The following is a 57,326-nucleotide window of genomic DNA, read 5'->3' as shown; positions in this document are numbered from 1 at the left end:
TTTGTTTGTTGTCCAAGATGGGGATATAATTTCAACATTACTCCCTGAAGCGACTATTGCCTGACAGATATAATCCATTTTATTAGTAGCAGCTAAAAATGAATTGCGGTTCTCTTCAGCATAAGTATCCGAGTCATAAAAACCAATATATTTTATAGTAGAATTTGGCATAACTTCACTCCCAGTAAAAATGGTATGGACTGACATCCAAATATCCATTACCCGTAGTCGTTTGAAAGAAATACATCAATGCAAGAATAAGTACACCAACTACTAATATTCTAACTTTTAGATCTCGTTGATTCTTTATTACTTCTGGGATTAATAAAGTTATAAATAAATAGTAATAATAACCTGCTCTCATTACTTCACTTGACTGACTTGCAAATATTTGAATAAGTATTGCAACAAGCATATAGTTTTTATAACTATTAAACCTTATATTTTGCTTGTCTTTACTGCCAAAAATATATGCAAATATTAAAACTAATATCATAACGATAAGCATTGTATAGGCGTTGGTAGCCTCAATATCCCCAGCCGCTCCCCTATATAATCGATAGATTAATAAAAATATTTTTGTTTTTAAAATAAATATTATTATTAACGATGGAATGATAAAAAGGAAATGGATTGATTTAAATCTTACATAATATAACGGGTACGCGAAAATAAAAATGATAGCTGTGGTGTGAAACAACATTGCCAAGGCAACACATAATAAAAATTTTATTAAACTTTTTTTCTGTATATATTTAAAACTAAAAAAAACAATTGCCATTGCGATTGACTGCCGTAAACCTGAAAAACTAAATGTAAAAAAGCCTAATGTGATATAAATAAAAACACTTAGTCCTGGCATTTTGGAATTTTTACTCCAGACATATGCAATAGGTGCGATTATAGTTAGTGCAACTACAGCTAGATACCATTGATTGGAGAAATTTAATTTAGAAAAAACTTGAGAGTAGAAGATATACCCTATTTCATAATTAAATAATCGTTCACCTGCAAAAATATTAATACTTTCTGCCATATGATATCCTGGTAGATATGAAATTAAATCATGACCAATGGTTTCAGCTCTGAACGCCTGAATTAAAAATATCCCAAAACACGCTAATACGATTACTATTCTATTTCGATTTTGTTTATCCTTAATATCTATTGAAAACAGAGATATTGTTCCGAGCCATAATATTAGGCAATAAAAAACTGTCATTATGCTTTCCTTTCTTGCTTAAGGAATCAATAAAGAGACTAATTTCCTGGTGACACTTTAAAATGCACTTATCGAAAATTTATTTTTTCTTTTTTAATTCTAAGACTATTGTGCAATTCCCTCACTATTAATCATTAACTCCTTATATAGCGTTAAATAGCCCTCGCACATCTTTTCTTTCGAGTAATAGCCCTGCGCTTTTTCGACAATCTCATTGACCACCGAAGATTTACGATTTACCCATTCTCGCACTGTACCCTCTAAAGAATCTAAATCTCCATATTCCACAAACTCACTATATTCAGGTATTGAAACTTGTTCCGGTGCACCTGCCTTAAATCCTACAATAGGTGTTCCACAAGAAAGCGACTCCGCACATATCATTGAAAAGGTTTCACGCTTGCTGGAAATTACAGTCAAATCCGCCATTGAATAATATGCTGCTAATTCGTGTTGGTCATTTATTCTACCAACATCAATTATATTATTCGGTAATTCGAGATTTTTATTTGTATTTCCAACAACAATTATCTTTATATTTTGATCCTTTAATCTCTCCGCAAGTTCGATAATATATTTACCACCCTTAATTTGGCTAGTAAAATTAGCGGTAACATGCAAGATTATTTTTGCATCTGTTAATTTTAGTTCTTTTTTAATATCTCTAAAATCACTTGGATGAAATACATTTACAGTATCAATACCATTAAGTACAGTACAATGTTTTTTATTTCCTAAAATAACAGACTGTCTAGCTCTGCCTTCTAACCAAGGTGAAACTGATGTTACAATGAGGTTTTTATCAAAACCATCAAATGTCTCTTTCATCTTTTCCCACGCAGTGTGGGTCCTATCGAACAAATAGGAATGTGTCGCCTCCAATAATTGTGGACAATTACCGCAACCAGTTTTCCATTTTTCGCACTCGAAAGCAAGACCGCAACTACCAGTATACATAAACTCTGCATGTAGTGTCAGAATTGTCTTAATTTCTTTTTCCTTCAAATGTTTAATTAAACGGTATATATTTACAAAAAAACCGTTAATACAATGAAGATGTACAATATCTGGCTGTTCTTTTTTTATAATACTGATAAGTCTATTGGTAGCAATAAAAGAACCATTGTATTGAAGTCCGGTAAAACGCGATTTAATGTTATTAATTTTTGCTAAAAACTCACTTGATGTTTTGTATTCCTCAGGTTCATCCGACTCTTGCCCTCGACCATAACAAATAATCGACTCAATGCCTTTTTCTCTAAGAACTTTATGAATATCGTAAACAATTTTTCCTGTGCTACCATTTTTATATACACAGTTAATTTGTAGAATCTTCATGTTTGTTTTCCCTCATTATCTTACAGAGTAGTCCATGAAACTTTTCTTGATTAGATTTTGCATCATGACGCTCACCGATAATCTTAAGAGCTTTGGATTTGTAACTGTTTCTTAAACTTTCATCGGCTAACAGTTTTGCAAGTTGAGATTTCAGTTTACTTTGCTCTGTTACCACACAGGCCGCATTGGTTTGTACTAAATACTGTGTACAAGCCAACCCACCTGGCCCATACATTAAGAGGCAAGTCCCACTTCCCAAACTATCTGCTATTTTGGTTGAAAATGCATGTTTCAAGTCCCATTTATAAAATTCTGAAAAATTTTCTATATGCACTAACAAATCACTATTATGCATAACTTGAACAACTTCCTCATATGGAACCAAACCTCTATACTGTATGCCTTTGCACTTCTCAAAAGCTGATTTTACTTCTAAATTCGGCGTTTTCCCATAAATATCCAATAAAATCTCAGGATTAATTTGTTGCAACGCATTTGCTATTTCAATAAGCGGTTCGTGCCTGCCCACACCTAAATTTCCAAGATAAGAAACAATTGGAGTTATATTTTTCTTTTTGTTCTGTAAAGGAACAATATCGGTAGATGTCATAATAACTGTACTTGGATGTACAAATCGTTTATTATAAGTTTCTTGAAGAATATCGCAATTATAAATTGAATGTGAAGCATATGATATTACTCTCTCAAAACGTTTTTTATACCTGTATCGATAGTAATGATATAGGGGTGATAAATATTTTCTATCTTTAAAATAATAGTCTTCACTATTGTATAAAACTAGAGGAATATTTCTTCCATTTGCAATATCTAGGGCAATTTTATACATAAACTCATAGTCACCCACTTGAAGTACAATAAGTTCAGGTTGAAAATTATCTACCCATTGAGTAAATTTATCACTCTTCCATCTCTTTGAATTCCATATTAAGTTTCTAGCAATATAATTTAGAGAGTTTCGTTTGCGATGTTTTTGATATAGATTATTCATAGATTTTTCTTTATTATCGGGGACCACAGTACTATTAGGGTTTACTTTCTGCCCTACCTTCTCTCTTTTTATAAAGGCACGCAATGCTTCTGTATCTAAGACTCTGAAATAATTATTACAAACAGAAGAGTCAGGAATTTCATTATAAATATAAAACTGAGCAAGTTTTTCGATTGGCCAGCCATCAAAAAAGTTAGCTAATGTTCTACCATTGGATCCACTTGTTGACAAACAATTATGACTAATTATTAAAACCCTCGGATAATCGCTCATAACCAACCTCATTTTTTATTATTTAACCAGGTAACACAGTCAAAATACTTTTCAAATATTCTCCGCCCCATTAGGTCGCCATAGCGAGTCAAATCCCCTACCTCGCCTTGAATCTCGTAACCCGGGACATGGACCATCCAATCGTTACTAATTGACTCCCTCGAAGATACAAAGCATACCTTTTTATATGGCAACTTTGAGAATTGCTCTAGCAATTCCTCAGAGCAATCTTCACGATCTGTGCACATAACAAATAGATTTGAATAATTAATTCTTTTTTTTCGCTTGTTCCAGCTCTCAACACAATCATCAAAAGTTTTGTAATGAATAAAATTAATATAAATATCTTCAATTTTACAAACCGGATATTTATTATTAGGATCACTAGACCAATGAGAAAAAACTAACGGTTTAGATATATTTGATTCTAAATTTCCGACAAATCTAACAAAATTAGGAAAAGTGAAGGACAAATTAATTGTAGGTGAGTTAAATTTCTCACCCAAGTCATGATACAACACTCCCCCTATACAGTTTTGTGATATAATTGTAAAATTTTCATTTTCTAACCTTTTACGCATAACAAAACATATTGGAGTTCTCCAAATTTTCAATACAAAATTTTTTAATTTCTTAAACTTAATCAATTTTTTAAAACACTCCTAGCACCATTGATCATGTTCTTATATGAATGATAGATTCCACCGTTTTCCTTGAGCATTTTACGCCACTTAAGAGAGTACATAATACAATACAACCAATACATTTTTCGTGATAAACACGCAAAAAAAGCCCCTTTATCAAAGAAATATTTATCTGTGTAACCCTCAAACCAAGTAGAATCCTCTTGGCTAGCATACCCAATTACTTGAGGACAGGTGCAAATCCTGAGGCCCTTTTGAATGCACTCAACAATAAACAAACTATCTTCTCCTGCGCTATATTTTGCTCCTCCGCCAAACAATAAGGAGAAATAGACATTCGCTTCCTTCAGCTTTTCAGTTCGGGCAGCTATGCTTACAGCTCCATATTTCAAACAATTATACAGCCTAACCCGACTATTTTTTTTAATTGTGTGTAAAGGCCTCTCAGGATTAGTACTTATTACATTAAAGATCATTATGTCTACATTTGGATTTTCTATAAAAGCTTGTACGATAATATTTTCATAACCATCAACATACTTTACATCATCATCTGCAAATAGACATATATCATTATTAGCTCTCATGAGTGCATTATTTCGGCTTAATCCAACACCTCTCTCTTCAAATGAAAGAATGCGGATTAACTTTCCCTTATATTCAAATTCCTCAAATTCATTTCTATCGCACTGATTAACAATTATTGCATCTGTTTGAATATTCATTTTCCCAAGCAAGCTATGATCTGTTTGATGCATGGTTGAAATTAATACCTGTAGGTTCATATCTTCCCTCAACTTATCGAAATATAATAAACATTTACTTACCGCTTTCTATTAATAAGCAAATTCAGACACTGTAACGGACTGCAAAATAATGAATGTACAGAGTTTTTGACAAATCCAATCATGTTCTTATTTCTTAACTCAGCAAATGCTAATACAGCATAATGGCGCATGTTAATATATCTCTTTTCACTCGGAGTGAGCTTATCAAAAAATTGCATTTTATGTTTGTATAAAATGTTTTCTCCTTTGATTTTACTCATACCGATTGATAATCCATCGGTTTCAGAATGAATGTAAGCTTTTATCTCACAACCTGGCAAATAGCTAAACTTACCGCCATATTCAATAGCAAGTTGCATTAAATAATATTCATCACCCACGTTAATTGGTGGAAATCCACCTAACCTTAGTAAATAAATTTTTCTAAACATAAAAGTATCTGTTCCAGTCATGTGATACATTAGATGATACTTAAGAAGTTGATCTGATTCATCCCTCTTAATATAATCCCTTATCCTTTTTTCAACTAATTTATTGTTCTCGTTATATAATTCCAAATCAGTTATGCAAAAATCCGATTGCTCCTTTTGCATATGCAAGACCTGCTTTTCAACTTTTTCAGGCAAATATATATCATCATCATCAAGGAAGGTAATATATTCTCCAGAAGCTGTTCTTATACCAATATTTCGAGTTTCCGCAGAACCCTTATTTACTTTGTTTTTTATATAAACTAATTGCCGGTCAAATTTTTTGTTGACACTGCAAATAATCTCATCAACCTTTTTGTTCCATATCTCTTCTGCATTATCATCAACCACAACAATTTCGACGTGTTCATATGTTTGTCTCATTAGAGAAACCAAGGCTGTTTCCAATGTTGTATCCCGTCGGTAGGTTGCAACTATTACGCTAACTATCGGTTGTGCCACTAATGTATTACCATCCTCTAAATCTTCGAGGCTATTTAAGCTAACATTCAACACTGTCATTATCCTGTTATCTCCTTATTTTTTGAATCAGTGGATATCATTTGCTCTTCAGTGGATTCGACCTCTTTATATTCCAATGTTCCAGTACCACCCTCAATAACACCCTCATACTTCAACACTGACACAATAGTCCCAAAGAAACATTTTACATCCATCCAAAAGCTAATACCTTGAACATACTCACCATCCAGCTTAGCTTTAAGATCAATCGGCAGCTCATCCCGACCATTAATTTGCGCCCACCCAGTAAGCCCAGGATAAATATCATTAGCCCCATATTTATCCCTTTCAGCTATTAAATCATACTGATTCCAAAGGCAAGGCCTTGGACCAATAATACTCATTTCACCTTTAAGAATGTTCAATATTTGTGGCAGTTCATCTAAGCTAGTTTTCCTCATAAACTTACCCACACTAGTAATGTAGCTTTCGGGGTCCTTTAAAAGATGAGTTGGTGTATCTTTAGGTGTATCAATTTTCATCGTTCTAAATTTAAGAATATAAAACTCCGACTTACCTTTCCCAATACGTCGTTGTTTAAATAAAATCGGACCTTTTGAATCACACTTAATGCAAATTATTAATAATAGGAATACAGGTGAAAGTACTATTAAACCAATAATGGAAACAATAAAATCTATCATTTTTTTTACATATCTTTTATAAAACACCAATTCTCCACCTCCGTAACATTCATTTAGCATTAAAATAAGGATTTACACTATCGAAAGTTATTGATGACTTGCACTAATTCAGTTTGTTATTGTATTTAAATAAGATCCTTCAAACTTATTATTAGCAACAGCTATCAAAGTATCATGCATCTCAACCTCAGACATATCTAACAACCCACCAATTAAATCATTCAAATCCTCTGCACGTATAACCTTAGCTTTCCCAATATGAATCTTCGGAAAAACCTGCTCAGGATGTACTTCATTTTCATTAAGTAACTCTTCATACATCTTCTCGCCAGGACGAAGTCCAGTAAAACGAATCCCAATCTCTTCTATGGAATAGCCCGACAACTTAATCACATTCTTCGCAAGATCAACAATCTTAACGGGCTCACCCATATCAAGCACAAACACCTCGCCACCGCGAGCCAAAGAACCTGCTTGAATCACAAGCCTTGAGGCTTCTGGAATCGTCATGAAATAGCGAGTCATATCCTCATGGGTAACAGTAACTGGTCCACCAGCCTGAATCTGCTTTTTAAACAACGGAATCACACTACCACGACTACCAAGTACATTCCCAAACCGAACTGCAACAAACTTTGTATTACTATGAACAGCCAGACTCTGAATAATCATTTCCGCAAACCGTTTCGTCGCTCCCATAACATTCGGAGGATTAACAGCCTTATCTGAAGAAATCATTACAAAAGTATTCACACCGAAGGTGTCCGCTGCCTCCGCAACATTTCTCGTACCGAAAATATTGTTCTTAACCGCTTCCCTCGGATTGTATTCCATCAACGGAACATGCTTATGTGCAGCCGCATGATACACCACATATGGCCTATGTTCTTCCATTACATCAAACATTCTCGTCCGATCTTGGATGTCGCCAATCACAGGAACAATTTCAATTTGATTTTGATACTTTTTCCGAAGTTCCATATCTATTAAATAGATACTGTTCTCGCCATGACCCACTAGAACAATTTTCCCTGGATTAAACTTGCAAATCTGTCGACAAATCTCAGAACCTATCGAACCTCCAGCACCTGTCACTAATACCGTCTTGCCTGTGACATATTCTGAAATACTGTCGATATCTAACTCAACAGGTTCCCTGCCAAGTAAATCCTCTACCTGAACTTCACGAAATTGATTAACAGAGATCTTTCCTGTCATCAAATCCTCTAACTTAGGAATAATTTGAGTCTTCGCTTTCGTTTTTGCACACTCTTCGAAAATACGATTTAATTCCTTTCGGCCTAGAGAAGGAATCGCAATCACTATATTATCAATCTGAAATTTCTCAACTGCTTCTGTTATATGACTCGAATCTCCAACCACCGGTATGCCGAGAATATCTAATTTATATTTTTTCGGATCATCATCAATAAATGCCACAGGCTTCAAATCTATCTCATGGTTACTGAGCAATTGACGTGCCACCATTGTTCCGCCTGATCCGGCACCAATGATTAACGTTCTTTTGATACTTTGCTGTTTCTTCATGTAACTATCACGAAACATTCTCCACGAAAATCTTGAACCACCTATTAACAGGACATGAAGCATCCATGTAATCATTAATGCTCTAACATACATGTTATGAAAAAACACTTCCTGCATAAGTGCCGTTACCGCAATTGAAAATGTTACTGCCTTTACAATTGCAATCAGTTCTCCAACACTTGCATATTCCCAGGCTTTTTGATAAAGCTTATAAATAGAAGCAAATAAATGATGGCATAAAAATAAAGTAAGCCAAGTAACCTGTAACATTGGAATTTCAAAAACATTTACACCCGGTACCAGTGTCATATAGCTTATGTAGATCGCTGTTAACACTATGATTGAATCCAAAACAGCAAGCGAAGTTAATCTCTTTCCATACGTCACCTGTTCATTCCCCCTTTTTCTCTATTTTTTTATCTAATAAACACTTTCCTTTGCTAAAGCACGTGGGCAAAAAAATAAATACCTAATGGAATTGCAAGTGCTCAACACTTATTCTTTCATTAGATATTTATTGATTTATGTGTTGAATCTGGCATTTTAACCATCCTCACATCATGTTTGATAAACATACTAGGAGGGAAGCCCCTCCTCTCTCAAGATACAATCCACCTATTTTCATCGGCTTAGTCGGCTAAAAGATGTTAAAGAACCTCTTCTTTTTAATTCGCTCAGGCACTTCTTTATAGACATGACTGCCTTCAATCACTAATTCAGCATTCTCTTGGAATAAATAAACCATATCATTCCCGTACTTGGCTTGAACAATGTCGTAAGCTTCTCTCATCTTAAACGTACGATTGCTAGTGTTATGAGCATCCGATGCAATGAAATGGGTTAAATTAGAATCAATTAATTGCATTGAAAAACTCTTAATTTTTTTCCCAAAGTCCCCACAGATACTAGCTGCCGTAACCTGAGATAATGCTCCCTTTTTCACAAGTTGATAGAGAAGTTCTGGGCGTTCAATGATCTCCTGGTTCCGTTCCGGATGAACAATCACTGGAACAAGTCCCTTCATCTGCAAATCATAAAACAACTTCTCCGTGTATCTCGGGACATGGCTAGACGAAAACTCGACCAATACATATTGTGTGTAATCGATTGGAAGAATTTCACCCATTTCATATCCCGCAACCATTTCTCCATAGATCCGTGTTTCCTGTCCTGGAAGAACATTTAAATCAATCTTTTCTTCCAATAAAGCCTTGTTCAATTCTCTGACTCTATCAACTATGGTCTGTTTTGGATTTTCATAGCGGTTGTTCAAATGATGCGGTGTTGCCACAATCGTATGAATTCCTTGTTCAACAGCCTTCTTGGCCATGTTCACACTCTCCGACAAATCCCTTGCCCCGTCATCAATATCGGGTAATATATGACAATGCAAATCAATCATTGGTCCCACACACTTTCCAATAAACTGTTATTTTTAGCCGACAATTATCATATTAGCACGTATTCGAGGCGGAATTTGTCGAAATTTGTTACTTAGAACCATAATAATAATAGTAATCACCATTTTGGACTTCTTTATGATTCAAGACGACACCAAGTAATTTACTTTGGGCATGCTCTAGTAATTCCTTCGCTTTTTTCGCTTGATCAATCACTGTTTTCTCACTAAACACCACCATGATTGAACCATCCACTTGATTCGCAAGGATCTGCGGATCAGCTACCGCTAATAATGGCGGGGTATCAAAGATGATATATTCGAATTGAGACTTTGCGTCTTCCATAAATTGTTCCATAGATTTCGAGCTTAATAGTTCAGCTGGATTCGGTGGAATCGGTCCACTCGTTAAGATATATAAGTCCTGCTCACGTGTTTCAAGCACAGTCTTTTCAAGAGTCTTTTGCTTTGTTAACACAGTAGTAAAACCAAATAAGTTATTCATCCCAAATGTATGATGAACGGTTGGTTTACGTAAATCAGCGTCAACTAGTAATACCTTTTTACCCAGCTGTGCAAAGGTAACAGCAAGGTTAGCAGCTGTGGTTGACTTACCTTCAGCGGGACCTGAAGAAGTAACCATGATTGCCTTCATCTCTTGATCAACAGAAGAGTACTGGATATTTGTACGAATCGTCCGGTATTGCTCAGAAATCGGTGACTTCGGATCAATCGCTGTAACAAGCTTACGGCTTGCATCTTTACTGTTCAGTTTCTTCTTTTTAAGCGCCAATGTTATCACCTCTTCCTCCAGATTTTCTATTTGCACGACGGGCTGCTGCCTCTTCCATCTTTTGATCATCAATCGTTGCGATGACACCTAGGACTGGTAGACCTAATATCTTATCTACATCTTGTTCGTTTTTAATCGTGTTATTAAAGTACTCAAGTAAGAATGCTAGACCGACACCGGCCATTAAACCAACCACAATCGCAATCGCTACGTTTAATAATGGTCTTGGTTTAATCGGAGCTGGATTTTCAGAAACATCTGCTGGAGCCAAAATGCTTACATTATTGACACTCATGATACCTTTAAGCTTTCTCTGAAATACTTCTGCCGTTTTATTGGCAATATCCGCAGCTACTTCTGGATCTGGGTCCTGTACGGACACGTTAACAACCTGGGAATCCTTTTCGCTTCCCACTGTAATCTTTCCTTTTAATTCGGTATATGTCATTTTTAATTTAAGTTCTTCTGAAACGGTATCTAATATTCTCGGGCTGGTAATGATTACATTATAAGTATTAATTAATTGAAGGTTTGTTTGTACTTGATTCGTGTTGTATAAAGATTTTTCATCGGCCTTTTGATTAACAAGAATTTGTGTAGAAGCTTGGTAAATCGGGGTTAAAAAAATATAACTAACTACTCCACTTATGATGGCAGCAATTACAGTTATCGACACGATTAATAGCAATCGTTTTTTCAATGTCTCGAGCAACTCTTTTAAACTAATAGTCTCTTCCATTTCGTCCTCCTATAATTTCGATACAAAACATTGTCTATTATATCATAATTTGTAACATCTTTATATTATTTGTAAAATTTTTGTCATAATATTGAAGTTTGCAACAAAAACAATTATACATTATTTGTGAAGTTTTGCACGTAAACATTTTGTAAAAAATTTTCCACAAGTACTATTAAACAACTTTTCGCAAGAAATTTAAACAGAAGATTACTTCCAATTTTTTCAAGAAAGTTATTGTATTGTATATCTCCCTTATTTGTTTGTAACTATTTGTAACAATATTTATTTAACCATATTAGGCAGAGAGTCACGACTTACCATTTAGTGAATGTTTTCTGACAGGATTGTAAGAAATATGTCATCAAAAAACATTTAAAATAGAGTATTAACAGATTTTCACCTTGTATTGTTGAAAAAACCCTGCAATGGCAATTATAAGAAGCAAATGTATATACATAGATGAAAGGTCAAAATAGGCCAACTCGAGTTCCTCGAGCCAGCCTGCTTTTTGTTTACCATGAATTCTCCATGAATATTTGAGAAGTAATTTCGTAGTAGGTTGTAGAAAGACAACCTTACATTAATACGACAAAAATTAATCCATTTCCTTTGTGATCCCTTTGAAAAACCATAAACAAAATCCACGTGTCATCATAAAGGTAAGAAACAGAGAAATCCATGTACAATACCATGTCCAGTGGAGATACTCAATTAAGTCTGTATATTTTTCGATAAATATTTCGGGAACAGTCAGTGCGGTACAGTAGGAAGCATTGTACAGGAACTTTATGAACTTGCTTTGGGTGTACGGATAAAATACATTAAAGATGCCAGCAACAGCTGGATAGACAAAAAACTCATAGGTAAAACTAGCATGGTTGGCATCAGCAAATAACCTGACAGGATAGGTGATCAGCCCATATTCAACGACTATTAAACCAAGAATCCAGGTGATGGCCTGAGTGAATAAAAAGGCGGTTACGGCTAATCGGATTTTATTTTTTGGAATGAGTAACAGCAGCCCCAAAGTGTCAATACCCAAACGGCGAGTAAAATCCACCATTCTAGTTTCATTTAGCAGCCTCCTGATCCTGGCGAAAATACTCCTTGTCTTTAAAAAACCATTGATAAATCATGTTGGTCGCGGCATAGATACAAAAGAAATCAAGCCAGGTAAAGTACCAGGCATAGTGGACGTATTCGACCAGGTTTGTATAGTTCACCAACATTTGATCATAAAAGGCGATGAAGGAACTCCATACAGACAAGTAGATGAGACGAATCCCTAATGAACGTTTTGGCTCATAGACGAGATAAAATCCGCAAAGAAGCGGGTAAAAGAAATACTCCGTGGTAACAAGCAGATCCGTCGCTTTTGGAAATTCACGAACCGGAAAGACAAGTAAGTTCAATTCGACATGCACCAGTGAATTCAGCCACAAAAGCGCCTCACAGATAAGGAGCGCAATTAGCACCTTTCTGTACCGATGTTTCGGCGTTACGAACATAAAGGCAATTACACCAATGACCCACATAAGAATAATACATACGTAATCGACTGACATCCCTATACCTCGCTTATGTAGTTACTGCTGATTGGCTTTGATCGGCACACCCGATTACTTAATTGGAACGTTAAAGTAATGAAGGAGAAGCACAATGATAACAATCGAGATCCCATAGGTAAGAAACGGCCTTGAATAATGAAGACGGATCATCGAGTACATGGTGGAGTAAAAGAATGGTTCCATCCAATAATCATAGCCATTATTTAGAATCAACCGATTCATTTTGTAAAAAGGATATTCGACGATAAGCGAACCAACCACCCATTTAAGAATATAGCCCACTTGCTTACCCTTTGACTTGGAAAATGGATAATGGCTCAAAAATAGTAAGACGATTGCTGGGAGGTTGATAAAGGTATAAATTAAATCCACAATCGTATGTGATTTCGGCAATAGATCCGGGTTATGCTTCCAAAGCAAGTGATCCTTGCACAGGAAATTGTAAAGTAAGTTACAAGTACTCACATAATAAATGGTTAGAATGTATTTTTGCCAATGACGCCAATCACCCTTCCAAAACGCCATAAAAATTAGGATCACGGTTAACAGTACATGCATAGCTCTCCTCCAATGGATTGGTGAGATTAACTAAAAAAGCTTAATTGTGGGTTCGCTCCACCTTAAATTCCCCCAAAAAAGAGAAAAATAACCATTTCTTGCAGAATGAAGGCATGCGAAAAGGCTGATCCGCCTCCCGAATCAGCCTTCCGTTTATTTAATCCTTACACCGCTAGAGTTAAAGTAATATCGTTTCCCATTAATCTTTATCCAGCCGGTCTGCATGATCCCAGATGAGTTAAAGTGGTATTGTTTACTGCCCAGTTTAAGCCAGCCGGTTTTCATGGTCCCGTCACTGTTGAAGTAGTACTTCTTGCTGCTAAGTGTTGCCCAGCCCGTTTTCATGGTCCCGTCACTGTTGAAGTAGTACTTCTTGCTGCTAAGTGTTGCCCAGCCCGTTTTCATGGTACCGTCGCTGTTAAAGTAGTAAATCTTGCTGCTGAGGGTTGCCCAGCCCGTTTTCATGGTCCCGTCGCTGTTGAAGTAGTACTTCTTGCTGCTGAGGGTTGCCCAGCCCGTTTTCATGGTCCCGTCGCTGTTGAAGTAGTACTTCTTGCTGCTGAGGGTTGCCCAGCCCGTTTTCATTGTGCCATCGATGTTGAAGTAGTACTTCTTGCTGCTGAGGGTTGCCCAGCCCGTTTTCATCGTGCCGTCACTGTTGAAATAATACTTCTTACCGCTAAGGGTTGCCCAGCCCGTTTTCATTGCGCCGTCGCTGTTGAAGTAGTACTTCTTGTCGCTGAGGCTGATCCAGCCTGTTTTCATGACTCCATCGTTAGCAAAATAATACTTTTTGGTGCCAATCAGCACGATTCCGGTGCGGAGCACACCATCTGAACCAAAGTAGTACTTTTTCGAATTAAGGGTTAACCAGTTCGTTTGCATTTCACCGTTTTGATTAAAGTAATACACCTTCGAACTGATGGTTCGGAAGCTGTTGGTTCTCAACTTGCCGTCACTTTCGAAATAGTAGCGTTTGCCTTCTAGTGAAAGCCAGCCTACGGCCATGATCCCGGTTGTTGGATGGTAGTAGTATTTGCTTCCCTCTGCATCGACATACCAGCCAATCGGCGTCTTCCATTTTACAACCGCAAGCACCATTTCACTCCTATTCCCGCTTTGATCCATCGCCTGGATAAACACCGAATGATTCAACGGCTGCTGGGGAATAGTGATAGAAAAGTGCCCTGTATCGTCGGATTGCCCAGTATAGGTCTTGTCTAAAATAATCACATTTACCGTACTATTCGGTTCCGTCAAACCTGATACGGCAGTTGAGAAAATATTGATTTCATTCACTGTTGGCGCTGCTGGCGGAGTCGTATCGATTTCTAACACTTCGACCGTTTTACTGCTCTTGTTGCCTGCCAGGTCAATCGCTTGGACCTCAAGGTTGGTGCCCTTCGCTTGCGCTGGAATCGTAATGCTAAATATTCCGTTGTCCGCTGCCACACCATCTGCGATGATTTCCCCGTCTTTTACTACCTGAATGGTTGCACCAGGTTCAGAAGTCCCCTTCACGATAGGGTTTGTCGTTGTTGGTGGGAACACGAAGTCTAAGATCAGTTGTGGTGCTGTTTTATCTTTGATCGTTAGTACTAGGTCCTCACTGCGATTTTTTGCTGTATCAACAGCTGCTATAACTACTTGTGTTCCTGCTTTGATTGGTGTTGACCAATAGAGAGTAAACACTCCGTCCGAGCCCGTTTTAGCAGATGTGATTAGCTGATCTTCCACTAGCATTTCTACCGTTGTTCCTGGCTCGGCTTTTCCAGAAAGCGTTAGGGATTGATCATTTAGCTCCGCATCCAGTTCAGGCTTAGCTGGTCGAGTGCCGTCTTGGACTATTACAGTTGCAGGCGTGCTAAGATTTTTAGCAGCATCCGTTGCTGTTAATTCGATTACCGTACCTGCGGTTTGTTTAGTTATTGGAATGTTGATATTGCCGTTGTCATCTGCTGTTCCAGTCACGATTGTGCTATTTATTTTTACCGTAATCACTGCATTTGCTTCTGCTGTCCCGCTTACTTCTGTGCTTTGATCTGTGATTGGATTGACGTGTGGCATGTCAGGTGCGGTCACATCTTGAACAGTTACCGTTGTTTCACTAGTTCGCATGAAACTATCTGTTATACTTATCGTTAGTTCCGTCCCCGCCTTTTGAACTGGGATGGGAATTTCAAACGTTCCGTCCGTCTTTGACAGACCATCCTTGATAACGTTGCCATCTTTTAAAATTTTGACCGTTGCCTCGGCATCTGTTGTACCAGTGACCAGCCCGGTCTTGTCTGAGATTGGATTTACCTGAGGAGCTAGCAACGCACCCATCGGATATCCATTCGCAAATGGTTTATAGGCGTATGGCTGGTAATTGAGTCGATCCCCATAGCCAAGATCACTGCCATCATAAACGGAACGGTTCACTAACGTCGGATCGGTCGTGCCCCAATAGTTATACATTCCATCGGCGGCCCATCCTGGTGATGGGCCATCTAGCTTCACCGCAAGACGAAGGGTGCCGAAAAAGTTGTTTTCGGTAATCGTAATGGGTGCCTTACTCGTATCCCTGCGGCTAACCTCTACATCGGTGTAGCCGGAGCCATTATTCATAAACGTATTCCCTTTTACGCTCAAGCTTCCTGGTTTAGATCCCGTCGAGGTAAAGCCAATTTTCGATCCATCGTGAAAAAAACCATTTTCAATCGTCGCAAAGGACCCACTAAGTGAGAGCCTCCCCTTTGAAAATTCACTATTTGTCACCGTCACCTGCAAGTCTTGAATGTCCATATTGGTATTGCTTACCACGGTATGGTCCAACTGCATCGACGCCTCTTTGGTCCAGGTCGTCCATGCACTAATATACATGTCCTGAAATTTTATCGGCTCTTCAGCTGTACCAAGCGCCTTCACCTTCCCATAGACGGTTAGCCCGTTGGCCGAACCTGGCTTGCCAATTAACTCGACCCCCGGCTCAATCGTCAGTGTGGCATTTTTGCCAATCTCCATCATCGAATTGATATAATACGGAGACCCTGCCTTATTGAACACCGTATCCTCTGTAATACTTGTGGTGATAACCGTCCCTTCTGCAAATGCCGGCGTATGAACCCAGGCCAGCATCAACAATACTGGGAGCACAGCACTAAGCGCCGCACGCTGCAGTAATTTTAGCATCCTACTTTTCCCCTTTAATAGTATCTTAGTTTTAATATAGTAACCTGTTTTTAAAAATTGTCATATAGGCCATTTTGTGGAATTTAGTTTGTTAGCTGAAAACGTTATCAATATTATTATCCCTATATAATAGAAGAAACTAGGTTATTCGAGTCCATGAGCACGGTTCTGGTGGTTACTCATTCCAACTATAATCTTGAGAGCCGTCTCTATAGCTTTTCAATTTTTTATAATTCCGACTTGACCAATTGGAATAATATAAATTATAGTATTCTTATTATATAAATAATTTTTATAGGGGGATTATAATGGATACGATCTTGATTATTATTAATATTGCGGCTTTCCTACTTCTAATCCTAGGATTGTTCGCGATGCAGAAAAAGCATGTGTCTTTTTCTAAGCGTGTTTTTACTGCACTGGGTTTGGGTATTGTTTTTGGATTTATCATTCATTTCATTTATGGGACAACGTCCAACATTACGGTAAAGTCCATCGATTGGTTTAATATCGTTGGAACAGGGTATGTAAAACTATTGCAAATGGTTGTCATGCCGCTTGTGTTTATTTCGATTGTTGGAGCATTTACGAAATTAAAGCTGACTAAAAACATCGGGAAAATTAGTTTCCTTGTGATTGCAATTCTTCTTGGAACTACGGCTATTTCTGCAGCGATTGGAATTGGTTCAGCGCTAGGATTTGGCCTGGATGGAATTCAATTAAATCAAGGGGATGCAGAAGCAGCTCGAAATGCTGAATTGGAACAAAAAGTAATTGGCGTTCAAGACATGACGATTCCACAGCAAATCATCGAGTTATTTCCAAGTAATCCATTTCAAGATCTAACGGGTGCCCGTCCAACCTCTACGATCGCCGTCGTTATTTTTGCCGCGATTGTTGGTATGGCTTACCTTGGAGTGAAGAGAAAAGATCCTGAACACGGGGAATTTTTTGCAAAAATCATTGATACTTTTTACGCGATTATCATGAGGGTCGTCACACTTATTCTTCGCCTTACTCCATATGGTGTACTTGCGTTAATTACGAAAGTGATGGCGATGAGCGACTATGCAGCGATCGCGAAATTAGGGAAGTTTGTCATTGCATCCTATGTGGCATTAATTGCTATGTTTGTCGTGCATCTGTTGCTCCTTTTACTTGCGAAATTAAGTCCTGTAAACTATGTGAAAAAAGCTTTGCCTGCACTAACGTTTGCTTTTACTTCCCGTACAAGTGCTGGAACATTACCTTTAAATATCCAAACACAAACAAAAGACTTTGGTGTATCGGAAGGGATTGCTAACTTTGCAGCATCCTTCGGACTTTCCATCGGCCAAAACGGATGTGCCGGTATTTACCCAGCGATGTTAGCCGTCATGGTTGCGCCTTCTGCAGGCATCAATCCGTTAAGCCCATCCTTTATTATTACTCTTATTCTAGTAGTGGCGATTAGTTCATTTGGCGTTGCAGGTGTTGGCGGTGGAGCCACATTTGCCGCATTGATTGTTCTATCCGTATTAAACCTACCAATTGCCATTGTAGGACTCCTAATCTCAGTTGAACCTTTAATTGATATGGGACGTACAGCCTTGAATGTTAGCGGAAGCATGACCGCCGGCGTGCTGACTGGTAAGATCACAGGCGAATTAGAAAATGAAGTATACCAACAGCCTAGAGTAATAGAAGCTTAATAAAATATGCTGGATAGCCTTACAAGGGCTATCCTTTTTTTGTTTATAGACCACGGGGACGGTTTAGGCCAACTAATCAGCTTATCAGCGGAAAACACACTTTAATCAGCGAATCTAGCATGTAATAATTTTGATCCGCTATTTTGTTATTAACTCATAAACTTTTTTCAGGTTTTCTTTAAAATATGTAGTGAAGTACCAGTCTTGATACGCTTTTGGCACTAAAATATCATCAATGCTTCTCTTACATTGAACGGCTTCCGCCACCAGTGCCATTATATCGTTTATGTAACCCTTCACCTCATGAAGCTCTTTCATTGTGCAAACTTCGCCATGCCCCGGTATGATATTAACAATATCCAGTTGTCGGACCCGCTCTAAAATAGTTAACCATTCCTGGGGATTTGCATTAAACATTACTGGATGATGATTCGAGAGCACTAGATCCCCCATTACAGCAATTTTTTCTTCAGGCAAGTACACAAATGCGTCACTTGGAGTGTGACCGCCCCCATACGTGATAAGCTGCACGGTCCGCTCACTACCATAAATACTCATCTGTTGATCAAAAGTGATTGTGGGTAGTGTATATTCCAATTTGGGGAGTATTTTCATGTACTCACGGTCACTCGCAACCTCCCATTGCATTTCCTTTTTTAGCTTTTCGTCGGTCTCTTGTTGTATTTTCTCCTCGAATTCATCGATTGCTTGATAAATTGGTTCCGGGTTTGTCAACTGCTGGTTTAACCTGTTTTGTCCAAAGGTAGCCATAATTTCACGTGTAATAACTGTAGAAATTATTTGTGCCTCGGGGGTAAACACTTGATTCCCGCTTGTATGGTCACTGTGCCAATGTGTGTTGATGACATGGGTAACTGAATTTCCAGTGAGGTGTATGGCTGCTGCCTGCAAATCCTCCGCTGCTTGTATTGTCGTAAAGGTATCGACCACCAGCGTTGAATCTCCTAGATCAATGATGGCTGCATTCCCTAGGGAGCCTGTTCCAGGAATAGAAATTGCGGCAAATACCCCTTCAGCGACTTGATTCAGCCGGAAATGCTTCGATCCCTTGAATGTTTCGATTCTGTTTTTCATTCGTTACCTCTCCTCCATCTGTAAGGTTTATGAAAAGTTTCATCAAATATAAGACGATTTTAAAATAGTGAAGTTTCACCGAGACCATCGGAGACCATGTACCCCCGCTCATACAACCCGAAAAAAAAGACCGCCGCAGCGATCCCTATGCATCCGATTATAATAAAACTTAAATCATTTCAAATATCATACATTTCATTAGGGACTTTTAGTTTGTACCCATTAATGACAACCGTATTTTACCCAGTATTATCTTTACTTTTTCTCTGTGAAGTTGGCTTATCGTTTAACATAATTATTGGGCTTCTGGTAATTGAGTGTATTTCTTTTGAAGCCATAAAAATACATTTGTTATCAATTTTGCAGCTATTGACCCTAATACATATAAAAGTAAGAGATAAAAATAATTCATATTTCCATACATTCTAAATAAGCCTAATCCGACAAGTAAGGGTTTAAAAATAAACGCAAAAATGATTGATGTAATAAATGAAAATACGTAATAATTTTTTTTATGATTTAACGTCCATTGATATACCAGCATGAAAGCAACCGGAATAATACTTGAATCTATAGAAAAACTAGGTAGAAATGGTACTACCTGAAATGGATAATTCCACAGTCCACTATTGACCGCATATAAGTCGATGTACGCAGCTATTATGTGAATGGTATACCCATAAAATAAGATTAAAAAAAGCTTATGCTTATCAATTTTGAAGACTAGGAAGATGAGTGGTGCCACAAGTATAGCAACCATGATCCAGTATTCAAGAGAAGCATACAGTGTATAGTCCCGCCAATAATCGAGAAAAGCATCTGTAGACTCTTTTCTCAATTTAACAGCCTTATCAAATTGAACGATTCGAGGGTCTGACAATTTAATCATCCTTTTTAAATATGGTAATTATGTTTATCGTTACCAGTAGAAAAGATTATATGCCATTGACCCTCGCTTGTTAGCTATTATATTTTCTCATGTTTTTCTTTAGCCGAATTCAAAATATAAAAACTGATAACTAAAACCAAAATCGCGCCACTATATAATATGGTATTAATCGGGCTGTCGTGGTAGACAACGATTAGGCGTATCAAAGCCGTAATGCCAATATAAAGAAAGTAGCGCAGCGGGAAATGATAGTTCTCCTCAAAATATTTGACAATCAACGCAATTAATTCAAAGTACAAAAAGAAAACCAAGATGCTCTCAAGAAATTTGTAGTGTTCTTCAATGTCATGGTTAAAAAAAGCATAACGAACGAAATAGATGATCTCTTTGCCAAGCAATATGCATAAAACAATCGCTAGTAAAACCAATGCTGTATTTAAAGCATATTGAAAAACTGTGGCTAGTTTAATATTGAATCTATTGTCTTTTTTTCTTTGTTTCATCCATACTCCCTCCAGATAACATAATTTCCCCAAAGATGCAGGATATCATTCTATTTTTACTGCAGCAGTATTTCAACGTTTTTGGACCCTTAGCTTTTTTCATGCAAAGAAAAAAGCCCCTTATTTGGAGCTTTTCTTCATTCCCGCTTCTTCCCATGCAGCCTCATTACCAATTAATACGATCGTTATTATACCTTTCTAATTGTTCTTGTAAGATTAATATGTAAGTCGTCATGGCCATTCTTACTATAGAAGGATAGTAACGATTGTTAAGTTCTTGTTCACATTCCTCTAAATCCATCTTTTTTACTGCAATAATTTTATTTAATTCTTCTATGCTCATCGATATCCACCCCTACATATTGAAAAAATTATCATAATCTACACTTGAATCCAGTTTCTTAAGAAAAGTTATGATCTTCCTTGCTGTGCTTATTGTTGGCTGGTGCTCGTCATCTGAACATAATCGGCTAATTGTCGCTCGACTAACTCCTGATTTCTCTAATTCCTTTTGGCTTATTCCATGCTGATCAATATAACGCCCCAATTTTGATCTGACTTTTCCTATGCCAAACCATTTCAAGTTCTCCTCTCCTCCCAAACTAGTTTTATAGCTTAAGGATGGACAAAAATTTCATAGTTTATACAAAAGTCTCATCTCTGAAATTATTTTTCATAGATGATGCCGCTTGGACAACAACTCTATTAAAAATCCTTTATTTAAGTCCGTTTTTAGGAGACTTGAGGGAACTTATCAGCGGATGATTGAAATTGATCAGCGAAACGGACCAATATATCAGCGGAAATCCCATTTTATCAGCGAATCACCTTCACGGGCGTTTGTCGCTTTCACTAGTTACCATTGAAGTTACTTTTTTACCTTCAATGGCATTAGTCGCGCCTTTTGAATACCGTTGGAGCGATTTTTTCACCTCAACATCATACACACTCTATGGTTACCGCTGGAGCCATTTTTTCACCTCAACGGGCATCATACTCACTCTATGGTTACCGCTGGAGCAATTTTTTTCCTCAACGGGCATCATACGCACCGTATAGTTACCGTTGAAGCCATTTTTTTACCTCAACGGGCACCATACGCACCCTATGGTTACCGCCGGAGCAATTTTATTATCCACACGGGCACCATACGCACCCTATGGTTACCGTTGAAGCCATTTTTTAACCTCAACGGGCATCATACGCACTCTATGGTTACCGTTGAAGCCATTTTTTTATCTCAACGGGCATCATTCACGCTATATGCTTACCACCCAACCTATCTTTCCCCAAAAGGGCATCATTCACACTATATGCTTACCACCCAACCTATCTTTTCCCAAAAGGGTATCAATCACGAAATACAGTAATCGCCCAATTACCGCCACAGGCCGCATCCACGCCCTCAGATATCCCAAAAACACAAAAAAACCACCGAGGTTCGCTCGGTGGTTGTATCTTCTTCGTTGATATTATATATATTTAACCGACCATTAAGTTTTTCAAGTCTGCTTTTAGGTCTGCGATTAGTTTTTCTACGGTGATTTCGTTTTCGTTTACGCCCGATTCGTATGCTTTTCTGACGATTTCTGAGAAATTGCCTGCATTGGAACTATTAGACTCTTTTTTCAAGTCCACCTTTCTACCTCCTTATGTTCAAATCTAATTCCTTATTTTACTAGAATCGACGAAAAATGTATATGCTATTTTAGTAGGATTATGTTGAAAATAAGTGAAATTTGTAGGGATTTGTTCCTTTTGCAGAAAAATCATCGCCTGGAGATTTCTCCCCCCTCCTCTTTAATTATCCGATAATTCAGCAAATAAACCATATTTCGCTAACAATTCAGGAAGAATTTACAACTTTTTATCCGAAACATTAGCAAACTATGGTAAAATTAATAAAAATGTGAAAAAAATAGAGGTGATTTGCTAGTGAAGAAAACTATTGTTCGTGCCTTATCGACAGCTGCCTTGCTTTCGACCGTCTTTGCAGGCACTGCCCTGGCCGATACATATAAGGTTCAAAAAGGCGATACGTTATCGAAAATCGCGCTTAAATATCATACGAGTGTCAAAGAAATCAAAACAGCAAATGGGTTGAAGTCGGATTTCCTTTCCGTCAATCAAATGCTCAAGATTACGGTCGCTAGCAAAATGACCCAAGCATCACAGCCAACCACTTACACCGTTGTAAAAGGTGATGCTTTGGTGAAGATTGCCAACCGTTTTCATGTGACCCTGGCAGAACTACAACAGTGGAACAAGCTGAATAATACGGTTATCCATGTCGGTCAAGTGTTAAAGGTGTCCGCGCCGAAACAGACCACGACAACATCAAAGCCAGCATCAAAGCCAACGACACCAGCAAAGACACAACCTGCGACAACAGCGACGGGTGTTTATACGGTCAAAAGCGGTGACTATCTTGGCAAAATTGCCGGTAATCACTCTACAACCGTGACAAACTTGAAATCACTGAACAAACTAAAATCCGATATGATTTATGTCGGCCAAAAGCTCAAGGTTCCAGCGAAGAATACAACTTCAACGAAACCAGTAACAGCAAAGCCGCCAGCGGCCACCACACCGCCAAAAACAACGACTCCTAGCACTGGTAGCGTAACGGATTATATCGTGAAAAGCGGAGATACCCTTGAAAAAATCGCACTTCAGTATAAGCTCACGATCAAGGATTTAAAGGCACTCAATACATTAACTTCCGATAAAATATATGTCGGTCAAAAGCTGAAGGTTCCTGGAACGAAGACAGAACCCGCTGTTAACTCAGATCTGACCACGAAAATGATTGCAAGTGCCAAGAAGCTCATTGGGATTCCGTATGTCTGGGGCGGCAGTACGCTTTCGGGCTTTGATTGCAGCGGCTTCATCTATTATGTGTCCAATCAAGCTGGAATGAAAATGGGCCGTTATTCGGCGGAAGGTTACTACGATCGTACATATTATGTCGACACGCCGAAGCCTGGCGACATTGTCTTTTTCGAAAATACATATAAAAGAGGGATTTCCCACCTGGGAATCTACCTTGGCAACAACCAGTTCATCCATGCCAATGATTCCGGTGTAATGATTTCCAATTTACAAAGCCCGTATTACCAAGCTCATTTTGAGAGCTTTAAGCGTTTCTACTAGTAGACTCCTATTGGATTGTACCTATGAAAATGCTATACTAACAAAGCAATTTTAAAATTTATTCTAGATTTGTTATTTTCTTCTTAGGGGTGCACGATTCATGGAATGGTTTATGAAAGTACTTAAGGATTACGCGATCTTTTCTGGCCGGGCAAGACGGAAAGAATACTGGATGTTCCATCTGGTCAATGTCGTGATTGGTTTAGTCCTTGTCATTTTAAGTAACATCTCAGTTTTATTTGCCATCATCACAGGACTCTATTATTTAGCCATTTTCATCCCGTCCTTGGCTGTAACCGTACGACGCTTGCACGATACCGGAAAAAGCGGAGCGTGGTTTTTGATTAGCTTTGTTCCTTTGGTCGGCGGAATCATCTTACTTATCTTCACTTGTACAGATAGCCAGCCTGTCGATAATCAATATGGACCAAATCCTAAAGCAACGTTCTAAATTGCAGAACTTAACCGCCTTTTTTGAAGGGCGGTTTTTGTTTTTGGGAAAAAGGCTATTTCACTTCTACTACTTTTCCGCCCTTAGATTGGTAGAGTTTTAATGAATATCCCTCTTCTGAATGAGGATAATATTCAACTTTGCAATAATAGTTTCCTTGCTGAACATGACTATAATCAAAGTTATCGAACCTTATATAATGTTCTCCAAAATTAGCCTCTAGATGTGCCCCTTTACCTGAAATGATCTCGACTTCACATTTACCTTCATATTTTGTAGGGTGATGAGACAATACATCAGGTAAATCTTGAACATATAAAACGAAAAAGAAACCGAATATTAACAAACCAAGGAAAGCTGATACTGTTTCCTTTAACCGTATTTGATATCTTTTTCCTTTTTTCCACTTTTCAACAAAAATAAAACACAGATACCCTATCGATACAACCGTTATCGATATAGACAAAATTAAGATTGCATAATATCTAAACAATATTGTTTAAGTTCCTTTCATGCTGGCGATTTATACATACTTCTCCATTCGAAGATCCGTCCACATTTTCCCTTCCCAATAGGTAAAATTGTCGATCCGCCCGATTTCTTTGTAACCCATCTTCTGATAGAGTTTCTGTGCTTGTTTGTTAAATTCAAACACGCCTAATTCAATCCGTTTCAGCCCCTTCTTCTTAACCTCTTCCTCCAAATATTGAATGGCTGCATAACCAATCCCTTTGCCTCGTCCTACGTCCTCACCTATAGTGATACCAAGCCAAGCGGTCCCAGGGTCTTTTTTGTAGAGATAAGGCGGATCGACCACATAGTTCATTTCCCCTATCAATTGATCATTCAAATAGATAAGAAAGATATGATGGTCTTCCAGACGTTTGGTCAAATCCTCAAGGGATATCTTTTCACGACGATCCAATTCTGACTGGTTTTGGTTAGGGCGAGTTAAAGGAATTAATGCGGGGTCGTTTTCCCATTTATTAAACACCTCTAAAATGCTTGAGGTGGGTTCTTTTAATTTTAAAAATTTAGTAGTCATTGTGTTCCCCTCACTATGGTAATGGTTTCATCGGTCTTTCTTTACAAAACGTACAACTATCATCACCACAAATATCAATTTTCCATTCGTTACATTGGGGACAAAATTCCGAGTCATATCGTTCATAAAGGATCAATTCATAACCGCAGGATGTACAATACTCTCGCACGAACATGCCATCTATCTCGAAACCATCAATTATTACACTGTCTTCCTCAACAACAATTTTCCTATTCATCTTGTTGCCTGCCTTTTTGAATTTTTAACTTAGATATTTTTTCTATATCCACATGAAATAATACTGCCATAATGAATTGTCACTATCTTCCTTTCCAGAATACATGATATAGTGTGATTTAGAAATGAGTTTTTCATGAAATGAGGTGTTTTCATTGAAAGTGATGGAAACGGAACGGTTAATCCTTCGCAGGTTAACACCAGGGGATGCCGAGTTTATTCTAGAGCTGTTGAATGATCCTTCTTGGGTGCGTTTCATCGGTGATCGAGGTATACGGACGATAGAAGTTGCAAGGAATTATATTGTCACGGGGCCTATGGAGATGTACTCCCGGCTGGGCTTTGGCCTTTTTATGACAGAATTAAAAGATGAGGCTAGGACCACGCTTGGGATTTGCGGATTAATTAAAAGAGATGGCTTGGACGATGTTGACCTTGGCTTTGCATTTTTATCAAGGTTTCAAGCGAAGGGTTATGGCTTTGAGGCAGCTTCGGCCACACTGGAGTTTGGTATGGAGCAGCTGGGTTTGAAGCGGATTGTGGCGATCACTTCAGAGGACAATGTTGGGTCAGCGCGGTTGCTTGAGAAGATCGGCATGAAGTTTGAGGGGATGATTAAGCTCCCGCATGATGCGGAGGAGTTGAAGTTGTTTGGAGCTAATTTTAAATAGAGACAGCTTCAGGTAATGCCTAAACTGATTACTGGCACTTGAGGGCATTTCATCTGGTCTCTTGAAATGTCCGCAAGTGCCTTTTCATGATCATGACCGTCATTTAATAAGGACTTCAAGGATTATCTCCGTTTTCAAGATACATTTAAATTAAATAAAGAAAAGCCTGGTTTTCGTAATTTATGTTGTTATAACTTAAGGAAAAGATCATAAAAATGATATTTTGTGTAAAATTACACGTTAATTATTTGGATATTTATAAGTTATTTAACGACGATCCCCTTAAATGAGCGAATTTTTGAGTTTTATGAGCGAATTCTGAGCATTTATGGGCGAATCTAGTGTTCTTATGGGCGAATTTATGAAGTAACACTCTTTAAGAAAAGAGGGAAAGAAATAGAACAGCCGCAGGCTGTTCATTGTTTATCTTTTGCATTCCGTTAGCTGATCTTCACAAACTTATTTTTAATGGTGATCTACACTATTCAAAGGAAAACGAATAGTAAATGAAGTTCCTTGATTCAGAATACTAGTCACCTCAATGGTTCCTCCATGATCCTGTATGATTTTCTGACAAATAGGAAGCCCTAGGCCCGTTCCATCCGATTTTGTTGTATAGAATGGATTAAAGATATTTTTTAGATCTGCCTCTTCTATACCTACACCCACATCACTAACCTCAACAACCGCTTTGTTCTCAACTTTTACCAACCGAATCGTAATGTTTCCACTTTCAACCATCGATTGAATGGCGTTGTTTATTAAATTAACAAAAACTTGTACCATTTTATCAAAGTCCATCTGTATAAATAGATTGCGATCGTAGTCCGTGTATACGATTTGATGTCCTGAACTGCGGGCATTGGATTCGGTTAAGGAGATTACTCTCTCTAAACACTCGTGGATGGAATAAGTTTGGTATAAAGTAATATCTGGTTTTGAAAATTGCAGGAATTCGAACGTTAATTTATTCATCCTACAGACTTCACTTAGGATTAAATCATACCACGGTTGTATATTATAATTATCCTCTTTGGCATGTTGAAGGAACCCTTGAATAATCGTCAAAGGGTTTCTAATTTCATGGGCGAGTCCAGCAGCCATTTCACCTAAAAGCTTCATTTTTTCCTCATTATAGCGTAATTCTTCCAGTTTCTTCTCTTCCTTGAGGACATTTTTTTCTCTCTCCGTTTCAATGATGAATTGAATGATGAGCACCACCGCTAGAGAAGTTAAGAAGTCCGATCCAACCGCAAGTACGCTATAGGAATTTACAGGAGTATACGAAATTCGTATAACTGTGTAAAAACCAATGAGGACAAAACCAAGAAGAACCCCCTTGACGACTCCCCTGATTTGAAATAAGAATTTACTAAGTAAAATGATATAAATGGTGAAACACCAATTCAGTTGGGTTGTGAATTGAAACAATAGTAACGAAACGATTTCAATTGTCGCTATATAATTAAAATAACGGAGATAAACCCTTTCCAAATAAATACTTGTTATAAAAAGAATGCCTAGTAGGATTATGAAAAAATCGTTTTGCGATCTCTCCAACGTGATCGAGGAAAAAATGACAAATACGACATAAATAGGCAAGACAATATGATACATCAATCGAAAAAACATAAGTCTCTCTCCAATACATTTATCTAATGGTCATCTTACCAATTATACACAATTTTCCACTCAAAAACCTCAGTCCTAGATAGATTCAACGAGGAATAAATATTAAAAATCCAGGCGTTCGAGCCTGGATCAGATTATTGTATTCCATTTTAAGAGACTACTTTTTAAATTTGTTCGTGAATTTTCCAATAAATGGGGCTATTTCTTTTAAAAATGGTTTTAATTGTTCTTTTGTGGTGACGAAGGTGTCATAGGTTTCAAATAGCTTTTCTATATCCACATTGTTCATAAAGTCTTCTACTTTATTCTGAGGGGGGTGAGAGTCTTCTTTCTTGGTTTCAGTTTCTTTCCTTCTGCGGCCAAAAAACCAATCATTGTTATGCGATTTTTCTTTGGAATGGTGTGTGCGGTTTCCAAACATGAATTTTGAAAAACGGTCGATTTCTCTCTTCAGCTTTTGTTTTTGATCATTATCCTCCAATAACCTTCCTCCTTTCTTTCACTCTCTTAGATAAGCTATGTATTGTTATGGATCGAAGTGTGGATACTTGTCCATAAATGCCAACCGATTGTGAAATTAAGACGGAACAGGCACTTGAAATTTGAATGGCCATAAGATGGTATCCTTGAGGGGGGATTATGATGCCGTGGCAGCAAAAAATTAGACACCTAATGGGGCGACCAATTGGTATTTCATTCACTAATGGTCAAGGGGCTTCTGGGGTATTGTGTGGTACATCTGGCGGAAAACTGCTCGTCATTGAATATTTATACCAGGCACAATTTGCTTTAAAGCAATACGATTTTACTATGATACAGGATATAAATGGATTTCCACCTTGTCAGCAACAACAACGACTATATTAATTCGCATCCCCCTTTTTCGAAAAAAGAGGGATGCTTTTTTTATAAATAGTAACTCATTACAATCAGCTCGCCCTTTGGGCCCATTCTTCGTTCCCCTTCGTCCACAAATCCGCACTTTTTATATAAGCCCTGTGCGGCCACATTTCCAACGTTAACGGATAAGACAATTTCATTAATGGCGCTGAAATTCTCTTTTACAAAAGCCGGTAACAACATTAACGCTTTTTTCGCATAACCCTTGCCTTGATGGCGAAAATCCGTTGAAAAGGCCCGTACTAAAATAGCCTGATGATTAGCTGAATAGGGTTTGACCCCTTCCTTTATATGTAAAACGAAGAATGTGACAAGCTCTTCGTTTTCAATGGCCAAGATTGAGCTACGCTCTGGATCCTCGTTTGATAGCTTGATACAATCTTTGGGATCGGCGGTATAACGGAGCTGGTCTTCGTTTATTTGATACTGGTCGATTGCGTGTTTGAATCTCTCACTGTAAAAATATAATTGCATTTGAGCATCCCCTTCCAAAAAGCAAACCTATTTTTATCGTAATCTAGACACTTATATAACGAATCCATTATAATACTTTTGTTGATAATTTTACCATTAGAGGAGAGCGAGAATGAAAACGAAATGGATTAAACTAGTAGCCGTGCTGTTTCTTTTTAGTGTACTATTTTCTACCGTCCATGTGCAGAAAACATCAGCAGCATCGATTCGTTCACTAGTAAACAAAGAAGTTAGCAAATTAAAGAAAACAACATTAGCAGGTGGTTTTAAAGCCGAGCATGTAAAGGCAGCCCATCTTACAGGGAAATCCACGCCTGAAATTTTAGCCATCTATCAACGTTTCAATGATAAGACGTTTATGACGGATGCTCAAATCAGGGTGTATGCTTATAATTCTAAGACCAAGAAATGGAGCGTTACTTTTTCCTATAAGGATTATGAAACGGACTTTTACACCATTGCGACTGTTGGAAAGATGCTGGATAGCAAAAAGGAACAAATCGTTATTGGGACAGTGGCGGGTAGTGGAGGTTACCTCACACCGACCGTCATCGGATCCACGGATGGTAAGAAAATTAAAAAGCTCATTTCGATTAGTAAATCTTACTACGGGGGAACTGCTGCGATTAAAGACAAAGTTCTTTACCTTGGAGCCAGCAGCATTGTGTTAGATAAGTATTACTATACGAAGGGAAAACTGTATCACAAAAAAGGGACAGGTGCAGATGACCGAAAGGCTGCCGGTAAAGTTAACCGCTATCTTTATCTAGAAAAGAAAAACGGCAAAACCGTATATAATGGTAGCCGCAGTTTCTCAATTAAAAAGGGACAAAAAATCGCGATCGTCAGGAAGAGTACCAAGGATTCAAGTGAGTATGGTTATAGAATTTTAAGTAGCGGATATTCCCAAAAGCTTGAAATTAGCGGATTCGCGATGACGGCGAAATCTATCGGAACAGAGGTATGGCACTTTGAACCTGAGGCTTATGGTGACTCTTTGACAATCAAAATCAAGGTTACGAAGTAAGTTTTAGAAGTCAATCCTGACATGGATTGGCTTTTTTATTTATTGCCCCAAAACACATCAAAAAGACAGGCGTTTTGCCTGACTCAGGTAACTTTTATTCACTTTTTCCCTTGGGCCGGCCGAATTTCTAATCATACGCTACCTTTTTTATAAAAACCGTGTAACCTTTTTAGGTGAAAAAATTTTTATCGGCCACTTAAAGGATTTATCTGCCGCTTTGAGCAATTTATCTGCCACTTTAGGATTTTATCTGCCACTTCACGATTTTATCTGCCACTTTCAGCATTTTATCGGCCACTTGCTTTTATGAAAGCTACATAAATGATTTAGTTGTTTCATAAATTGTAAGAGCGATTAATAAAGGGGGGTAACACATGGAAATTCCGATTACTGGGTTTATCATTCATTCAAACGATTCAAATATGGGTTCTGAGCATTCTCACCACTTATATCTGACGTCTTGGAACGGCACACCCATTCATAGACATAATTTTTCGGGAGTGACTTCTATTATTGGCGGGCATGACCATAGGTATGCAGGGACAACGGAACCTGCTCCTACTGGAGTACAACATTCCCATAAATACTTTACTGTTACTTCGTTGAATGATGGACATAAACATGAAATTCGAGGGGTAACGGGTCCTGCTATTTCCTTGCCCGGAGGTGGACATTATCATAAATTTCAAGGAGTAACGACCGTTAACGGGTCCCATCCTCATTCACATAAATATAGTGGCACAACTAGCCGTAGTGACTAGGGAAGATATTTTTTAACAACCTGAACATCCGAATTTAAAGCATCCTTCTAGGGTGTTTTTTTATATTAGGAATATTCATTTCCAAAAAATTTAAATCCTTCCTCAGCGCTTGTCCAGTCCTCTTTATTCTTTTTGCATAGATTATAAGTGAGAGACAGGAATCTCCCCGCCGCCGTTAAGCACAGACATGATACACCTCTGGAAGAAGCGAATGTATTCATACATACGCTTCTTCTTGTTTTTCACCAGTTTAGAAAAAATAGGGTACAACTGCGGATTTCTTCGAACAACGGGAACATGTCCAATCACCTTCTTTTGTAAAAAATATACTAATGTTGAGGATAGAAAAAACCTCCTCAAATACTATTTAGGTGGTGAAAAGATATGGGTTGTGGATACGATGGTGGTTACGGCGGTGGTTACGGCGGTGGCTACGGCGGTGGCAGCACTTTTGTATTAATCGTAGTATTGTTCATTCTATTAATTATCGTCCTTGCTGTAACTTAGTTTTGTAACCTTTGAGTTTTAAAGAATAAATTTCAAAATGGGGTGAGAAACATGAGTGATGGACATAGAAGCTCAATGGCTTTAGTCATTGTACTTTTCGTATTGCTTATCATTATAGGCACTTCTTTCATGAGTGGCTACTAAATTAGAAAAGTGACATGTCACTTTTTTGAAGGAGAGAGGGACAGGTTCGAATTACCTGTCCTTTTTCCAAACGTAAATAATTAGAATACCTCGTATTCTGAGCACATACTGCTTAAAGAAAGGAGGAAAAAAATTGAATTCCCTTATGAGATTCAGGGGTCAGCCTATTGAAGTTAGAGATCGTTTTGGTAGAGTTCACCGCGGAATCATGGATGGGTTTGACCCTCCAAGAAGAGGCGTGTTTATTCGGGATGGCTTTAGAAGAAGAAGATTTATCCCCTTCTTTATCATATTTGCTATCTTCTCCAGAAGACGTCGCATTTTCTAAAAAAAAGACTGATATATGAATAAACATCATGAAAGGAAGAGCCTATTTTGGGCTCTTTCTTTCATAATGTTTATTCTGCGAAAAGCACATGTTCCAAAGAATTTTAATCCTTTCTCCACGCTTGTCCAGTCCTCTTTATTCTTTTTGAATAGATTATAAGTGAGAGACAGGAATCTCTCTGTAGCCGCCAAGCACAGACATACACCTCCAGAAGAAGCGAATGTATGAGTACATTCGCTTCTTCTTGTTTTCATCCGTTTAGAAAAAATAGGGTACAATGGTGGATTTCTTCGAACAACGGGAACATGTCCAATCACCTCCTCTTGTAAAAAATATAATAATCTTGTGGATGGTAAATAACATCCTCAAATACTAAATAGGTGGTGAAAAGATATGAGTTGTGGATACGATGGTGGTTACGGCGGTGGCTACGGCGGTGGTTTTAGCGGCGGCAGCACTTTTGTATTAATCGTAGTATTGTTCATTCTATTAATTATCGTCCTTGCTGTAACTTAGTTTTGTTTCCTTTAAGTTTTAAAGAGTAACTTTCAATATGGGGTGAGATACATGAGTGATGGACACCATAGAAGTTCAACAGCGTTAACCGTTGTACTTTTCATATTGCTTATCATTGTAGGAACTTCCTTTATGAGCGGCTACTAAATCAGAATAGTGACATGTCACTTTTTTGAAGGAGAGTAGGACAGGTTGTATAAATCTGTCCTTTTTCCATGCATTAACTCATATTCTGAGCACACCTTCCAAAAAAAAATTTAATCCTTTCTAAACGCTTGTCCAGTCCTCTTTATTCCTTTAGCCATATCTTATAAGTGAGAGACAGGAATCTCTCTGTAGCCGCCAAGCATAGACAGACATACACCTCCGGAAGATGCGAATGTATTATGCATTCGCTTCTTCTTATTTTTCATCAGTTTAGGAAAATATGGGACGATTGCGGATTTCTTCAAATAACGGGAACATGTCCAATCACGTTCTTTTCTAGAAAATATACTAATGTTGAGGGTAGTAAATAACATCCTTAAATACACAATAGGTGGTGAAAAGATATGGGCTATGGTTGTGGTGGTTACGGCGGTGGCTACGGCGGTGGTTACGGCGGTGGTTACGGCGGTGGCAGCACTTTTGTATTAATCGTAGTATTGTTCATTCTATTAATTATCGTTCTTGCTGTAACTTAATTTTGTCCCCTTTGAGTTTTAAAGAGTAATTTTTAATATGGGAGCTTCCATTATAGGAAGCTGCTAGTCAAAAAGGTGAAATGTCACTTTTTTGAAGGAAGGAAGAGCCTATAAAGGGTTCTTCTTTTTATTATGGGTCATCTAAGGCAGAGTTCAATGGCCAGTGCGCATTTGCCGTAAGCTTAGGTAAGAAAGACGTAATGTGTAACGGAAAACACTCTGTTGTTCAACAAGGAAAAAGGTATCAATTTTCAAACTCCGTTGCTAAGCTTTTATGGCAGGTTCTTCCTGATCGTAGGCAAAAAGCGGAAGCAAATTGGTCTACTAGATAAAGTTTTAATTACAAACTACCCGTAAAAGGAGATTTCATTACGGGTTTTGTTTTTAATAAAATATCAAATGTGGGCATTTTCAAGAAGGGTTACTATTTTTACATTTCCTGCTTAATTTACTTATAATCAGCACTTGTCCCATTCATCTTTATTCTGAGTGCATATATTATTACTACCACCGCCAGCAACATCCAGCATATATAAATACCTCCGAAGAGGCGTTTGCATGTATTGCAGTCGCTTCTTTTCATTTTTAGAAATTGTTTAGGCAAACCGCTAATTTTGTCCTAACACGATGTTGTTTGTCCAATCAATCCTTGTCTTAAGAAAATATATATACATAGTAGGAGTGTTTTTCCTATAAATAATCCAATAGGTGGTGAAAAATATGTGGGGATTATGTGGATACGGCGGTGGCTACGACAGCGGTTATGGATCCGGCGGTGGCTATGGCGGCAGTAGCTTTGTATTAATCGTTGTATTGTTCATTCTGTTGATTATCGTACTTTCAGTAGTATGCTAATCAACCATTCAGTTGATTTTGTTCTTTGAGTAAAGTCTTTTTTAATAAGCCTTGTTGAAGGTGTTATACGTGGATGGTTCAAGACACGTTCTGCGTTAGTCGTGGTATTGCTCGTTTTACTGATCATTGTCGGAGCATCTTTTATTGGCGGCTTCTAAATTGTATGAACAAAGGGCAGGTTGAGTGCAATCTGCCCCTTTGTCATATCGACTTTACCTTGTACGGTGATCGAAATATAAAGCTACAGCAGATTAAATTCCTTGATAAGCATACGATTCTTTGATTAACAGTTCCAACTGTTCATAGAGGCTTTGAGCTGTCTGATAATCATCGAGGTCCGCTTTTACATCTGCCTGTAATTTCTCTTTTAAATAGCGGTATGACCCCTCCCATTCCTCTAAACTTTTTAGATCAAAGAGTTTTGAAAACGTTGGTTTCATACTTTCCCAATTAGAATAAATGCTATTACACCATTTCAACAGCTCATCACGGTATTGGGGTTGTTCCACTCTTTCCACTTCAAGCTCTTCGTGATAAGCATCCCCTTCCAATAATTCTTCATGGAATTGGGTTTGCTCTACCCCTTCCAAACGATGATCAGATTCGACCTCAAGTTCTTCTTGATAAGCATACCTTTCCAATAATCCTTCACGGAATTGTGTTTGCTTTTCCCATTCCATACGATGATCAGAATCGACTTCAAGCTCTTCTTGATAAGCATCCCTTTCCAATAATTCTTCATTGAATAGTGTTTGTTCTCCCAACTCCAAACGATGATCAGAATCGGCTTCAAGCTCTTCTTGATAAGCATTCGGTTCTACGAATAGCCGTTCCCACTGTTCATAGAGGCTTTTAGCTGTTAGATAGTCATCGTAGTCCACATTTAAATCTGTCTGTAATTTCTCTTTTAATTGACGGCAAGATCCTTCCCATTCGTTTAAAATTTCCAATAACTCTTCATGGCATTGTGTTTGCTTTTCCCATACCAATCGTTTATCATTATCGACTCCAAGCTCTTCCTGATAAGTATTCGTTTCTACGAATAGCTGTTCGCACTGTTCATAGAGGCTTTTAGCTGTCAGATAGTCATCGTAGTCCACATTTAAATCTGTCTGTAATTTCTCTTTTAATTGACGGCAAGACCCTTCCCATTCCTTTACACATTCCACATCAAGAAGTTCGGAAACCTTTGATTTCTTACTGTTCCAATAAGAATACAGGTTATTACACCATTCCAACAAATCATCACGGTATTGTTTTTGTTCTTCCATATCGACACATTCCCCTCACATCGGTAATTTGCTTTTTTATTCTCCTGATTTTAATGACCACAAATTTATCCTATGTTCCGCGATTGTCCAAGGATTAGGCATTCACCCATATGTACATAACAACTTGACGTCAGTAAGAAAGACACCATTTAGATAAATGAAAAATTTTTTGAATAAAATCAACCATGAAACATAAGATTATTCCCCTTCAATTAAGGAAGTTGTTAGACCTACTGTGGTTATAGCCAGGCATGAATAAAGAAATGAGTCTACTGCTAGTACAGTAAAACCTGCCAATACAATGAGTCCATCAATGACGATAATGACAATGCCTATATTTACGGAAAAAATTCCAGAAATGATTTTAGCGAGTAAGTCCGTCCCTCCTGTGCTCGTCTGATATCGAAGCATTAAACCCACACCCGATCCAATGATTACTCCTCCTAATAATGCACTTGAAAGGTGGGAAACGGAAATTTGAGTACGAAGGGGAGCAAGAAGATCAATGAACAAAGAGGAGACCAACAGCCCTTGTAAACTACTAAAAAAGTACCCTCTTTTATTCATTGATGCGTATATACAAATGGGGAGGCTCAAAACCACCATTGAAATCCCCGTCTGAAAATCAAAGAAGTAATGAAGGATTAATGCAATTCCAAGGATTCCACCGTCAATTAAATGATTAGGCACCAGAAACCCATTTACCCCAATACCTAATAGCAAGCTGCCTATAAATGTAGCCATTAATTTCTGAAAAATAACGATCACCTTGTCCTGTCTTTTTAATCTATAAGTATGTTGCCATCTAAAAATTAAGAATGATGTACAAATTTTTTAATGGGCGTGGAAGAAATGAATTGGATCTTTAATCAAAAACTAACCCGTAAACGGATATTCCATTTACGGGTTTTGTATTTCATACTATTTCAATAAAAATGTATGACTTGAACAGTTCAAATACAACATCTGAACACTCGAAAACCTAGTATACCCTTATAAACTGTTGTGAAGTGCAAGTGTTTTTCAAGAATTTCAAAGAATTCATCATCAATATTCTCCGAAAGTGAAAAATCAGTAACATTTCGCACATCATTTTCATCAAACTCAAGTTTACACTTCTCTACACTAACTTGTTTAAAACTGGCTCTTTTGAAAAAGTTAACCCATTCATTTTCAGTTAGTAATTGAGAAACTCCATAAAAATTAACGATAGGTTTCAGTTCTTCTTCAGAAAGTGATTTTTCAAGTACCATTTCAATTGCAAGCAAGACCCCATTTGGCTTTAATACTCTTTTAAATTCAGGAATTGTTAAGGAGACATCTGTAAAGGCTATGACTGATTCTGAGAGAATAATATCAAATAAACCCTCATCGAAAGGAAGATTTTCAGTGCTCCCTTGCTTAACATCAATAGGCAAATGTAAGGATGAAAATCTTTGTCTAGCCTTTTCCAACATGATTTTATTACAATCTAAGGAAGTAACATTACATTGGTACTGTTCTGCAATATATGCAGAGGTTTGCCCTGTTCCACACCCCGCATCAAGAATCGACTTTGTTTCATCTATTTTTTCCCTTGATAAGAGCTCTTTTGTTAGTTGAAGACCTCCAGGATGGGCACCTCCAACTCCAAATATGGCTAAACAATCAAGATAAGTGTAATTCAAATTCCATCCCATCCTTGTTAGAAATTGTACATTATTTTATGATAATGGGATAAATTTGTTCACGATACTCTTATTAACACTAATGACCTTTTAAAGATGTCAGGAAGGTAAGGAAAAAGGTTTCGGAACGATTAGATGATACGTGCATAATGTATTTTAAACGAAATGTGTAGTTAGGAGTGCTGATATGGGCGTGATTAGAACAGATAAGTGGTTACACGATTCATATCATAAACCAATTGAAATCTGTGAAAAGTTAACAGGTCACTTTGAGGGTGCTTTCGCTTCCGAAATCTATGATTACTTAACTCTACATGGAATGTATCATCCTTTTGGGAACGGAACCGAGGTAGTGGAAAAATTACAAAAAAATAAAGTATGGGAAATTGTACAAGAGGAAAGTCTACGACTTCAAAATGTGTGGGAAGGACCAAATATCCCTATCTTTATTTTTCCATCAGATAAGAACAACCGAAAATTACAACAGGACTTTAACGGAAAATCAGGTTTGGCCTTCAAGGATAAACTACTTTTATTTATTTCAGAGGATAACATGGAAAAGGAAATAAGGGCATTGTTTACACATGAGTATAACCATGTTTGTCGGTTATCCAAGTTTCAAAAAAACGAAGAGGATTACGTATTGCTGGACACAATCATTTTAGAAGGATTAGCTGAAAATGCAGTGCGTGAAAGATTGAGTGAAGAATTCTTAGCCACTTGGACATCATATTATTCCAATGAAGAGCTAAAGAAAATGTGGAAAAACTTAGTGCTCCCAAATAAAGATGTTCCCAAAAATGACCTTAAACATCAAAACATATTGTATGGTTCACGTTTCTATCCGAAAATGTTGGGCTACTGTGTTGGGCATTACCTGGTTATGAATTATATTGAAGCAACTAACAAAACAAGTAAGGATCTACTAACTATCAAAACAGATCATATTGCTCAAATAAAGTGAAAGAATGATAAAACGGAAAAAAACAGACGAAAAAAAAATTCTCGTCCATTTTTTATTACGGAAGTAACAATCAAATGATTCTTTGTTGATCACATTGAATGTAGTTAATCGGAATCTAGCTCCAACGCCTAGCCGATCGAGTTTCTTGCGCTTTTATGCTTTAACTCTTTTTAAATCTTACAACATATTTTTATGAACTACCAAAAGAATAGAGATAGTACAGCTAATGAAGCAATAGCACCAAACGCAATTCCAGCGCCAAAGCCCCAACCCCAGCCCCAGCCCCAGCCTCCATAACCAAAACCGCCTAGGTTCCTGCGACGCCCCAGTGGTTGAAGGAAAACTCTGTCGTTGGAAACTCGATGAATGATTCCCCTATGAATTCTCCCGTCATGGGTTCTGATTTCAACAGCTCTACCCATATGTCTGTGACACATTCCATGAAAATGTTCAATTGACATTTTTTCACCCCCATTTCCTTATGAACCATACGACATTATATGTATTGACATAAATTTCGTAATGGACAAGTGTAATAGGGTATTAGCGGAAACTTCATCATCCTGAAATGAGTCCCGATGGTGTCGATTATGATAATAAGATCGAATACATCGAGGTAGTAAGCCCCGAACGAATCGTTTATTTCCATGGCGGGGGCGAAGAGGAAGAACGTAAGAGATTTGTGGAAGAGTATGAATCCATGAAGCAAGGTTTTGGCGGAACCTTTGATCAGCTAGACGATTACTTGGCTATAGCGGTATGAACTGGACATTAGCTGCCTTGTGCCTTAAAGAATTAGCACCGATTATCGGTGTTTTTTCTTTTGGCTGAGAGTTCTCCTCACTTTTATAACGCTGCAGTCTTAGATGTTAAACATGTAGTTGAACGGCCATTTTCTTCTCTTGAAAATGAAATCTTAACACTTGAACGCCCGATAAAAAAATAAAGAGTGGAATAAGTACTTTTCCACTCTTTATTTTTGGGCCGTGAATAAGCTTCACATACTGACGGTGCAACATACACATACCTTAGATGCTTATTTTAGTAAATAAGGAGGGGTCTTTTTAATGAATAATCAGCCACCGTACTTTCCATATATCAATTACAATCTGCAACCTTATAATCATTTACAAAATTCTGGTTATAAATCAATTGATGAAACAAGAGATGTTGATGAAGAAGTGTATCGACCTGACGATGCTGAGGATGCTCCAGCCACACCACCACCTGTACAAATGCCAACAGTACCAGCAACGTTTTCTGGAACTGCACAAACTGGTCAAATGAGATCCTGGATGTGTCAATGTTTAGGTAAATGGGGATTAATCGGGCTAAGAATGCCAGGTCCTTTTGGAAGAGATTTTTGGTTTTATCCAACGGAGATTAGAAAAAATGGAGTATCCGGATATACCTGGAGATTAGGACGACGCCATAAAGTGAGTTACAGATATTCGCAAATAAGAAACTTTATGTGTTTCGCTTAAGGTAACCGCAGTATTTTTTATGAAAGAAGAAGGAACCCTTCTTCTTTTTATATTGTTCAGGAAGTTCCTTAAGTGCCTTTTTTAATAAGTTGTTCTTCCTACACACACTATTGACCAAATGCGGCGTAAAGAGATTTCCCCTCCCCTTCTTCCACAAACCTGTACCGTTAGTGCAATAACCCCCAAAAGGAATATAAAGTTAGCCCTGTTCAATTCCTGTTGCCTAGGAATACTTAGAAAAATAATGTTGAAAAAAATAATCAATTTGATCGCCAATGGAAATTTTGTTCCAATCTATGGGCACGTTTTTTTTGCAAGCCATCAGGGACGGAAAAAAGATGGCAGCATGGATTTGCATCATCATCATGACAAGAACATCCTGATCTTTCTCTCCCGTAATTTCTTGTAAAGTTGCAATAATTTTGGTGATTCCCATTGTTTGCATATAATCTTTGTATTCAAATTGCGACTCAAATGAAATATTGCCCTTCCCGAGAATTTCCCGGACGAGTTCAGGATACTTTATAATTGAATTTGCATATTGAACCATGAAGATTTTTAATCTTTCCTTTGGAGGAATTAAATGATCATCTAAAATGAGAAAAGCTTCTCGAAAGGAAGCCAGTAACACTTTCAAAGCTTCATTGATCAATTTATCCTTTGACCCAAAATAATAATTTATTAGCGCAAGATTAACTTCCGCTGCTGCTGCGATTTTGCGCAGGGTTACATTTTCAAGGCCTTCTGTCGTAATGAGTTCAAGTGTTGAATTCAGTATCTTTTCCTTTGTAGTCCTATCTTTTTCGGAGCTTTTGTTCATCTTATAACTCCCCTAATACACTTGTTTTGAAAAATTATTTGTTAAAAACGTAAATTTAAACTTTGTTTAATTTTACACTAATACTCATGGTCTTTCTGTGTCAAGGTTCCATTTTTTTATTTTACCATTTGGACCTCCCATGAATAAATTTTTTCTTGACAGATCGGTGGAAAAGAGATAAATTTTTGTTTAAACATTGTTTAAAACGCTGTTTAATTAATAGCTTAGATGGAAGATTACGTTTTTAGAAAAGGAGATGATTTTCGTATGTCAACAAAAATAGAAAATAATAATGAGGCCTTTTCTATTAAAACCATCATAGGACCAATGCTAGCTGTCATTGTGGGTATGATAATGGTTATTCTTGATAGTACGGCAATGAATGTTGCGCTGCCTGGAATAGTAAAAGATTTTAAATCGGATGTTTCGACCATGCAATGGTCCATAACAGGTTATACCCTTGCATTATCAGCTGTCATTCCTTTAGCTGGCTGGATGACAGACCGATTTGGGGCAAAAAAGATATTTTTAATTACGATTGCCTTGTTTACGCTTGGTTCCGTTCTATGTTCTATTGCCCAAACCCCTGAACAGCTAATCCTCTATCGGGTGATTCAAGGACTGGGCGGAGGAATGGTTGCTCCAATAGGAATGGCCATGATTTTCCGACTAGCTCCTCCAGACAAAATGGGGTCCGTCATGGGAACACTTGGGATTCCGATGCTTTTAGCACCTGCACTAGGACCTGTTTTAGCAGGATATCTTGTAGAATACGTTACTTGGCACTGGATTTTCCTTATCAATTTGCCAATCGGTATTATTGCCATTTTGGTTGGAATAAAATTTTTACCGAATGTTGAGCGTAAGACAGTTCCCACACTTGATTTTTTAGGAATCCTTTTAGCACCTATTGCCTTCTCCATGCTTGCCTATGGAGTAAGTGAAGGGGGTAAGAGTTGGACTTCATCGGAAACTCTGACTGGATTAATTGTAGGAGGAGCGGCTCTCCTCATTTTCATTTTCGTCGAACTTCGTCAAAAACAGCCTTTATTAGAGCTGAGAGTTTTTGGATCATCTGACTTTAGAAAAGGTATTGTGATCACATGGATTTCCCAAATCGCATTATTTGGGGTTATGATTATTGTCCCGTTATTTTTGCAAACCGTTAGAGGTTACGGTGCTTTAGATACTGGATTAATTCTACTTCCACAAGCTCTAGCATCAGGTGTTATGATGCCAATCGGAGGGCGTTTATATGATAAAATCGGTGCTCGTCCTTTAGCCATAACAGGCTTGTCTATTATTACTGCAGCGCTATTTATGCTTTCACGAATTTCTATGGATACAACTACTGGATTTATCATTACATGTTTAGTGATGATGGGAGCAGGTATGGGACTATCCATGATGGCGATTAATACCCATGTTCTTCAATCCGCTCCAAGACATCTTGTTAGTCGTGTCACACCATTAACGACAGCGGCTCAACAAGTCATGGTTTCATTTGCAGTAGCAGGTATGACTGGGTTCCTAACATCAAGAATCACTGATCATATGACAGGTACAACTAATCCCATTGAAGCAGCCGTTGCTGCCTATGGTGACACCTTCCTTCTAGCTGCAGGGATTGCGTTAGCTGGTGCACTTTTAGGAACCATCCTTAGCAGACCAAAACAACAGCCGGACCCTGCATCAGATGATGATTCAAATGACGCGAAAGTCGCCATGATGGCAGGGCATTAATAAGAAAAATGGATGACCTTTTCTCGATAACGGGAAAAAGTCATCCATTTTTTCTTTTAGGGGTATTAATAGCAGAACGCGGGATGGACGTCTTCTTATTAAAGAATGGCGCCGGATTATTGAAGATCAAATATAATAAAGAGTTTATAAAGCTAATCTGCACATATTAACTAGAGCCCCTCATTTAGGAAAAATCAGACTGCACACTCTCACAGAGGTGCCACGGAACACAAATTAGGGAAAAATATTTAGAATATTCCTTGACAGGAATATTCCATTTCAGGTATATTAAATTCATGAAAACAACTTTGAATGCTCTTGCTGAACCCAACCGTCTTCACATAGTCGAACTCTTGCGTGATGGTCCACTCACTGTAGGGGAAATTGCCGATCGTCTTGGGCTCAACCAGCCGCAAGCTTCTAAACATCTTCGTGTACTTAATAATGCCGGGCTCGTCGAGGTTCAAGCGCTGGCCAATCGGCGAATCTACAAACTGAGAGCCGAGCCGTTCAAAGAGCTTGATGACTGGTTGGAGTCTTACCGCCACATCTGGAACGAGAGATTAGATCGCTTAGACGATTACCTGCAGGTCCTGCAAAGTAAGGAAGTGAAGAATGACGACAAGCAGTAGTCCTCTCGGAAAGTATCATCAATATGATAAAGGAGGAACAAGATTATGCTAGAAAGTAATGCAACAAATAACACCGTTACGTCCATAGAGGGACGGGAACTCGTGGTCTCCCGTATCTTTGATGCGCCACGTGAGCTTGTATATAAGACTTGGACGGATCCCGAACATCTGCCCCACTGGTGGGGACCAAAAGGTTTTACGATTACGGTACAAGAAATTGACGTAAAGCCAGGTGGTGTATGGCGTTACGTCATGCACGGTCCCGATGGTGTAGATTATGACAATTACATCGAATACATCGAGGTTGTGAGCCCCGAAAGGCTCGTTTATTCACATGGCGGTGGAGACGACGAACCATTTCATGTGACTGTGATGTTCGAAGATGAAGGAAATAAAACCGCACTTAACATGCGGACACGCTTCAAGTCCGCAGAAGAATTGGATAAGGTGGTCAAGCAGTACGGGGCCATTGAAGGGGCAAAATCCACACTTGATCGTCTTGAGGAACAATTGGCAAAGATTTAATAAACAAAACCATTCCGAAGGAGGAACTAAAATGCTAAATGAAAATCTAACTGACTCTGCTACCATGAATCCTGAAAAAAGTGAATTGGTGATCACGCGAACCTTCAATGCACCACGAGAGCTAGTGTTCAAGGTTTGGACCGAGCCTGAGCATCTTAAGCACTGGTGGGGACCAAAAGGCTTCGCATTAGATATAAATAAATTCGATCTCCGCCCAGATGGGATCTTCCACTTCAGAATGCGATCCGAAGACGGCCACGAAATGTGGGGCAAGTTTATTTATCGCGAAATCATTTCTCCAGAAAAGCTCGTCTTTATCAATTCGTTTGCTGATGAAGAGGGCAATACCGTTCGTGCACCTTTTAGCCCAATCTGGCCGCTGGAAATATTAAATACACTAACTCTTTCAGAAAATGAAGGCAAAACCACCATCACCCTTCGAGGTGGTCCAATAAATGCATCTGAAGAAGAACGCAAGAGATTTGTAGAAGAGTTTGAATCCATGAAGCAAGGTTTTGGCGGAACCTTTGATCAGCTCGACGATTACTTGCCTATGGCGTGAGGAATTGGATATTTGCTGCCTTGTGTATTAAAGAATAAGCACCGATAATCGGTGTTTTTTCTTTTGGGTGAGAGTTGGGAGCAATTTATGAAATTTTCAACAGCCCCAATACATTCAACTGCCCGCCCCAAGTGTTTCCTGCTCAATATGATCCACCGTTAGTTTCACCAGGACAACAATATGTTAAGACAAATATATTTAATAAAGTAGTAACGCATCTACATCCTTCTCACACTACTACAGTTCATCAACACTTTTTCCCACATACCGAATCCGTTGTAAATGAATGCTGTGAAACACATACGATGTGCGGTATGCCACATAATCCTTGTTGTCCTCAAGGGCCATTTGGATTCTAGTTGCATTTAACCTCCCCCTTTAGGGGGGATTCTTTTTGCAAATACAAAACAGTTCCATAATATAAAAGTTCTGAGATACAAATTCCCTTTAGGCGCCTTATGGGTGCCTTTTTCAATAAGTTGTTCTTCCTACACACTATTGATCAAATGCGGCGTAAAGAGATTTTCCCTCCCCTTCTTCCACAAACCTGCATCGTTAGTGCAATAACCCCCAAAAGGAATAGATTCCAAATAAAAAAATGATAAGACCCGATAATCGGTTAATCCATATTAAGGTTTGTTTTTTGAGAACTTCCTTGAAAAGCCCCACTACAAAACAGAGGAGCAGCCACCAAATTCCTGAACCCATAAATACACCTAAAACCAATGTCACCACAGATCCTTCATTAGCCTGGGTGAGTCCTAATCCTGAGAAAATGCCAACAAAAGATAGTATCGTCATAGGGTTTGTCAGAGTAAGGAGAAAAACGGAGGAATATGCCCCCAGATGCTGACCTTGCACTCGCGCCGGATTTTCCGATGCTTCTGATATGGCTATTTTCACTCCTAAATAACAGAGGAATGCTCCCCCTGCTAAATGAAACCAAAACTGTTGTCCAATAAAAAAACTCGTAATAACGGTTAAACCAAGCCCTGCAATAAGACCATATAGAGCATCCGCACTTGCTGCCCCAACTCCAGACACAATTCCATATATTCTCCCCTGACCTAATGTTCTTTTAATCACCAATACACCAATAGGTCCTACAGGAGCAGCAATAGAAAAACCAATCACTAAACCTTTCAAAAAAACAAGAATCTCCATAGGTGGGTATCCTTCCAAATAAAGTATCTATTATTATTGTATAGTAATAATACGTTACACTCTTCAGCCTTGTAGCACAACAAGAAGAGGGATTGCCGCAGCATCCCCCATCATTACCTATTATTAGTTAAAAAGACATTTGAAAATGATGGCAAGTAATATCTAATCTACCTTTCAGGTAAAATCGATGAGCATCGTGTCTATGTACACCAGAATCCAAATGGAATTGTTCACAACCATTTATCTTAGCTTGATCAATTAGCCACTCCCATAAGATATTTGCATAACCCTTACGACGATTTTTCTCATTTGTAATGAAATCATCTATATAAAAATAATTTCCCCAGGCTAGAGATTCCGTGATCCTATATCCAGCTGCTGCTTTTACTTCATTATCCTCAATCACGGCAACTAAATTATAACCATATTTATCTTGCATTCGTTTGATTTTTTCTAAATAATTATCTTCTGTTAAATGCGGACGTAGTTGTTTGATCGTGCTGAAAGTAAACATAATTTCCGAATCTGATTTCATGATTTTTACATTAGGTTTCACTTCATATATCCCCTTATCATTTGTGTAAAGTTCCACTTAATTAATTCGTGCAACTTGGTAAACTATCCTGCTTCGTTCGAATGATAAGGTCAGCAGATACAACTTCTTATATAGCTAAATGTTGGCCTTCCTGACTTTTATGAAGTAGGGATTCCGCCGATTTGGACGTGTATTCCGCCAAACTGTGGAGGGATTCCGCCAATTAAGATGCGGATTCCACCAATCTGGGATGTAATTCCGCCAACTTTACCTACTTTTCCGCCAAACCCCTTTTAAGATCCACTATTTCTTCTAAAACCAGAACGATCCAATAAAAAAAGCCTCACACTGGAGGCTAATTTTATTGGTACGATTTTATTGAAGAGAGAGTAAAGTCATTTGTTGACCCCTTTTTCCTTCAAGTGTGAGGGTTACGTTTTTCCCACGATGGGTCATTACTTCTTTTAGCAAGCCGCCTGATGCTTTGGCAACATAGCTGCTTCCGGTAGAGGTTGTAAAACGAAACGTTCCTTTTGAGTCAACTTCTCCAATTTGAGCTACTACTATTAATTGATTAGCAGTTGTCGGTACAGTTGTGGCAGGGATATTAATTTTTTGTCCAATTGTTAACTTGGATGAGTCCACCGTTGGATTCAGTTTCTGAATGGATGCCACAGAGATATTTAAGGCTTTACCGATTTTTGCAAACGTGTCACCGGGCTTAATCACGTACACGGTTGAACTTGGTTTTGTTGTTGCTGGTTTATTGGTAGTTAAATAGGTTTTATTAACAAACGCTACTTTGCCGTTAAAATTAATCTGTGCCCAACCATTCATTGATGATTTTACAGACACCATATCGTTTAATTTTACCGAACCTAGGACTGTACTACTCGTGGAGGCACCCTCTCGAACTCGGAGCGAATCGGCCGTTACATACATAGTTTTGGGTTGAGTTACAGCTGGTTTAGTCGTTTCACCAGGTGTGGTAAGATAATCGGCACTCACAAAACATACTCTTCCTTTTATGAGAATGCCGGCCCATCCGTTTTCTACGAATGAAACCTTCACAACATCCCCTTTCTGATAGGTGCCAATGATACTGCTTTTCGTGTTGGGTTGGGACCGAACATTTAGTGTGGTGGCGGTAACGTTTCTGTTATGTACTTTTGGTAAAAGAATTTTTTTACCGTTAATGGACGTGATCCCGTTCGCTTCTAAAATTTCTTGTGCGGTTATTCCATGTTCTGCAGCGATGTTTTCAATTTTTTCGCCATTTTTCACCTGATATGTATATTCCTTAATAAAAGCTGCATTGGAAGTGCTTGCAAAAAAGCTAAGGACAATGGTAAAGATGCCTGTTACGACAAGTCTTTTTACCGGGCTTTTTTGAATCCATTGGTTGATTTGTGCCACATATGTATTCCAATCGGCACGTATATCGTTTAGGAATCCTTTGACATCTAATACATTTCGAATATCAAAAAAATGAGTGTTCTTTTCATATTCGCGTTTTTCCATTCTTGAAGTAAATTCTGGGTGCTTGTGTTTTCCGTGCGTTTCTTTCCTGCTTTGTGTTAATTCGCCATTTACAAATAATTTTTTCGTCATGTTCACTAGTTCTCCTATTCACTCATTAGGGGTAAATTTCAGTCGTTGGATTAACAGGGATAGGATTATGGTTGTCATGAAATGCGGCCCATGACATTTTACCCCCCTCTGTATTGTTCGACAATTCCCAACATTTTCTGTCGCAAACATGATTGTTTTTTTGAAAAAGTATTGATTCGACGGATCCTCCCCGCTTTTTCATTGATATATTTTCGAAATTTGCGTCATACATTACTGTGATGAGAACTTATCTTTGGAAAAACCAAACAGGAATCAAGCCCTTATAAAGGAGCGGAACGATAATGCTCTCTAAATTTGTAGATGAACTGCCGATTCCCCCGATTTTAAAACCTCAATGGAAGGATTCGGTCTATACGTATTATGAAGTGAAGATGACAGAATTTAAGCAATCCCTCCATCGTGAGTTGAATGATACAACCGTGTGGGGGTACGAAGGCAGCTACCCGGGGCCAACGATAGAGGTGGAAAGCGGCGAAAAAGTGTTTATCAAGTGGATAAACGATCTGCCCGACAAGCATCTCTTGCCTGTCGACTATACGGTACACGGTGCCCATAAGGATGTCCCGGAAGTTCGAACGGTCGTCCATGTCCATGGTGCTTGTGTTGAATGGGAAAGCGATGGCTACCCGGAGGCTTGGTTTACAAAGGGATTCGAAAAGGTGGGTCCTTTTTTTAAAAAGCAAGTCTATCAATATGATAATTGCGATCGAGCATCCACCCTTTGGTATCATGACCATACCCTTGGGATCACACGACTTAATGTGTATGCTGGCTTGGCCGGGTTCTATCTGATCAGAGATCCACTGGAGCGGTCATTTAATTTACCAAGTGGGAAATATGACGTCCCGCTTGTCATTCAAGACAAGACTTTCAATCAAGATGGCTCGCTTTATTACCCGAAGCAGCCCCAAAAACCTGTCCCAGAATTGGAAACGTCCGTCGTTCCTGAATTTTTTGGCGACACCATCTTGGTGAATGGTAAAGTGCACCCCTATGTAAATGTCGAACCACGTAAATATCGCTTTCGGCTCCTCAACGCAGCGAATAGTCGTTTTTTTCGGATCAAGCTTGATTCGGGACAACGGATGTATCTAATTGCGACGGAACGAGGATTGATGCAGCAGCCTATTGGTGTCAACGAACTCCTGTTATCACCGGCAGAACGAGCCGATGTGATCATTGATTTTACCAATCTTGAGGGGAAAAATATTATCATGACAAACGATGCTCCTGCTCCATTTCCAAGTGGTGATCCAGTCAATGAACATACGGGCACCGTAATGCAGCTTAGAGTGACACAGCCCCTGGCGAATGTCGATACGAGTGTGATTCCAGCGTATATGATGCCTTACCCGTTGATGAATGAACAATCCGCTTCCAAGTCACGAAACCTTACTTTAACTGACAATATGGATCGATATGGTCGGGCCTTGATGTTATTGGATAACAAGCAGTGGGATGACCCGATCACTGAGAATCCGAAATTGGGCTCCACTGAAATATGGTATCTGATCAATTTATCTCCGGATTCCCACCCTATCCATATTCATTTAATTGATTTCCAAGTCATAGACCGGCGGAATTTCGATGTTGACAGGTATAACAAGGAAAAAACGATCCATTACACAGGTCCGCCACTTCCTCCCGAACCACAAGAACGCGGCTGGAAGGATACGGTCCGCGCTGACCCCAACCAGGTCACTCGAATTATTATGAAGTTTGGCCCTTTTACAGGTTTGTATGTCTGGCACTGTCATATGCTCGAGCACGAGGATTATGAGATGATGAGACCGTTTATGGTTATTCGATAAGGAATTGACCAATGTGGATTTAATTGAGGCTGCCAAATCATTAACGGGTTTGGTTTTGAAGCACAAAATTGCCATTAGTAATAGAAACTCAAAATAAAATTACAAGCAAATGAACACAATAATTGTCATAACAAACGCTCAGTGCATAAGCCCTGAGCGTTTTTTTTCATCGACTTATTCCATATCGCTGCCATAACTGTAATGGGACCATATGAATTTTTGGGGAGGGGAAAATATTTTCAACTAATTGTAATGAGACGTGGATTACCGTTATCATATTCATGCCAAATGATTGCCTAATCCTCTCACATCTCTTCGCGATAGAGTGATTATGTAATTACTATCTGAATGTAAAAAAAAAAGCGTAAGAAATGATCTTACGCCCATTGATGTCACTTATTTATAAACTGACTTTGGAATTTTTATAAATGGATTCCCATCAGGATATGATGGAATTTCATTTTCTTGAAATACAAGATAAATTCCGTCTTTCGCAAACGAGAATTGCGTGTTTTTGTTAACTGTAACGTCGCTTAATTGAGATATAGAACGGGAATACGGTTCGTGTGTACTAAGATATTTAAACGCATACTTTTGTACTTTTTTATACTTACTAGATGTTTTAAGCAGATTATTAATTTTATATTGTTTACCGGTGGAAAGGTCAAAATTGTACATTGTTACATGACTTTTTCCATGTGCCCCACCCTTATACGTGTATTCTAAATAATAGATACTAAGTTTACCATTTGAATTATACTTTACTTCGTATAGAGAGTTAAATGAATATTTGCACCTAGCAGTTTTTTTACATAACTCTTCTCTTGGAACCTTTTTTTCTTCCTTCTTTACATTAAGGTAAGATTTGTATGATTTTGCAGCAGCTTTTTTTAATGTGGAATTAATCTGACTGGCAGCCTTTTTGTTGATTCCATAAACTTGAGGATATCTTAATAAATTAATCCCTTTATACGAATGTTTTGTAAACTTAGCTTTTTGAGAACTTGCATTAGCGTCTATACTTGGTGCGAAAGAAGAAAAAGAAAAAACCATTACTAATAGAAATGCCGAGATCATTCCCCAAAAAGATGATCGTTTTTTCATCTAACCCCTCCTATTTCCAATTTATGATATAAGTAAAGATATTCTTTGCTTGAACCTTGTTAGACCATTAACCCTTTTGTTATTTAGACGAAATGTATATTAGGAAGTTACAACAATTTTGCTAGAGGCATGCAGTTGAAATAAGGGGATATTGCACTGTACGTCCATTATCTACAACTTGGTTTTTTTAACAAATAATTGTAAAAAAAAGTTAAATTTATTATACAATGTTAGTAATTCATTTTTAGATTATGGAGGTGTTAGCATGATTTGGATATATATATTTACCCCTGTCATTATATTGGCTGGAATTGCTGTTTATTTTGATAAAAAATATGGGTCGACTCCCCCTACTGAAGGTCAACTCACAGAGAAGTTAAGGGAATATCCACCAGAAAATAACAATAGTAATGGTGGTATTTCGTAAGAATTGTATTAAAAGTAAGATTGAGCTGCCATATTGGGCGGCTTTTTTGTTCTTCAAGGAAAGGTCCGATCAAATCTTTATTGACTAAAATGGCAAATTTATAAAGGCATTCCCCTAGATATTTGCATAAGGATATAAAGAATGGAGTGAATTACAGTGAGTGCTCAAACGGAAGATAAAAAGGCAACCAAGGAAAATAGTAATTCTGACAATAAGGAATTGGTGTTACAACTTGAAAAACAAGTCTCCGTTGCAGTCTGGATTCAATTTATTGGTCAAGTACTGGAGGCATATTACTTATCTAAGATTATGTTGATTGATGAGGAAGTCAGATCGGATGCCAATGAAAGGCAGATATTTTTGGGAGTATTGATTCAAACCATGGGGCAGTTTTTTGAAGGAATTGGTGTTACAGGACAGGTGCTAACCGATGACGAAGCGCTCACGTTGGAAGCACAAGAAATCACCAATTTTGGAGATTGGTTACAATCATTAGGGCTTGTATTAGAAGCAAACGCAGGTAGGCAAATCATTATGGAGGAAAAAAAGAAATCGGTACCGACAGAGTACATCCCATAAAAGTTATTTATAGGATGTTGGAATTACGAATTAATTGTTAGATGTTTTAACTACATTGAAAAAAGGAATGGGTTATACATGCAAACACCAATGGACTTATTTAATAAAAATGATGTAAGACGGATATTTCTACGACCTCATCTTTTTTACCACCACCCTTTTCACTATGGGGGGCCATTTTTCGGTGCACCTTTCTTAGGCGGGGCTATGGGTGGAATGTTTGGCAGCCCATTTTTATCTCCATATGGTTATGGTTACCATCATTATGGATATGGTTATCCTTACTATTAGCTTGTTATTTTTCTTATTGTCGGAGTTTGCGAATGAGGAATGTTTAATACTTTTATAAAAATATTGTTGATTTTCGATAAAAAAGAGGAGACTTACTCGGAGTCGCCTCTTTTTCTGCTATTCGAATGATTTTGCTGTCTCCATTAAATCCTCTTTGGACCATGATAAATATTTTTTATCGGTGCGCCTTTTTGAGTTGTCCACTCCAATGTAATTGAATCAGCTATTTCCTCGCCCAGGAGGTCTGCTATTAAATAGGTTCCTATCGGAAACGTGCAGCTCCATTATCATCAAACCGCCAAGCCGTTTTTCTATGAATCTCATATCCTTCCTCCTACTCTACGGTCTATTTTCTATAATACATTTTTACTTGTTTTTTCGGTTCTTTCAGAATTGATTGAGGTAAGCTTAGTTGCAAAATTTACGGAGAAACAGTGTATACGAGAGTGATAGTTTGGCGATACTGATGATAGAACGATTTTCGAGGGGGTTTTGAGGGTGAAGGAGAATAAGCTGTTATTATCGGAGTTTGTGAATGAGGAAGGTTTTGAGCTTAATAGCTATCTTACGAGTTTATTTGAATATATTTCTAGTCTATCAAATACAGAAGTCACGAAGATGGAGCCAACCCCTTAGATCTGAGGGGGCGGCTCTTTTTTTGTATATAGTGTTGGGGCCAGATGATCGGTCATTCCGATTAAAAGGAAGGTAGTTCTCTAAATCTACGGTTGGACTGCTCCTTTCTGAAATGCGGGATGGTTTTTATATTCGCTGACTGAATAGGGAATTTCGCTGATACGGAGCCTAAATTCGCAGATTGAATGCTTAAATTCGCTGATAGACGATGGATTGAGGTGATTTTGGGGTTGCTGCTCTCTTATGGAGTGTGGATTCCGCCGACTTGGACGTGGATTCCGCGAAACTGTGGAGTAATTCCGCCAATTTGGATGCGGATCCCGCCGAACTGTGGCATGATTCCGCCAACTTTGACTACTTTTCCGCCAAAACACTTTTAAAATTACCATTTTTTATGTTTAAGAGAATGATAGTTTGGTAATAATGATGGTAAGTACATATTCAAGGGGGTAATGAGGATGAAGGAAGATCCATTGTTATTGTCGGAGTATGCTAATGAGGAAGGTTTTGAGCTTAACAGCTATCTTACGCACTTGTTTGAATATTGTTCTACTCTATCAAAAAATGATGTCACAAGGTTCGAGCCAACCCCGTAATGTGAGGGCTGGCTCTTTTTTTTGGGAGGAACCAAGTCAAAATTACGCTGAATTTTCTATTACTTGCACCTATTTTATTTTACTGTCCGCTATTGAAATTTACTGTCTGCTTCTCTTAATTTACTATCCACTTCCCCCTATTTACTGTCCAAACCCTCGTTTCCACCACAAACTTCTAAAAAATTCAGGACTTATGCAAAAACCCCTTCTATCTCAGAAGGGGTTTAACTATTACTCGCTTTTAAAGTAAACTTTCACTTTGGTGCTGGTGGTCATGCCCGAGCCTTTTGCTGCTAGATAGACATAGCTCTTTGTCTTGCCTAGTTGCTTGATATAAATCGTTGCCGTCGATGAAGTTGCTTGTTTGGTGGCGATGACTTTGCCTGTTGTGTTATAGACATAGATCATGTCGTATTTTTGCAAGTTGCTGACTGTGATCGTGTCGTATCTATTTTTATAGTTTTTAATGGTTACTTTTTTCAGCTTGGATGTTGATGTTTTTTCACCGCCAAAGCTCACGGCTGTTTTAGAGCTGTCCAAGTACGTTCCTCGCTTGGCTGCGATATAAAGCTTGCCGCTTTTCGGACCGATTTGCGGAAGGTATACCGTTACGGTTGAGCCAGTCGCTTTTGGAGCTGCTAATAGTTTACCAACGCTGTTGTAGATTTTGATGATGTCGCCCTTTACTACCTTTGTAATGGTGACAACGTCTTTTTTACCCGTGTTGTTGGTTGCTTTTAATTGGGTTGTTTTTAAGCTAGGTGTGTATGAATAGTATTTAAATTGAGCATCGCCTAGAACGACTCCATGATAACCCAAGGCACCTCTTGTTTGCCTAATCATTACTTTCAGGTTCGTGGTCCCACTTGGAAGGCGCAAGAATAAAGGCTTGATTCCCGTCGCTTTTGTCACACCCTGGGAGTAAATCAAGCGGTTATTAGTGTAGAAATAAACACTCGTTTTTCCATAGTCGCCCACCAACCATTTTGAATCCAATGATAATTTTGCTGTGAAGGTGTTATAATTCATGCCGGTTATATCAAATGTAGCATAGCCTTCTTCATAATCGAGACCGAAGCCTGATGTGACTAAACTTCCATCGACATATTGGAATGGTGAACTGTACCACTGTCCAATAGCATAGCTCCTAGATTCAATTGCGCCCACTGATGTCACATCCGCGTTTCTTACGACTACTGGCTGAGCTTCTGTTGTTTTCTTTACTACAGGATTGATAAAAATAACACCCTGCGTGCCTCGAGCACCTTCTATTTGCTTGGTTACTAAAAATAAATTTTTTGTACCCTTAGGTATTTTTACTCGAACCGATTGAACTGGTGTACTCGTTGACATTTGTTTTTCATAGAGCTTGTAATCATCCGCATAAATAGCAACGGCACTTTTTCCAAAGTCGCCAAGAGTCCATTTTGAATCCAATGATAGCTTGGTTTCAAAAATATTGTAGCCCATTTGGTCGATATTGTATTGCACTCTTCCTGTGCCATTTCCGCGATATAAACCTACACCCTCCGTGATAATATTTCCTTTTATATCTTGAAAGGGTTCATTATACCATTGACCCGCATAATAATTTCCTGATATTACATTTGCTCCAATCGTATTTAGGCTGGTTACTTCACCTACTGATAAAACCTTGCCACCTGTTGAAAGTCTAGCATTATCCAAGATTACGTTATGTACTCCCTTTGCTCCAGACAATTGTCTAATCATAATCTTTAGATTTTTGGTGTTCGTTGGTAGATCTAGATGGACATTTAGGCTGCCACTATTTACTGACAACTGGCTTTCATATAATTGGTGGTCATCTGCATAGATACCAACAGCTGTTTTACCAAAATCACCACCAGTATTATTTTTATCGATGGTAATTCGGGTATCAAAAGTGGTATAACCCATATTTTCTATGTTATATGCTGCAAAAGCCTTGTAGTAATAATCGCGTGAAAACCCAATCCCTCGATCAATGATACGGCCATTTATATCCACAAACGGTTGACTGTACCACTTATTTTTATAAATCGACCCTGCGGATTGATTTGGTTCCATTTGATCTAAATATGTAACGGTTGCCGCACTAGATTCTTTTGGTGCAATGATGAAAGTTATCATGATCGCGAAGGAAAATAGTACGATTAATCTAGTAAAACTTTGTAAACGAAACACATTTTTCCCACCTTTTGTATTATTTTCCTACCATTATAATAGGAAAATAGTCGGCTAACAATCTATTTTTCTATTATGCAGAACTTTCGTACTTCGAAAGAGTTTTGGTTTCATTTGAGGTGTCAATGGGGGTTCAGGAAATGTGTGAATAATTCACAATGGTGTCAGGCACCATGTGATTTTTTCACACAGTGTCAGGCACCATTATGAGTTCATTTTTCAAAAAGGTGCTTTTTTGGGTATAATAGAGGAATATGGATTTTTCTAAAAAATTTGTTTGGGGTTGTAAAGGGGGTTGTGGCTTTGGAGTCGACACCTTTGAGTGAGAAGATTGAGCTTTTTGGGGATCAGGTGCGGGAATTGCTGCACCCTACGGTGACGGAGGATGCTCGGCTGGTTCAGAAGGGGTTAATGTTGTACCGGCAAGGGCTGGTGAAGCAGCTACAGGTATGGAATGAGAAAATTACAGCGACGGTTCAGGACGTGACGCCATGTTATGTGACGCTGGAATTTGAGTATTTGTCGTTGAGTAAGTGTTCGTGTCCAGCTGAGGGGTTTTGCCGACATCAGGTGGCGGTTTTTTTTAGTGCGTATTCTCGAGTTGGCAGTGTGGCTGATTGGGTGACCGAGTGGCGTGAGCCGATGAAGGAGAAGACGGCTTTCTCGAACTGGGGGATGAAGACGGCGAAGGATTTGATTAAGTCGAATGGGGTCTCGAAGCCGGATTATGGGCGCTGGGTTCATTCGTTTGAGGTGAGTTTTGATACGCTGCTGGCGACGAAGAAGTACACGAGTGCGTATGTGATTCCGGAGTTGTTTGGGATTTATGAGCGCCGGATTCATGCGAGTGCGCCGGTGGAGCAGGAATGGCGCTTGCTGTATGAGTTGGTCGGAATTGTCGTGTCGTTTCAGAAGTTGGCGCGCTTGAGTGATCAGTTAGGTCATGATGAGGATACGGTGAAGCGGGCTTATTTGCATTTGTTCCATAATTTGATGGATGATGCCGAGGAGCTCTCGATAAAGATTGGCGTGCAGTCGCTGCCGTTTGATTTTGATGAGTTTGTTGATAAGTTGCGCGCGGACACGTTTGAGATCCTGAACTGTACGCAGGGCTTGCAGTATGAGCGGTTTTTCTTGTACCGGCTGTTGTGGATTCATTTTTTCAAAAAGAAGGCATGGCGTGAGGAAGAGTTGGTGAAGATCCAGTCGCGGCTGAAGGAGCTCCAGGATTGGGAGAGCCCTGCGCCACTCTTGCTTGCTGGGATTCATTTGAATTTCTTGCTTGGGAATGATGAGGCGGCGTTGAAGTTGGTCGGGCCGTTTAGTGATGAGGAGATTGCGCCGTATTTGGTGTTTTGGATTGATTATTTGTCGGGACTGAAGGCGTGGAAGCGAGTCGGCCCGGTAATTGAGTTATTTTTGCAAAAAGTGAAGGAGTATTTGGAGCGGCTCGGTGGTTATCATTCTTGTGCGACGTTTGTCCGGAATGCGCTGCGGTCAGTAGCACCCTATTGTGCGGAGAGTGAACGGGTCGATTTGTATGAGCGGGCGCTGCTTGCGATGCTGCCGTACAGCTTCGGGGATTATGAGTATGTGTTGTTTGAGCGGAAGCAGTATGACCGCTGGGGTGAGCTCCAGGCGTTTGTAGGCTTGGATTATTATGAGTTGCCGAAGGACCGGTTGAAGCTGATTGAGAAGGAGCGGCCTGAGGTGCTGCTCGGGATGCTGCATCAAACGGCTCAAAAGGAGATTGATCAGAAGAACCGGGCCAGTTACCGGATGGCGGTGCGGCATTTAAAGAAGCTTCGGACGCTGTATAAGAAGTTGAAACGGGTTGATGATTGGGAGTATTACTTAGACACGTTGCTAGAGCGGACGAAGCGGCTCCGGGCATTTCATGAAGAGTGTAAGCGGAGTAAGTTGATTGAGGGGTAGCAATAGTACGAGTTCTGCGCTGTTTTTGGTTTTTGGTGCGGGGCTCGTGCTTTTTTTTGATGGTTTCCCTTTTTGTGTAACCAAACATTATTTGAGTTATGATCCTTTGCCTAGAAACACTTCTAGTTACCTTTTTTAATCAAACCACGTACAAATAATGCATTAATTCGAATAACTTCAAGCCCCGCCCTCCTCTAACCACACATTTTTGGGTATAATAAAGAAATATGGATTTTTATGGACTTATTGGTGTTAAGTTTGGTGTCAAGTTTGGTGTCAGGCACCGTCCGTGGACACTTTTAATGTTTTGCCCACTCGGAGTGGACACTATTGTGATTTTGTGCCATTTTATTATGCTTTTGTGCGATTTTTGAGGGCTTTTGTGGATTGAGTCCATATAATTGTGTAAAAAGAAAATGAGTCAAATTAATTCCTCATGGTTACAATGTTAACGGCGAAGAAAACAATGTGGAGGAATTAATTATGACTCAAATACAGTTTAACCTAAAT

Annotated in this window: 69 protein-coding genes (1 of these 69 running past the window's edge); 31 read left to right on the top strand and 38 right to left on the bottom strand. The window is 38.6% G+C overall.

Annotated features, from left to right (window positions below; genetic code table 11):
- From KW850_RS27590 to KW850_RS27515, 16 genes are all read right to left on the bottom strand, one after another.
- A protein-coding gene (locus KW850_RS27590) for a glycosyltransferase (RefSeq protein WP_218350927.1) crosses the window boundary here: on the bottom strand, positions 1–171 show its 5' portion. 975 nt of this gene lie to the left of the window's left edge; 171 of the gene's 1,146 nt are visible here — the first part of the coding sequence; its start codon is at positions 169–171; its stop codon lies off the left edge, out of view.
- Between the two features lie 4 nt (positions 172–175).
- A complete protein-coding gene (locus KW850_RS27585) occupies positions 176–1,222 on the bottom strand; it encodes an EpsG family protein (RefSeq protein ID WP_218350926.1) in 1,047 nt (348 codons plus the stop codon).
- Positions 1,223–1,327: 105 nt separating this feature from the next.
- A complete protein-coding gene (locus KW850_RS27580; RefSeq protein ID WP_218350925.1) occupies positions 1,328–2,560 on the bottom strand; it encodes a glycosyltransferase in 1,233 nt (410 codons plus the stop codon).
- Positions 2,541–3,842, bottom strand: a complete 1,302-nt coding sequence (locus tag KW850_RS27575) for a glycosyltransferase family protein (protein WP_218350924.1) — start codon at positions 3,840–3,842, stop codon at positions 2,541–2,543. Before KW850_RS27575 ends, KW850_RS27580 begins: the two co-directional genes overlap by 20 nt.
- 8 nt (positions 3,843–3,850) lie before the next feature.
- Positions 3,851–4,489 (bottom strand): DUF1919 domain-containing protein, encoded by a 639-nt coding sequence (locus tag KW850_RS27570; protein ID WP_218350923.1) that lies wholly within the window; start codon positions 4,487–4,489, stop codon positions 3,851–3,853.
- Positions 4,486–5,271, bottom strand: coding sequence for a glycosyltransferase family A protein (locus tag KW850_RS27565; RefSeq protein WP_218350922.1), 786 nt, complete (start codon positions 5,269–5,271; stop codon positions 4,486–4,488). The genes KW850_RS27570 and KW850_RS27565 overlap by 4 nt, the downstream gene beginning before the upstream one ends.
- Positions 5,272–5,309: 38 nt before the next feature.
- Positions 5,310–6,266, bottom strand: coding sequence for a glycosyltransferase family 2 protein (locus KW850_RS27560; RefSeq protein ID WP_218350921.1), 957 nt, complete (start codon positions 6,264–6,266; stop codon positions 5,310–5,312).
- A complete protein-coding gene (locus KW850_RS27555; protein WP_256358494.1) occupies positions 6,266–6,910 on the bottom strand; it encodes a sugar transferase in 645 nt (214 codons plus the stop codon). The genes KW850_RS27560 and KW850_RS27555 overlap by 1 nt, the downstream gene beginning before the upstream one ends.
- Positions 6,911–7,018: 108 nt before the next feature.
- On the bottom strand, positions 7,019–8,845 hold the full coding sequence (locus KW850_RS27550) for a polysaccharide biosynthesis protein (protein ID WP_308128860.1): 1,827 nt from the start codon (positions 8,843–8,845) through the stop codon (positions 7,019–7,021).
- 250 nt (positions 8,846–9,095) lie between these two features.
- Positions 9,096–9,860, bottom strand: a complete 765-nt coding sequence (locus KW850_RS27545; RefSeq protein WP_218350919.1) for a tyrosine-protein phosphatase — start codon at positions 9,858–9,860, stop codon at positions 9,096–9,098.
- An 88-nt stretch (positions 9,861–9,948) separates the two neighbouring features.
- Entirely contained in the window at positions 9,949–10,650 is a 702-nt protein-coding gene (locus tag KW850_RS27540; protein WP_256358492.1) for a CpsD/CapB family tyrosine-protein kinase, read from the bottom strand.
- The gene (locus KW850_RS27535; protein WP_218350917.1) at positions 10,640–11,389 is read right to left on the bottom strand and encodes a YveK family protein; all 750 of its coding nucleotides are present in this window, start codon (positions 11,387–11,389) and stop codon (positions 10,640–10,642) included. Before KW850_RS27535 ends, KW850_RS27540 begins: the two co-directional genes overlap by 11 nt.
- A gap of 598 nt (positions 11,390–11,987) precedes the next feature.
- The gene (locus KW850_RS27530; RefSeq protein WP_256358489.1) at positions 11,988–12,434 is read right to left on the bottom strand and encodes a CBO0543 family protein; all 447 of its coding nucleotides are present in this window, start codon (positions 12,432–12,434) and stop codon (positions 11,988–11,990) included.
- Positions 12,435–12,462: 28 nt separating this feature from the next.
- Positions 12,463–12,957 (bottom strand): CBO0543 family protein, encoded by a 495-nt coding sequence (locus KW850_RS27525; RefSeq protein WP_218350916.1) that lies wholly within the window; start codon positions 12,955–12,957, stop codon positions 12,463–12,465.
- 54 nt (positions 12,958–13,011) lie between these two features.
- Positions 13,012–13,518: a CBO0543 family protein gene (locus tag KW850_RS27520; protein WP_218350915.1), complete on the bottom strand. Its 507-nt coding sequence runs from the start codon at positions 13,516–13,518 to the stop codon at positions 13,012–13,014.
- Between the two features lie 153 nt (positions 13,519–13,671).
- Positions 13,672–16,638, bottom strand: a complete 2,967-nt coding sequence (locus KW850_RS27515) for an Ig-like domain-containing protein (protein ID WP_218350914.1) — start codon at positions 16,636–16,638, stop codon at positions 13,672–13,674.
- Between the two features lie 362 nt (positions 16,639–17,000).
- Here KW850_RS27515 and KW850_RS27510 point away from each other — a divergent pair, with 362 nt between their 5' ends.
- Positions 17,001–18,383 (top strand): L-cystine transporter, encoded by a 1,383-nt coding sequence (locus KW850_RS27510; protein WP_218350913.1) that lies wholly within the window; start codon positions 17,001–17,003, stop codon positions 18,381–18,383.
- 138 nt (positions 18,384–18,521) lie between these two features.
- Here KW850_RS27510 and KW850_RS27505 read toward each other — a convergent pair whose 3' ends face one another.
- The 5 genes from KW850_RS27505 to KW850_RS27485 form a co-directional block, all read right to left on the bottom strand.
- Positions 18,522–19,478, bottom strand: coding sequence for an MBL fold metallo-hydrolase (locus KW850_RS27505; RefSeq protein WP_218350912.1), 957 nt, complete (start codon positions 19,476–19,478; stop codon positions 18,522–18,524).
- Positions 19,479–19,773: 295 nt separating this feature from the next.
- Positions 19,774–20,358 carry a CBO0543 family protein gene (locus KW850_RS27500; RefSeq protein ID WP_218350911.1) on the bottom strand — a complete coding sequence of 195 codons (585 nt, stop codon included), beginning with the start codon at positions 20,356–20,358 and terminating at the stop codon, positions 19,774–19,776.
- 86 nt (positions 20,359–20,444) lie between these two features.
- On the bottom strand, positions 20,445–20,870 hold the full coding sequence (gene psiE, locus KW850_RS27495) for a phosphate-starvation-inducible protein PsiE (RefSeq protein ID WP_218350910.1): 426 nt from the start codon (positions 20,868–20,870) through the stop codon (positions 20,445–20,447).
- Positions 20,871–21,036: 166 nt separating this feature from the next.
- The gene (locus KW850_RS27490) at positions 21,037–21,213 is read right to left on the bottom strand and encodes a hypothetical protein (RefSeq protein ID WP_218350909.1); all 177 of its coding nucleotides are present in this window, start codon (positions 21,211–21,213) and stop codon (positions 21,037–21,039) included.
- A gap of 12 nt (positions 21,214–21,225) precedes the next feature.
- Complete coding sequence (locus KW850_RS27485; protein WP_218350908.1) at positions 21,226–21,453, bottom strand: helix-turn-helix transcriptional regulator; 228 nt, start codon at positions 21,451–21,453, stop codon at positions 21,226–21,228.
- 188 nt (positions 21,454–21,641) lie between these two features.
- On the opposite strand from KW850_RS27485, the gene KW850_RS27480 reads away from it, so the two are divergent.
- The gene (locus KW850_RS27480) at positions 21,642–21,929 is read left to right on the top strand and encodes a hypothetical protein (RefSeq protein ID WP_218350907.1); all 288 of its coding nucleotides are present in this window, start codon (positions 21,642–21,644) and stop codon (positions 21,927–21,929) included.
- Between the two features lie 423 nt (positions 21,930–22,352).
- Here the strand turns inward: KW850_RS27480 and KW850_RS27475 are convergent, their stop codons facing one another.
- Positions 22,353–22,508 carry a YwzD family small protein gene (locus tag KW850_RS27475; RefSeq protein ID WP_218350906.1) on the bottom strand — a complete coding sequence of 52 codons (156 nt, stop codon included), beginning with the start codon at positions 22,506–22,508 and terminating at the stop codon, positions 22,353–22,355.
- A gap of 297 nt (positions 22,509–22,805) precedes the next feature.
- On the opposite strand from KW850_RS27475, the gene KW850_RS27470 reads away from it, so the two are divergent.
- Positions 22,806–24,023: a C40 family peptidase gene (locus KW850_RS27470; RefSeq protein WP_218350905.1), complete on the top strand. Its 1,218-nt coding sequence runs from the start codon at positions 22,806–22,808 to the stop codon at positions 24,021–24,023.
- Positions 24,024–24,123: 100 nt separating this feature from the next.
- Positions 24,124–24,474, top strand: coding sequence for a DUF805 domain-containing protein (locus KW850_RS27465; RefSeq protein WP_218350904.1), 351 nt, complete (start codon positions 24,124–24,126; stop codon positions 24,472–24,474).
- 55 nt (positions 24,475–24,529) lie between these two features.
- Here the strand turns inward: KW850_RS27465 and KW850_RS27460 are convergent, their stop codons facing one another.
- From KW850_RS27460 to KW850_RS27450, 3 genes are read right to left on the bottom strand one after another with little or no spacing between them, the layout of a single operon-like run.
- Positions 24,530–24,967, bottom strand: coding sequence for a hypothetical protein (locus KW850_RS27460; protein WP_218350903.1), 438 nt, complete (start codon positions 24,965–24,967; stop codon positions 24,530–24,532).
- 30 nt (positions 24,968–24,997) lie between these two features.
- Complete coding sequence (locus KW850_RS27455; protein ID WP_218350902.1) at positions 24,998–25,519, bottom strand: GNAT family N-acetyltransferase; 522 nt, start codon at positions 25,517–25,519, stop codon at positions 24,998–25,000.
- Positions 25,520–25,532: 13 nt separating this feature from the next.
- Entirely contained in the window at positions 25,533–25,757 is a 225-nt protein-coding gene (locus tag KW850_RS27450; RefSeq protein WP_218350901.1) for a hypothetical protein, read from the bottom strand.
- A gap of 163 nt (positions 25,758–25,920) precedes the next feature.
- On the opposite strand from KW850_RS27450, the gene KW850_RS27445 reads away from it, so the two are divergent.
- A complete protein-coding gene (locus KW850_RS27445; protein ID WP_374226394.1) occupies positions 25,921–26,427 on the top strand; it encodes a GNAT family N-acetyltransferase in 507 nt (168 codons plus the stop codon).
- 465 nt (positions 26,428–26,892) lie between these two features.
- Here KW850_RS27445 and KW850_RS27440 read toward each other — a convergent pair whose 3' ends face one another.
- Positions 26,893–28,059, bottom strand: coding sequence for a two-component system sensor histidine kinase NtrB (locus KW850_RS27440; protein ID WP_218350899.1), 1,167 nt, complete (start codon positions 28,057–28,059; stop codon positions 26,893–26,895).
- Between the two features lie 157 nt (positions 28,060–28,216).
- Positions 28,217–28,540 (bottom strand): hypothetical protein, encoded by a 324-nt coding sequence (locus KW850_RS27435; protein ID WP_218350898.1) that lies wholly within the window; start codon positions 28,538–28,540, stop codon positions 28,217–28,219.
- Positions 28,541–28,701: 161 nt separating this feature from the next.
- Here KW850_RS27435 and KW850_RS27430 point away from each other — a divergent pair, with 161 nt between their 5' ends.
- Complete coding sequence (locus KW850_RS27430; protein ID WP_218350897.1) at positions 28,702–28,926, top strand: hypothetical protein; 225 nt, start codon at positions 28,702–28,704, stop codon at positions 28,924–28,926.
- Positions 28,927–28,965: 39 nt separating this feature from the next.
- On the opposite strand, the gene KW850_RS27425 is transcribed toward KW850_RS27430, so the two are convergent.
- The gene (locus KW850_RS27425; RefSeq protein WP_218350896.1) at positions 28,966–29,433 is read right to left on the bottom strand and encodes a GNAT family N-acetyltransferase; all 468 of its coding nucleotides are present in this window, start codon (positions 29,431–29,433) and stop codon (positions 28,966–28,968) included.
- Positions 29,434–29,545: 112 nt separating this feature from the next.
- On the opposite strand from KW850_RS27425, the gene KW850_RS27420 reads away from it, so the two are divergent.
- The 10 genes from KW850_RS27420 to KW850_RS27375 all read left to right on the top strand — a co-directional run bounded on the left by KW850_RS27420 (position 29,546) and on the right by KW850_RS27375 (position 34,412).
- Positions 29,546–30,460: a hypothetical protein gene (locus KW850_RS27420; protein ID WP_218350895.1), complete on the top strand. Its 915-nt coding sequence runs from the start codon at positions 29,546–29,548 to the stop codon at positions 30,458–30,460.
- Positions 30,461–30,834: 374 nt separating this feature from the next.
- Complete coding sequence (locus KW850_RS27415; RefSeq protein WP_218350894.1) at positions 30,835–31,221, top strand: YmaF family protein; 387 nt, start codon at positions 30,835–30,837, stop codon at positions 31,219–31,221.
- 384 nt (positions 31,222–31,605) lie between these two features.
- Entirely contained in the window at positions 31,606–31,728 is a 123-nt protein-coding gene (gene yjcZ, locus KW850_RS27410; RefSeq protein ID WP_218350893.1) for a sporulation protein YjcZ, read from the top strand.
- A gap of 51 nt (positions 31,729–31,779) precedes the next feature.
- Positions 31,780–31,872 (top strand): YjcZ family sporulation protein, encoded by a 93-nt coding sequence (locus KW850_RS27405; protein ID WP_218350892.1) that lies wholly within the window; start codon positions 31,780–31,782, stop codon positions 31,870–31,872.
- Between the two features lie 167 nt (positions 31,873–32,039).
- Entirely contained in the window at positions 32,040–32,219 is a 180-nt protein-coding gene (locus KW850_RS27400; protein WP_218350891.1) for a hypothetical protein, read from the top strand.
- A 374-nt stretch (positions 32,220–32,593) separates the two neighbouring features.
- Positions 32,594–32,716, top strand: a complete 123-nt coding sequence (locus tag KW850_RS27395) for a YjcZ family sporulation protein (protein WP_218350890.1) — start codon at positions 32,594–32,596, stop codon at positions 32,714–32,716.
- 51 nt (positions 32,717–32,767) lie between these two features.
- The gene (locus tag KW850_RS27390; protein ID WP_218350889.1) at positions 32,768–32,863 is read left to right on the top strand and encodes a YjcZ family sporulation protein; all 96 of its coding nucleotides are present in this window, start codon (positions 32,768–32,770) and stop codon (positions 32,861–32,863) included.
- A 404-nt stretch (positions 32,864–33,267) separates the two neighbouring features.
- The gene (gene yjcZ, locus KW850_RS27385) at positions 33,268–33,399 is read left to right on the top strand and encodes a sporulation protein YjcZ (RefSeq protein WP_218350888.1); all 132 of its coding nucleotides are present in this window, start codon (positions 33,268–33,270) and stop codon (positions 33,397–33,399) included.
- Between the two features lie 720 nt (positions 33,400–34,119).
- A complete protein-coding gene (locus KW850_RS27380) occupies positions 34,120–34,254 on the top strand; it encodes a YjcZ family sporulation protein (RefSeq protein WP_218350887.1) in 135 nt (44 codons plus the stop codon).
- 44 nt (positions 34,255–34,298) lie between these two features.
- Positions 34,299–34,412 carry a YjcZ family sporulation protein gene (locus KW850_RS27375; RefSeq protein WP_483862192.1) on the top strand — a complete coding sequence of 38 codons (114 nt, stop codon included), beginning with the start codon at positions 34,299–34,301 and terminating at the stop codon, positions 34,410–34,412.
- Positions 34,413–34,505: 93 nt separating this feature from the next.
- On the opposite strand, the gene KW850_RS27370 is transcribed toward KW850_RS27375, so the two are convergent.
- From KW850_RS27370 to KW850_RS27360, 3 genes are all read right to left on the bottom strand, one after another.
- The gene (locus tag KW850_RS27370) at positions 34,506–35,525 is read right to left on the bottom strand and encodes a hypothetical protein (RefSeq protein WP_218350886.1); all 1,020 of its coding nucleotides are present in this window, start codon (positions 35,523–35,525) and stop codon (positions 34,506–34,508) included.
- Between the two features lie 198 nt (positions 35,526–35,723).
- Positions 35,724–36,293: a YitT family protein gene (locus KW850_RS27365; RefSeq protein WP_308128859.1), complete on the bottom strand. Its 570-nt coding sequence runs from the start codon at positions 36,291–36,293 to the stop codon at positions 35,724–35,726.
- A 185-nt stretch (positions 36,294–36,478) separates the two neighbouring features.
- A complete protein-coding gene (locus tag KW850_RS27360) occupies positions 36,479–37,204 on the bottom strand; it encodes a class I SAM-dependent methyltransferase (protein WP_218350885.1) in 726 nt (241 codons plus the stop codon).
- Between the two features lie 175 nt (positions 37,205–37,379).
- Here KW850_RS27360 and KW850_RS27355 point away from each other — a divergent pair, with 175 nt between their 5' ends.
- Positions 37,380–38,156, top strand: a complete 777-nt coding sequence (locus KW850_RS27355; protein ID WP_218350884.1) for a DUF2268 domain-containing putative Zn-dependent protease — start codon at positions 37,380–37,382, stop codon at positions 38,154–38,156.
- A gap of 197 nt (positions 38,157–38,353) precedes the next feature.
- Here KW850_RS27355 and KW850_RS27350 read toward each other — a convergent pair whose 3' ends face one another.
- Positions 38,354–38,617 carry a hypothetical protein gene (locus tag KW850_RS27350; protein WP_218350883.1) on the bottom strand — a complete coding sequence of 88 codons (264 nt, stop codon included), beginning with the start codon at positions 38,615–38,617 and terminating at the stop codon, positions 38,354–38,356.
- Between the two features lie 107 nt (positions 38,618–38,724).
- Here KW850_RS27350 and KW850_RS27345 point away from each other — a divergent pair, with 107 nt between their 5' ends.
- From KW850_RS27345 to KW850_RS27335, 3 genes are all read left to right on the top strand, one after another.
- Positions 38,725–38,919, top strand: a complete 195-nt coding sequence (locus tag KW850_RS27345; protein ID WP_218350882.1) for an SRPBCC family protein — start codon at positions 38,725–38,727, stop codon at positions 38,917–38,919.
- Positions 38,920–38,979: 60 nt separating this feature from the next.
- On the top strand, positions 38,980–39,102 hold the full coding sequence (locus KW850_RS27340; protein WP_256358488.1) for a DUF2164 family protein: 123 nt from the start codon (positions 38,980–38,982) through the stop codon (positions 39,100–39,102).
- A 121-nt stretch (positions 39,103–39,223) separates the two neighbouring features.
- Positions 39,224–39,640 carry a hypothetical protein gene (locus tag KW850_RS27335; RefSeq protein WP_218350880.1) on the top strand — a complete coding sequence of 139 codons (417 nt, stop codon included), beginning with the start codon at positions 39,224–39,226 and terminating at the stop codon, positions 39,638–39,640.
- A 223-nt stretch (positions 39,641–39,863) separates the two neighbouring features.
- Here the strand turns inward: KW850_RS27335 and KW850_RS27330 are convergent, their stop codons facing one another.
- Complete coding sequence (locus KW850_RS27330) at positions 39,864–40,460, bottom strand: TetR/AcrR family transcriptional regulator (protein WP_218350879.1); 597 nt, start codon at positions 40,458–40,460, stop codon at positions 39,864–39,866.
- 267 nt (positions 40,461–40,727) lie between these two features.
- On the opposite strand from KW850_RS27330, the gene KW850_RS27325 reads away from it, so the two are divergent.
- The 5 genes from KW850_RS27325 to KW850_RS27305 all read left to right on the top strand — a co-directional run bounded on the left by KW850_RS27325 (position 40,728) and on the right by KW850_RS27305 (position 44,281).
- Positions 40,728–42,203: an MDR family MFS transporter gene (locus KW850_RS27325; protein ID WP_218350878.1), complete on the top strand. Its 1,476-nt coding sequence runs from the start codon at positions 40,728–40,730 to the stop codon at positions 42,201–42,203.
- A gap of 296 nt (positions 42,204–42,499) precedes the next feature.
- Positions 42,500–42,835: an ArsR/SmtB family transcription factor gene (locus tag KW850_RS27320; protein ID WP_218350877.1), complete on the top strand. Its 336-nt coding sequence runs from the start codon at positions 42,500–42,502 to the stop codon at positions 42,833–42,835.
- 102 nt (positions 42,836–42,937) lie between these two features.
- Positions 42,938–43,360, top strand: a complete 423-nt coding sequence (locus KW850_RS27315) for an SRPBCC family protein (RefSeq protein ID WP_308128858.1) — start codon at positions 42,938–42,940, stop codon at positions 43,358–43,360.
- Positions 43,361–43,391: 31 nt separating this feature from the next.
- Positions 43,392–43,922 carry an SRPBCC family protein gene (locus KW850_RS27310; protein ID WP_218350875.1) on the top strand — a complete coding sequence of 177 codons (531 nt, stop codon included), beginning with the start codon at positions 43,392–43,394 and terminating at the stop codon, positions 43,920–43,922.
- 131 nt (positions 43,923–44,053) lie between these two features.
- Entirely contained in the window at positions 44,054–44,281 is a 228-nt protein-coding gene (locus tag KW850_RS27305; RefSeq protein ID WP_218350933.1) for a CotD family spore coat protein, read from the top strand.
- Positions 44,282–44,477: 196 nt separating this feature from the next.
- Here the strand turns inward: KW850_RS27305 and KW850_RS27300 are convergent, their stop codons facing one another.
- The 3 genes from KW850_RS27300 to KW850_RS27290 form a co-directional block, all read right to left on the bottom strand.
- The gene (locus tag KW850_RS27300) at positions 44,478–45,086 is read right to left on the bottom strand and encodes a LysE family translocator (RefSeq protein WP_218350874.1); all 609 of its coding nucleotides are present in this window, start codon (positions 45,084–45,086) and stop codon (positions 44,478–44,480) included.
- A gap of 127 nt (positions 45,087–45,213) precedes the next feature.
- Positions 45,214–45,642 carry a GNAT family N-acetyltransferase gene (locus tag KW850_RS27295; protein WP_218350873.1) on the bottom strand — a complete coding sequence of 143 codons (429 nt, stop codon included), beginning with the start codon at positions 45,640–45,642 and terminating at the stop codon, positions 45,214–45,216.
- A gap of 354 nt (positions 45,643–45,996) precedes the next feature.
- Entirely contained in the window at positions 45,997–47,232 is a 1,236-nt protein-coding gene (locus tag KW850_RS27290; protein ID WP_218350872.1) for an SH3 domain-containing protein, read from the bottom strand.
- Between the two features lie 299 nt (positions 47,233–47,531).
- Here KW850_RS27290 and KW850_RS27285 point away from each other — a divergent pair, with 299 nt between their 5' ends.
- Positions 47,532–49,064: a multicopper oxidase family protein gene (locus KW850_RS27285; protein WP_218350932.1), complete on the top strand. Its 1,533-nt coding sequence runs from the start codon at positions 47,532–47,534 to the stop codon at positions 49,062–49,064.
- 396 nt (positions 49,065–49,460) lie between these two features.
- Here the strand turns inward: KW850_RS27285 and KW850_RS27280 are convergent, their stop codons facing one another.
- Positions 49,461–50,168 (bottom strand): PdaC/SigV domain-containing protein, encoded by a 708-nt coding sequence (locus KW850_RS27280; RefSeq protein WP_218350871.1) that lies wholly within the window; start codon positions 50,166–50,168, stop codon positions 49,461–49,463.
- A 265-nt stretch (positions 50,169–50,433) separates the two neighbouring features.
- Between KW850_RS27280 and KW850_RS27275 the strand changes: the two genes are divergently transcribed.
- From KW850_RS27275 to KW850_RS27260, 4 genes are all read left to right on the top strand, one after another.
- On the top strand, positions 50,434–50,595 hold the full coding sequence (locus tag KW850_RS27275; RefSeq protein WP_218350870.1) for a hypothetical protein: 162 nt from the start codon (positions 50,434–50,436) through the stop codon (positions 50,593–50,595).
- 156 nt (positions 50,596–50,751) lie between these two features.
- Positions 50,752–51,174: a hypothetical protein gene (locus KW850_RS27270; RefSeq protein WP_218350869.1), complete on the top strand. Its 423-nt coding sequence runs from the start codon at positions 50,752–50,754 to the stop codon at positions 51,172–51,174.
- Between the two features lie 78 nt (positions 51,175–51,252).
- The gene (locus KW850_RS27265) at positions 51,253–51,465 is read left to right on the top strand and encodes a hypothetical protein (RefSeq protein WP_218350868.1); all 213 of its coding nucleotides are present in this window, start codon (positions 51,253–51,255) and stop codon (positions 51,463–51,465) included.
- A 498-nt stretch (positions 51,466–51,963) separates the two neighbouring features.
- Positions 51,964–52,101: a hypothetical protein gene (locus KW850_RS27260; protein WP_218350867.1), complete on the top strand. Its 138-nt coding sequence runs from the start codon at positions 51,964–51,966 to the stop codon at positions 52,099–52,101.
- An 827-nt stretch (positions 52,102–52,928) separates the two neighbouring features.
- On the opposite strand, the gene KW850_RS27255 is transcribed toward KW850_RS27260, so the two are convergent.
- Positions 52,929–54,881 carry an NPCBM/NEW2 domain-containing protein gene (locus KW850_RS27255; protein ID WP_218350866.1) on the bottom strand — a complete coding sequence of 651 codons (1,953 nt, stop codon included), beginning with the start codon at positions 54,879–54,881 and terminating at the stop codon, positions 52,929–52,931.
- 318 nt (positions 54,882–55,199) lie between these two features.
- On the opposite strand from KW850_RS27255, the gene KW850_RS27250 reads away from it, so the two are divergent.
- Complete coding sequence (locus KW850_RS27250) at positions 55,200–56,816, top strand: SWIM zinc finger family protein (RefSeq protein ID WP_218350865.1); 1,617 nt, start codon at positions 55,200–55,202, stop codon at positions 56,814–56,816.
- Positions 56,817–57,326 lie beyond the last annotated feature (510 nt).

The organism is Bacillus sp. sid0103 (genome assembly GCF_019219025.1).
This window is presented reverse-complemented; position numbering and strand designations above follow the sequence as displayed.

What these genes read in the sequence shown, in the direction of transcription:
- yjcZ (WP_218350893.1), top strand. Translation starts at nt 31,606, where the DNA reads ATGGGTTGTGGATACGATGGTGGTTACGGCGGTGGTTACGGCGGTGGC.
- KW850_RS27440 (WP_218350899.1), bottom strand. Translation starts at nt 28,059, where the DNA reads ATGTTTTTTCGATTGATGTATCATATTGTCTTGCCTATTTATGTCGTA.
- KW850_RS27575 (WP_218350924.1), bottom strand. Translation starts at nt 3,842, where the DNA reads ATGAGCGATTATCCGAGGGTTTTAATAATTAGTCATAATTGTTTGTCA.
- KW850_RS27390 (WP_218350889.1), top strand. Translation starts at nt 32,768, where the DNA reads ATGAGTGATGGACACCATAGAAGTTCAACAGCGTTAACCGTTGTACTT.
- KW850_RS27505 (WP_218350912.1), bottom strand. Translation starts at nt 19,478, where the DNA reads ATGAAAAACAGAATCGAAACATTCAAGGGATCGAAGCATTTCCGGCTG.
- KW850_RS27450 (WP_218350901.1), bottom strand. Translation starts at nt 25,757, where the DNA reads ATGAATAGGAAAATTGTTGTTGAGGAAGACAGTGTAATAATTGATGGT.
- psiE (WP_218350910.1), bottom strand. Translation starts at nt 20,870, where the DNA reads ATGAAACAAAGAAAAAAAGACAATAGATTCAATATTAAACTAGCCACA.
- KW850_RS27325 (WP_218350878.1), top strand. Translation starts at nt 40,728, where the DNA reads ATGTCAACAAAAATAGAAAATAATAATGAGGCCTTTTCTATTAAAACC.
- KW850_RS27395 (WP_218350890.1), top strand. Translation starts at nt 32,594, where the DNA reads ATGAGTTGTGGATACGATGGTGGTTACGGCGGTGGCTACGGCGGTGGT.
- KW850_RS27335 (WP_218350880.1), top strand. Translation starts at nt 39,224, where the DNA reads ATGAATAATCAGCCACCGTACTTTCCATATATCAATTACAATCTGCAA.
- KW850_RS27515 (WP_218350914.1), bottom strand. Translation starts at nt 16,638, where the DNA reads ATGCTGGCCTGGGTTCATACGCCGGCATTTGCAGAAGGGACGGTTATC.
- KW850_RS27265 (WP_218350868.1), top strand. Translation starts at nt 51,253, where the DNA reads ATGCAAACACCAATGGACTTATTTAATAAAAATGATGTAAGACGGATA.
- KW850_RS27330 (WP_218350879.1), bottom strand. Translation starts at nt 40,460, where the DNA reads ATGAACAAAAGCTCCGAAAAAGATAGGACTACAAAGGAAAAGATACTG.
- KW850_RS27430 (WP_218350897.1), top strand. Translation starts at nt 28,702, where the DNA reads ATGCCGTGGCAGCAAAAAATTAGACACCTAATGGGGCGACCAATTGGT.
- KW850_RS27565 (WP_218350922.1), bottom strand. Translation starts at nt 5,271, where the DNA reads ATGAACCTACAGGTATTAATTTCAACCATGCATCAAACAGATCATAGC.
- KW850_RS27525 (WP_218350916.1), bottom strand. Translation starts at nt 12,957, where the DNA reads ATGTCAGTCGATTACGTATGTATTATTCTTATGTGGGTCATTGGTGTA.
- KW850_RS27420 (WP_218350895.1), top strand. Translation starts at nt 29,546, where the DNA reads ATGAAAACGAAATGGATTAAACTAGTAGCCGTGCTGTTTCTTTTTAGT.
- KW850_RS27490 (WP_218350909.1), bottom strand. Translation starts at nt 21,213, where the DNA reads ATGAGCATAGAAGAATTAAATAAAATTATTGCAGTAAAAAAGATGGAT.
- KW850_RS27455 (WP_218350902.1), bottom strand. Translation starts at nt 25,519, where the DNA reads ATGACTACTAAATTTTTAAAATTAAAAGAACCCACCTCAAGCATTTTA.
- KW850_RS27555 (WP_256358494.1), bottom strand. Translation starts at nt 6,910, where the DNA reads ATGATAGATTTTATTGTTTCCATTATTGGTTTAATAGTACTTTCACCT.
- KW850_RS27445 (WP_374226394.1), top strand. Translation starts at nt 25,921, where the DNA reads ATGGAAACGGAACGGTTAATCCTTCGCAGGTTAACACCAGGGGATGCC.
- KW850_RS27520 (WP_218350915.1), bottom strand. Translation starts at nt 13,518, where the DNA reads ATGCATGTACTGTTAACCGTGATCCTAATTTTTATGGCGTTTTGGAAG.
- KW850_RS27510 (WP_218350913.1), top strand. Translation starts at nt 17,001, where the DNA reads ATGGATACGATCTTGATTATTATTAATATTGCGGCTTTCCTACTTCTA.
- KW850_RS27560 (WP_218350921.1), bottom strand. Translation starts at nt 6,266, where the DNA reads ATGACAGTGTTGAATGTTAGCTTAAATAGCCTCGAAGATTTAGAGGAT.
- KW850_RS27405 (WP_218350892.1), top strand. Translation starts at nt 31,780, where the DNA reads ATGAGTGATGGACATAGAAGCTCAATGGCTTTAGTCATTGTACTTTTC.
- KW850_RS27465 (WP_218350904.1), top strand. Translation starts at nt 24,124, where the DNA reads ATGGAATGGTTTATGAAAGTACTTAAGGATTACGCGATCTTTTCTGGC.
- KW850_RS27355 (WP_218350884.1), top strand. Translation starts at nt 37,380, where the DNA reads ATGGGCGTGATTAGAACAGATAAGTGGTTACACGATTCATATCATAAA.
- KW850_RS27280 (WP_218350871.1), bottom strand. Translation starts at nt 50,168, where the DNA reads ATGAAAAAACGATCATCTTTTTGGGGAATGATCTCGGCATTTCTATTA.
- yjcZ (WP_218350888.1), top strand. Translation starts at nt 33,268, where the DNA reads ATGGGCTATGGTTGTGGTGGTTACGGCGGTGGCTACGGCGGTGGTTAC.
- KW850_RS27290 (WP_218350872.1), bottom strand. Translation starts at nt 47,232, where the DNA reads ATGACGAAAAAATTATTTGTAAATGGCGAATTAACACAAAGCAGGAAA.
- KW850_RS27300 (WP_218350874.1), bottom strand. Translation starts at nt 45,086, where the DNA reads ATGGAGATTCTTGTTTTTTTGAAAGGTTTAGTGATTGGTTTTTCTATT.
- KW850_RS27320 (WP_218350877.1), top strand. Translation starts at nt 42,500, where the DNA reads ATGAAAACAACTTTGAATGCTCTTGCTGAACCCAACCGTCTTCACATA.
- KW850_RS27580 (WP_218350925.1), bottom strand. Translation starts at nt 2,560, where the DNA reads ATGAAGATTCTACAAATTAACTGTGTATATAAAAATGGTAGCACAGGA.
- KW850_RS27345 (WP_218350882.1), top strand. Translation starts at nt 38,725, where the DNA reads ATGAGTCCCGATGGTGTCGATTATGATAATAAGATCGAATACATCGAG.
- KW850_RS27310 (WP_218350875.1), top strand. Translation starts at nt 43,392, where the DNA reads ATGCTAAATGAAAATCTAACTGACTCTGCTACCATGAATCCTGAAAAA.
- KW850_RS27415 (WP_218350894.1), top strand. Translation starts at nt 30,835, where the DNA reads ATGGAAATTCCGATTACTGGGTTTATCATTCATTCAAACGATTCAAAT.
- KW850_RS27370 (WP_218350886.1), bottom strand. Translation starts at nt 35,525, where the DNA reads ATGGAAGAACAAAAACAATACCGTGATGATTTGTTGGAATGGTGTAAT.
- KW850_RS27545 (WP_218350919.1), bottom strand. Translation starts at nt 9,860, where the DNA reads ATGATTGATTTGCATTGTCATATATTACCCGATATTGATGACGGGGCA.
- KW850_RS27360 (WP_218350885.1), bottom strand. Translation starts at nt 37,204, where the DNA reads ATGGGATGGAATTTGAATTACACTTATCTTGATTGTTTAGCCATATTT.
- KW850_RS27275 (WP_218350870.1), top strand. Translation starts at nt 50,434, where the DNA reads ATGATTTGGATATATATATTTACCCCTGTCATTATATTGGCTGGAATT.
- KW850_RS27535 (WP_218350917.1), bottom strand. Translation starts at nt 11,389, where the DNA reads ATGGAAGAGACTATTAGTTTAAAAGAGTTGCTCGAGACATTGAAAAAA.
- KW850_RS27425 (WP_218350896.1), bottom strand. Translation starts at nt 29,433, where the DNA reads ATGCAATTATATTTTTACAGTGAGAGATTCAAACACGCAATCGACCAG.
- KW850_RS27380 (WP_218350887.1), top strand. Translation starts at nt 34,120, where the DNA reads ATGTGGGGATTATGTGGATACGGCGGTGGCTACGACAGCGGTTATGGA.
- KW850_RS27350 (WP_218350883.1), bottom strand. Translation starts at nt 38,617, where the DNA reads ATGTCAATTGAACATTTTCATGGAATGTGTCACAGACATATGGGTAGA.
- KW850_RS27585 (WP_218350926.1), bottom strand. Translation starts at nt 1,222, where the DNA reads ATGACAGTTTTTTATTGCCTAATATTATGGCTCGGAACAATATCTCTG.